Raw genomic sequence first — 57362 nt, 5'->3', positions numbered from 1 at the left:
GCTGGTTGAAGCTCGCCGACCGGGAGGACGGCCTGGCGCCTTCCTCGGCCGCGGACCGGGGCGGTGGAGGCAAGGACGAGTCCGCGAACCGCAGGACCGAGACCGGCGAGTGGGTCTACCCGTCCAAACAGCGCCTGAGCGCCTTCCTCGCCGAGTGGCTCGTCGGGCAGCGGCTGGCACCCGGGACGCTGGCGAGCTACCGGAAGAACGTGCGCCTGCACATCGCGCCACACCCAGGTGTACCCAGCCATGACGTTGGTGACGGTGGGTTGGGGTTGAACGCAGGAGACCCTCCGAGTGGGGTGTGGCTTGTCGAAGGCCCACATCCGCCCGGAGGTTCTCGTGTCCCACGGTAATGCCCGCCTGACCGTGCACGGCCGCAAGCTGATCGTCGACCGGCACGCCGCCGGCTGGAAGCAGTCACACATCGCCGCGGCGATGGGGATCTCCCGCAAGTGCGTGCGGACCTGGATCGGCCGCTACAACGCCGAGGGCGAGGCCGGGCTGGCCGACCGGTCCAGCCGCCCGCACACCAGCCCGACCCGGACCCCGGTGGAGGTGGAGGTGGAGGTGGAGGACCAGATCATCGAGCTCCGTGCCCGGGAGCGCCGGGGTCCGGCCTGGATCGGCGCCGAGCTGAGGGTGCCGGCCCGCACCGTGTCCCGGGTCCTGGTCCGCCGCGGGCAGCCCCGGCTGTGTGCTCTGGACCCGATCACCGGTGCGGTGATCCGCTCCTTCAAGCAGACCGCGACCCGCTACGAGCGGTCCCGGCCCGGGGAGCTGGTGCACATGGACGTGAAGAAGCTCGGGCGCATCCCCGAGGGAGGTGGCTGGCGCGCCTACGGCCGCGGAGTGGGGGCCGAGACGGCCAAGAAGAAGACCCCGTTGGGCTTTGACTACGTGCACTCACTGGTCGATGACTTCGCCCGGCTGGCCTACTCCGAGGTGCTTCCCGATGAGAAGGGCACCACCTGCGCCGGCTTCCTGACCCGGGCCGCGGCCTACTTCGCCGACCACGGCATCGACCGCATCGAGCGGGTGATGACCGACAACGCCTGGGCCTACCGGTACTCACTCCAGGGCGTGTGCGCCCAGCTCGGTGCCCGGCAAAAGTTCATCCGACCGCACTGCCCCTGGCAGAACGGCAAGGTCGAACGCCTCAACCGCACCCTGGCCACCGAGTGGGCCTACCGGCAGGTGTTCACCAGCAACCAGCAGCGCGCCGCCGCCCTTGCCCCTTGGATCCAGCACTACAACACTCGACGCCGCCACTCAGCACTCGGCGGCCTGCCCCCGATCAGCCGCCTGACACCAACCTGATGGCCGGGTACACCTAGGGTCTGTTCCGATGGGACCGGCTCACCGGGACGGCGGTCGATGCCCGGATGCGCACGTTGGAGGCGTCGGGTCGGGCTGACGGTCAGGGTGGACTGTCACCCCGCACGTCCGTTACGTCTACACCATCCTCCGGTCTGCACTCGCTGACGCGGTCAAGCACGGCCGGCTCGCCGTCAACCCCACCGACCGATCCACCCCGCCGAGCCCGTCGCAGGCGCGGCCGCCGGAGATGCACGCCTGGACCGCACCCGAACTCGCCCGGTTCCTGCGGTGGGCCGAGGAGCATGACAGCGACATCGCCATGGCGTGGCGGCTGCTCGCCTACACCGGCATGCGTCGCGGTGAGGGGCTGTCACTGCGCTGGCGGGACGTCGACCTCGATGCCGGGCGGGTCGCCGTCCGCCGCAGCGTCGGCGTGGTCAAGGACAAGGGGAAGGGCGAGCAGCTGGTCGAGGGCGCAACCAAGACCGGTCAGTCCCGCGTCGTCGACCTGGACGCCGGCACGGTCGCTGCGCTGCGCGCCTACCGCGCGGTCCGCGGGTCGGTAGCCCTGGACCTGGTCCGGGACATCGCCCTGGTGCTCGGCACCCTGGACGGCAACCACCGTCACCCGGAGCGGTTCTCCCGGCTGTTCGTCGAACGCGAGCTCCAGGTGCGCAGGGCGGTGGGGGAGGAGCTGCTGCCGATCATCCGGCTGCACGATCTCCGGCACACCCACGCGACCCTGCTGCTGGCCGCCGGCGAGCCGGTCAAGGTCGTCTCTGAACGGCTCGGCCACGCCAGCGCGACGATCACGCTCACCGTGTACCAGCACGTGCACCCCGGCATGGGCCGGGAAGCCGCCGCCCGCTTCGCCGCGCTGCTCGACGGCTGACTTCAGCGCCCGAGCCGCCAAGTATCAAAGTGGTATCACGGCGCACTTCCTGGCCCCGAAAGGAACCACCCCGGGCTCCTGACCTGCAGGATCCCGGGGTGAGGCGGCGTCCGAAGGGCGACACGCCCACATACGCACACAACTCTCGGCCGTCCGCTGATAGAGGCCAGCGGAACGACCCCTTCATCCGGGTCGACGTCGTGGCGCGGGGGCACCGTCACGGTGAGTCCCCCGGGCGTCGCCGTCCGTCCTCGCCGTGGGCAGCGTCGCCGTCCGAGACCGTCGCCGCCCGCGCTTTCCTCGCGCGTGAACACGTTGCGCACGAGGTGCTCGGCTACGCTGCGACCGGCGCCGGTCAGCGCGGTGCCGATGCACTGGCTCAGGCCGCGGACATGATCACCGGAGGAGCGCGGCCGTATCCCTCCGAGACGAGATCCTGAGTTGGCCGTGGCAGGCAGACAGGTGGGGTCCTCAGCCATGACCCTCGGACGTCACCTACGCCCCGGACGGTCGACACCTCTACACCGCCGACGTGGACGACGGCACCATCGCGTGGTGGATGCAGATCTCGGCGTCGTCACGGCGTGGGTCCCCGTCGGCAGCAGCCCCACGAGCGTCGGGGGTCACGCCGGACGGGGACCGTGTGCTCATGACCAACGTGGTCGATGGAACGGTTCGAGTCCTGAAGGGGAGCGTCGGCCGGTGGTCGCGCAGCGGGAAGAGCGACAGGGATCCCCCACCGCCGGATCGAGGGCTGATCCGGGCCGGGTTCGCGCTGGTGTCCCGAGCGCCTTCGAGGCCTGCACGCGAGCGCCCAGCGATCCCGGGCGGTTCACCCAGGAGTGAGAGCGCCGGTTCTCCCGACTGCTCCCTCCCCGTGTCACAGATGGCTGCGGCTGTCTCGTCTCCGGACCGGGAGTCGATTCCGGAGATCAGGGGAGTGATGGCGATGCGGGTGTTCGTGGCAGGTGGGACCGGGGTGGTGGGAGGCGGCTGGTGCCGCAGCTCGTGGCTCGGGGACACCAGGTGACGGCTACGACGACGAGCGCGGCCAAGCTGGGGTCGCTGGAGCGGTTGGGCGCCGAGGCGGTCGTGATGGACGGTCTGGAGGCGGCCTCGGTGGGCGGGGCGGTGGCTGCGGCCCGGCCGGACGCGATCGTGCACGAGATGACCGCCATCGCAGGAGAGCCCGACATGAAGCACATGGACCGCTGGTTCGCCGAGACCATCCGGCTGCGCACCGAGGTGACGGACCACCTGCTGGCCGCCGCCGAGGCGGCGAGCGTGTCCCATGTCGTGGCGCAGAGCTACGCCGGCTGGAACGGGATCCGCCGGGGCGGGTGGGTGAAGACCGAGGAGGACCCGCTGGACCCGGACCCGACGAACGCGCGCGAGGGGTGGGAGGCGATCCGCTACGTCGAGGACGCGGTCGCCAAGGCCGACGGCGCGGTCCTGCGTCACGGCTGGCTCTACGGCCCGGGCGCCACCGCCGCGCTGGTCGAGCCCGTGCGCAAGCGGTGGTTCCCGCTCGTCGGCGGCGGGACCGGCTACACCTCGTGTGTGCATCTCGACGACGCGGCGAGCGCGACCGTCCTGGCCGTGGAGCACGAGGCGAGAGGCGTGTTCAACATCGTGGACGACGAGCCGGCCCCAGCCAGCCAGTGGCTGCCCTACCTGGCGGCGTGCGCGGCAGGACAGCCACCGAGGCGAGTGGCCGCGTGGCTGGCCCGGCCGCTGGCGGGGGACGCGGTGGTCACGATGATGACCGAGGGGCGCGGGTTCTCCACCGTCAAGGCGAAGCGGGAGCTCGGCTGGGAGCTGCGCCACCCGTCATGGCGGCTGGGTCCCGAGGTGGAACTCGGATGACCCGGGCGGAGGAGTTCGAGGACCTGCGGCCGCTGCTGTTCTCGATCGCGTACCGGATGCTCGGCAGCGTGAGCGAGGCCGAGGACGCGGTCCAGGAGACCTGGCTGCGCTACTCGACCTCCCCGACACGACCCAGGTCGGTCAAGGCCTTCCTCTCGGCCGTGGTGACCCGGGTCGCGATCGACGTGCTCCGCTCGGCCCGCGTCCGGCGGGAGGAGTACGTCGGGCAGTGGTTCCCCGAGCCGTTGCTGACCGACCCCTACGCTGATCCAGAGCGCTCCGCGGAGCTGGCCGACTCGGTGTCGATGGCGGCCCTGTTGCTGCTCGAGCGGCTCAGCCCGCTCGAGCGCGCCGTCTTCGTGCTGCGGGACGTGTTCGGTTTCGGCTTTCCGGAGATCGCGTCGGTCGTGCGCCGGTCGGAAGCGGCCTGCCGCCAGCTCGTGGTGCGCGCGCGTCGGCACATGGAGGCCGGCCGCCCTCGGTTCGAGGCCGGCCGCCGGGAGCGGGACGAGCTGGCCGGGCGGTTCCTGCACGCCTTCGAGGACGGCGACGTCGACGGCGTCCGGAAACTGCTCGCTGCCGACGTCCAGCTGGTCGGGGACAGCGGCGGGAAGGCCCCGCAATGGGGCAGCGGGATCTTCGGCGCCGAGAACGTGGCCCGGGTGCTCGCCGCGCTCGTCCCGCCGTTCCTCCAGATCGGCGGCGTGGTGGAGCCGCACGAGGTGAACGGGCAGCCGGGCGCGATCTTCCGCGACCGCGACGGCAAGGTCATCAACACCTGGGCGCTCGACGTCCTCGACGGCCGGATCCAGACCATCCGCGCCGTGCTCAACCCCGACAAGCTCGGGCACGTGGGTCCGGTGGCGGACGCCTGGGCGGTCATCCGCGAGGCGAACCGGGCCCGCCGACCCGCGGGTCGCCCGGACGAGCGGCTGGAGAACGGCGTGGTGCCCCCGTGACCGGGCCCACCATGACCCAGCTGGCACCCGCTGTGGAGCGTCCTACCTGCTGCACGAGGTCAGGCCGTGGTGAGACCGCCGGGTCGCCGGGTCCACCGGCGGGGCACCGGGAGTAGTGGCGCGCGCGGCCGCCGAGAAAGGAGACCCTCCCGGGCAGGACGGCGTGCGAGCGGGGGCTGCGTGCGGGACCGTGCTCGGGCCCCACTCCGGTGCGCCGGATCTCTGTCCGAGGAGGATCCATGGTCGAGAACGCAACAGCGCCACGGCTCAGCTCCAGGACGGGCCGGCTCATGCGGCTCAGGTGTGGAGCAGCCCTGGCGGCGGCTCTCCTGGCCACCGGCTGTGCCACGGCGGGGGCCGGCTCGCCGGCTGCGCCGGTGGCCGGTCCGGCCGCGCCCGCCGATCAGTTCACGCCCGTGGTGGCGTCGACCCTCGACCCGGGCGCTGCGCCGGTCCTCGGCACCGACGGCCGGCTGCACGTGGTGTACGAGATCCAGTTGACCAACGCCAAGCCGGTGCCGGCGACGCTGCAGGAGATCCGCGTGCTGGACGCGAACGACCCCGACCGGGTGATCGCCACCGTCGCTACGGACGACCTGCCCGACGTGCTGCGAGACCTCACCGGCAAGGTGCCCGCCGGCTCACTGGAGATCGAACCGTTCGTCTCCCGGCTCGTGCTCATGCACCTGTCCTTCGCCTCGCCCGCGGACGTCCCCTCCGCCCTCGTCCACCGGTTCCTGGTCACCGGAGCGCCCCTCGACGGCAGCACCACCCCCGGGCCGCTGGACTACACGGCTGCGCCGTACGAGCTGTCCGGCACGCCACCTGTCGTCGGTCCGCCCCTGGCCGGGGACGGCTGGGTGGCGATCAACGGCTGCTGCGGCGCCGACGGCATCCACCGGAACACCGTGCTCCCGGTGAACGGGCGCCTCGCCGACACCCAGCGGTTCGCCATCGACTACATGCGCCTCGACGAGGAGGGACGACTCGTCGCCGGCGACCCGGCGGACGTGAAGTCCTATCGCGCCTACGGCGCCGAGGTCCTCGCCGTCGCCGACGCCACAGTCGTGGCCACGTTGGACTCCCTCGACGACCAGGTCCCTGGTTCGCTGCCCGACCCATCGACCATCACGCTGGAGAACGTCGACGGCAACCACGTGGTCCTCGACCTGGGCGACGGCCGCTACGCCTTCTACGCCCACCTGCAGAAGGGGTCGGTCACCGTGGCGCCGGGCGACCGTGTCCGCCGGGGAGAGGTCCTGGGCCTGCTGGGCAACAGCGGGAACACCTCGGCGCCGCACCTGCACTTCCACCTGATGGACGGGGAGTCGGTGCTCGGCTCCAGCGGACTGCCCTACACCTACGACGCCTTCGACGTGGTCGGACACATCGACGCGGCCCAGTTCGCCGCGGCCACCTCGCTCGAGGGGGTGTGGGACGAGCACCTCCTGCCGACCCCAGAACCGCGGACGGAGCAGTACCCGCTCGATCTCGACATCCTCGACTTCCCCGGCTGAACCGAGACGCCCCCTCAAGGCACCCGCCCGACCGGGGACATCCACCTGTGCAGGATCGCTGCTGACCCAGGCACTGTTCGGCCCTGACACGGAGACACCTGGGCTCCTGAGCTGCGGAACACTGGGGTGAGACTGTGGCCGAGGGGGACACGGTGCTTCCGCACACGCCTGCACCCCTGAAGACGGAGCGCTCAGCCGTAGACATCGGAGGGGGCTCGGCGGGAGCGTCGAGGACCTTCTCGTTCGTGGGCGGTGAGGTGCACCCTCACGCCCCCGGGCGCGGACAGCGAGGAGCGCGCCCCGGGGGCGTGACGGGAGGCGCTCACGGCGTGGTGCCGTAGGCGGCGCGGCCCTGTACCGCGCAGGTACCAAGGTCGCTGCCCGTCAGGGTCTGACCCTGCTCGACGGCACTGGTCCAGGTCGCGGTGGTGGCGACGGCGGCGAAGTCGGAGTGCAGCAGCGCCATGAGGGTCTCGTGGACCTGCTGTGCGGGGGCGCTGCCGGCCTCGTTCACGGTGTCGATGGCGCCGGTGGCTCCGGAGAGGACCTCGACGGCGATGCCCGCGGCAGCGGCAGCCCGGGATGTGCAGCATTCATGCGAACAGCGCCGATGACGCCCACCACGTCGAGGAGCCCGCTCGGCTACGGCCCGGTCAACCGTCGGGGGCACCGGCGGCGCGCGACATGACGAGGCGAGCGGCGGAGGTGACCAGGTCGGGCTCAGTGACCTGGATGTAGTGGATGCTGCCCGTCGCGATCAGGTGCCGCGTGTTGGGAAGCAAGTCCACCAGGGTCTGCTGCGCGGCGGGCCAGACGGCCTCGAGGTCGGCCGTCGTCATCCCGGCGTCCGGGGGGAAGTCGGGGAACGGGGCGGTCTTGGACATCACGACCAGCGGGATGTCGGGAAGCGGCGGTGCCTCCAGGACTTGCTCCACACTGGCGTCGATGTCGAACTTCTCGTAGTCCTCCAGCGCGTTGAGCGTCTCGCCCGGCGGGTCGTTGACCACCTTGATGTAGGTCTCCCACTGCTCGGCGAGCAAACCGCGCAGGGCGGGGGCGAAGGCGTCGACGAGGACGAGGCCGGCGACCTCCTCGGGATGGGTCCGTGCGTACAGCTGGCCGATCATCCCGCCCCACGAGTGCGCGACGACGACGTAGGGGCCGGGCACCTCGGCCGCCTGGAGCAGCGCGTGCAGGTCGGCCACCGAGTCGGCCACCGTGCGCGGCATGGGCACGGGCGTCGACCGGTCGGTGATGGCTCTGGGCTCGCCGGGTACGACCGTGCCGGGACGGTCGTACCGGCAGACGCGGTTCGTCTCGGCCAGAGCCTGCATCACGGGTGGTCCGACGGCCGGCGTCAGCAACTGGCTGACAGTCCAGTACTCACTGGAGTCGTGGATGCCGGACTCCAGGATGACCGTGGGGGCGCCCTCACCCATGCACTCGAGGAAGAGTTCACGCCCGCCCCCGATGTCCACCGACCGGGACTGCAGTTCACCGGGCCCGAGATCATCGGCCCCGTCATCAGACGCGCTCGCGCTCGTGCAGGCTGCCAGCGCGAGTGTCGAGATCGCGAGCACGGCCGCCAGGCGGATGGTGACGCGCGGCCGAGGCTCCACGGTCACGTCGCGGGCCGCAGGTCGGTGACGTCCAGCATGAGCGGCATCTGGTCCTCCCTCTCGCCCAAGGGTCCGGCGGGCGTCAGCTGCAGCGGTTCGCCCTGCAGGGCGGCCTCCAGGGCGTCGTCCCCGGCGGCGGTCCCCACCAGCTCCTGCGACTCGAGGACGAAAGGCAGCCCGTTGCTCGCGAGCGGGTTGGGACTGTCCATCACGTGGAAGTGCAGGTGTGGGGAGTTGGTGTTGCCCGAGTTCCCCAGCCGGCCGATCTGATCGCCGGCGTCCACCTCGTGGCCCACCTCGACGTACTCGCTGGTGCTGCCTGGCGCGAGGTGGGCGTAGAAGGCGTAGTAGGTGTGCCCGTTCTGCTCGAAGCGCTGCACGACGTGGTTGCCGCCGAACTCGGTGACCTGCAAGGTCCCGGGCGCCGGGTCGGAGCCGGGCGGCTGATCCTGGAGGTGGTCCACCACCGCCACGATCGTGCCGTCGGCCACGGCGTGGACGGGTGCGTCGTAGTAGGCATAGCTGGACATCTCGGTCGGCTCGCCGTCGAAGATCTGCATGTCCTCGTCGAGCTGGACCCAGTCGATGGCGAAGCGCTCGGCGAAGAAGTACTGCCCGTTGATGGGGTTGGCGGCACCGCGATGTGGGCTGACCTCCGCACAACAGCCGTTGCCGGTCAGCCAGTTCGACCCGTCCAGCGGCGAAGCGATGACCGGCGCCGGGATGTCGCTGACGGGCGTCTGGGCCACGGTCTCCGTCAGCTCGGCGGGCAGCAACGGATTGGGTGCCTCGGCGAACGTCACCGCGATCTCGTGACGGAGCCCGTCAGGCAGCGCTTCACGGTCCTCCACCGTGACGTCGAGCCAGACGAAGGCAGCCTGTCCACCCCGCAGCTCGACCGTCGTCCCGGTGTCCTGTTCGCCGACGACACGGGCATGGGAGAGCAGGTCGTCGCCGGCGTACTCCTCCAGCACCTCATCGGTCTCGCCGCCGACCGCCTGGACGGAGTCGATGCTCGCCTCCGTCGTCGTGGCGTTGATCAGCAGCAGCTCGTATGCCAGGTGCACCCGGCCGTCCGTGCCGGTCACCGGTGTCGGCTCGGTGCTGACGGACGCGACGATCGGCGTCAGCACCTCCTCGACCACGGCGGCTCTGTCCCCGCCGCCGCCGCCGCCGACTTCCCCTGCGCACGCCGCCAGCCCCATCCCGAGTGCTCCGGCCGTTGCCGCGACACAAAGCCCCGGCGCCCTGACCCCGGTCGCGCTCATCGAGCACCTACCGTCTCCGCAGTGCGGCACGTCGCTGGCGCGCGACGCGACTGCTCGCCGTCGGGCTCGTCGCCACACCTGCCCGGATGGAGGTGGCGGGGGGCGACGCCGGGCCACAGGCACGTGCTCGGCGCTCGGCGGTCCCGTGGCGTGGTGGTGACGGTCGCCGATGCCGTCCACTCGACCGACCTCTGGGGTGACGTCGTCCCACTGCTGTACCTCGACAGCCTGCCGACCTGGTGACCGTCAGGGCCCCGCGGTCCACTCCAACCACGCGGCGCCGGGGTGGGCTCGGCCCAGTACGGCGCCGCGGCGCACCCCGTTCCGGATGCTCACCCGGCCGATCACCCCGAACACGCCGCCGTCCCGGTTGTCCCGCAGCCAGTCCGGGGGGACCTCCAGGCCCTGCACCGTCCCGGTCGCGGCCGACCCCAGGGGGACGAGCGGGTCGACCGAGATCCACTCCACGTCGCGGACCTGCCCGATCTGCGCGACGGCCTCCCGGAAGGCAGTCAGGCGCTCCGGCGGCAGGAACACGTGGACGTAGGTGTCCACCAGGCAGAGCAGCACGTCCGGCGGGAGCTCACTGATCACCGTGGGCAGCATGTCGACGAGGTCACCGCGCAGGCTCGGCGCGCGGTGCCCTCGGGCCACCTCGACGGCGGCGGCGAACCTGGTGACCGCGTCCACCTCCGGCGGCACGCAGGCGGCCAGCCACCGCGCGGTGGTGGTGTCGGTGAGGTCCAGCGGCTCGGCGTCGACGCCCAGCCGGAGCGCCACGGCGGGTGGCCGGGGCGGGACCGGTGGCCGCCGCCCACCGCGCACGATGCAGGACAGCTGCACCGGGGACCCCAGGTCCCCGGCGCTCGACTCGGTGCCGTCGGGGAGGCGGTAGGTGTAGTGGTAACGGTCCAGGTGCAGGCCCAAGCCGGCACCGGTGCCGAGGTCGACCAGCGCCAGAGGCCGCGGGTCCTCCGCAGCGACCGCGGCGAGCGCGGGGACCACGTCCAGGCACCGGCCGACCTCGTTCATCTGGTAGCGGTGCTCACGGCACAGCCGAGCCAGGGCAACGGCCTCGGACCGGGCGAAGGCCCGCAGCGCCGGGCGGAACCCCTCGTCCGGCGGTGGCTGCACGCCGCCGGGACGCGGATAGCAGGCGGCCAGCCGCGCCGGGCCGCGCTCGTCGAGGTGGAACTTGACCGCGGCGCTGAGCACCAGCGGTGGCAGCCGGTCCAGCGGCACCGCCGCGGCCAGATCGAGCAGCTCGTCGTCCTCAGCGATCGCGGTGAACGTCGCAGCGGTCAGCCACCAGCTGGGCCGCGCGTCCGGCGGGGACCAGGCCGCCGCGATCGAGCGGGCCTGCTCGGCCACCGTCGCCCGACGATCCGGATCCACGCCCTCAGGCTCGTCGGCGGTCTCCTGCCCGTCAACGGGTGGAGCCGTCAGGTGCGGTCGGGCACCCGCACGGCCGACCCGTGCCGACGGCGCCTGAAGCTGACCGGTACGCGTTGGTCGACCTCGGTCGCTGCCGCCGTGTAGGTGATCGTGTCGGGTACCGGCAGTGAGCCACGGCCGCAGATCCGGTGAGCGAGCCGATCGCCCATGCCAGTTCATGAGGATGTCCATGCTCAACTGCTCGTGCGGGCCCATTCCCGCCCGCGAGCGGGTGCTCATCAGGAACGTGAAATCGATCGAGCTGGCTGCCCCGCCCTGCCCTGCCGGTACGCCGATCGCGACCAGGTGCCGGCGGACAACGCCGCGGCGACCCTTCGGTCACTGTGAACTGCCCTTGGCCGGCGTGCGGGGAAGCTCGATCGCGATGTGCCCTCGAGCTGAGATCAGACCTCGTCGTGCCGAAGACACGGGTCCTCAGATGTCTTCCCCCCGTCCGATGAGCGACATGACCGATACCGCGACCATCGGCCCCTGTCCCCCATGGTTCGTGCAGTCAGGAGGCGCGGTTCTCGTCATGGTCGTCCTCGATGAGGTGGCGGAGCGGCCCCGTACCTCGTCGTCGGCGGCGCGGTCGCCCTTGAAGGCACTCGGGCGGTAGCCGGTGCCTTCGTCGCCGTCGTCCTGGCCGTCGCCCACCCGGACCGCGTGCTCGACCTCGTGCAGGTGGACGGTGGCTTTCCGAAGGGCTCACGGCGGACCAGGTGCGCGCGACCTTCGCCGCTCAGGCGGGCCGGGCCGGGCCGACGTTCGCCGATGTGCCGGACCACGGGGCCTACTTCCTGCAGGGGGCGCCCCTGCTCGACCCGGCCGACCCGCTGCTCCAGGACCACCTCGCCCACGATCTGCGCGACGGCCGGGTCCGCCTGGACCCGGAGGTGCTGGTGGCCGACGCCGTCGACACCCTGCTCGGCTCGTCGCCGTGGCGACAGCTGACCCGACCGGCCCACTTGCTCTACGCGCAGTGGAGCGTCGGCGTCGACTCGGTGCCGGCCTACACGCCCGAACGGGTCTCCGGCCTGGCCGCCGAGCTGCCCGCGCTGCGGTCCACGGAGCTGGTGCCGGGCGTGGACCATGCCGCCAGCATCACGACCGGGCGCGGCGCGGCTGCCGTCGCCCGCGTCCTGCGCGAGCCGCCGGGTCGCAACGCCGGCTGAATGGCGGCACAGCGGCGCGGAGGATCGATCTCCGCCGGACACAACACCTCCCCGGGCTCCTGGCGAGCAGGAGGACGAACGAGGGTGACCGGATGGCCCGTTCGCCGCCGCTCGACGTCTGGGCCGGGATGCGCTCCTGCGCTCAGTCGAGCGGTCGGGCGGCGCACCGGGCGTAGGCGTCCTGCCAGGGACGCAGCCGCTCGAAGGCACCGCTGGCGGCGAGCACGTCGGCGTCGCCGTAACGCCTGCCGATGAGTTGCATGCCGACCGGCAGGCCGTCGACGTCCCCGGCCGGGATCGAGGCGGCCGGGTGCCCGGTGAAGTTGAGGAGGTAGGTCAGGCACCAGCCGATGAGCGGGTCGACCTCGACACCCTCGATGCTGCGGGGACCCACCGTGTTGCCGTCCGCGGCGTTGTCCACGGGTAGCGCCCCGAGCGTCGGGGTGACGAGCAGGTGGTGGGTGCGCAGCACGCGCTGGATCTGGTCGTAGACGTGGGTGCGCATCCGCTGGTCGCTCAGCACGTCCTGCGCGCTCATCCGGTAGCCCTCGTCGATCCAGTGCAGGTACTCGGGCGGGAAGTCCTCGCGGTGCTCGCCGAGCAGGTCCAGTCCCTGTCCCTTGATGCCCTCGAGGCCTTCGATGTTCAGCGGGGTGATCAGCCGGCACCACAGATCGGAGAGCTCGCGCTGGTCGTGGTCAAATCTGATCTCGACCTCCTCCACCACGGCGCCGGCCTCCTCGAAGGCCTGCACCGCGCTCTGGACCACGGCAGCGACTCGGCGATCCACCGGGAAGGCGCCGAAGTCGGGGCTGTAGGCGATCCGCCAGCCGCGGATCGACCGGCGCGTCGACCCGGAGAAGGTGGCGGCGTCATCGAGGGAGAACGGGTCCCGGTCGTCGTACCCTGCCAGTACGTCCAGGGCCAGGGCCGAGTCGTCGACGGTGCGGGTGACGGCCCCCTCGTAGAGGAACGGGTTGAGCGAGCCGAAGGCGTCCGGGCGGGCGGTGTAGGGCACGCGGCCGAACGAGGCCTTGAAGCCGTACAAGCCGCACCAGGACGCCGGGATGCGGACCGATCCGCCGCCGTCCGTGGCTTCGGAGAGCGGGAGCAGCCCGTCAGCCACAGCGGCGGCGCTCCCACCGGAGGAGCCGCCGGTGTTCTTCGTCGTGTCGAACGGGTTGCGGGACGGGCCGAACAGGTAGTTGTCGCACGTGCCGCGGAAGCCCATCACAGGGCTGTTGGTCTTGCCGACGAGGATGGCGCCGGCGGCCTCCATCCGCTCGGCGTAGGTGCAGTGGGCGGGCACGGTGAAGTCCCGCAACGCCCGCACCCCGCCGAACGTCGCCGGCCACCCGGGCTTGAAGTCGAAGAGGTCCTTCAGGGCGGTCGGGACGCCGTGCAGCGGCCCCAGCTCCACGCCGGAGGTCAGAGCCCTCTCGGCACGCTTCGCCTGATCCCGGGCTTCGTCGAAGGCCGTGAAGACGAAGGCGTTGAGGGTGGGGTTGCGGGCCTCGATGCGGGCGATGACCGCATCGAGGAGCTCGACGGGGGACAGGTCGCGACGCCGGATGCGGGCTGCCAGGTCGGTCGCGGTGCCGTAGGCCAGCTCTTCGGACACGGTCATCGTCCACCCTCCTCGGGATTCGCTGAGCGCAGTTTCCCGAGGGGGGCCTCGCTGCCGCAACAAGTTCCTGCGGAGTTGTGGGCTCGCCAGCGGACCCTTGACCCGGGCGGTCAGCTGACACGCGCGGATGTGCATCGGCAGCCCCGTGGGGAAGCGGGTGGTGCGCCGTGTGCCGTGGCCCTGCCGACGCGGTTCGCCAGGGTGATCCGGGAGCCCCCACCGGCCGGTGACCGTGGCGGTCAACTTGGTGGGCCTTGCCGCCTGATGCTGGACCCGGTCACCGCGGGGCCCTCTCCTCTGTCTCCGAGGGGCGACACGCTACACACGCACACGCGTCGTTCACGATGGTGACGCGGTACCACGCGTAGGTGAGGGCTTCCCGCCCTTGATGGTCCTGTGCTGGTATCCGTGACCAGCGAAATACAGGTCGGCGTGGCCTTTTCCCGCCCTGCTCAGGACGCGGGCGTCGGGGTGAGCGCGTGGGTGACCGCGCGCGTCAGGCTCTCGAGATCGGTGCCCGGTTCCGGCGCCACGGCGCCATCCCGGACGAGCGTGGCGAGGCCGTGCACGAGCGACCACGCGGTCAGCGCACGAATCCGGTCAGTGGTGCCGAAACGGGCCCGAGCGCCGTCGCGCAGGACGGCATTGGTTCGGCCACGGGCAGCGACGAGCTGCGCGTCGACGGCGCGGTACACATTTGGCCGGAACATCACGGAGAAGTGGCCCGGATGGCTGGCGGCGAAAAGCACCAGCGGTGGTGTCATCTTGACGTCGTCAAGACCGCTCCTCCGTGGAGGTGTCCCGATGGCAACACTGCCCTGGATCTCGCTCGGCTCCATCCAGATCGACACCCCCGCACTCGTCATGGCCTCGCGCTTCCGAGTGCGCCGGCTGCGCGACGTGCCGCGCTTCTTTCTGGACTCGGTGCGCATCCACCGTCAGGTCCGCGCCGCCGACGGTGCGCTGGGGGTGTCGCTGATCGCCCGCCCCCTGCGTCGGGAGTTCTCCACGCTCAGCGCGTGGCGGAACCGGGCCGCGCTCGAGGCGCTGGTCCGTGCACAGCCGCACGCCGGCGCGATGAGGCGGCACCGTCCCGTGATGGCCGAGTCGACCTTCACGTTCTGGGACGTCGAGGCAGATCGGCTCCCGGTGCGGTGGGAGGAAGCTCGACGTCGGCTCGACCAGGCACGTGCCGCCACAGAGGGTTCGACATGAGCGACGTCCGTTACACGCCGCCCGGCTTCGCCGCCGTGGGGGATGTGGATCTCTGCTTCGACATCTTCGGCGACCCCGAGGGCCCGACGATGCTGCTGATCATGGGGATGGGCTTCCAGCTGATCCACTGGCCGGAGAGCTTCTGTCGGCAGCTGGCCGCCGAGGGCTTTCGGGTCGTGCGCTTCGACAACCGGGATGCCGGGTTGTCCACCCATCTGCCGGGGTGCCGCTACTCGCTCGAGGACATGGCCGACGACGCCACCGGCCTCCTCGACCGGCTCGGGGCCGCGTCGGCGCACGTCGTCGGGGCCTCGCTCGGCGGCATGATCGCCCAGACGATGGCCATCCGGCACCCTCCCCGGTTGCGCTCCCTGGCCTCGCTCATGTCCACCACGGGGCGACGAGGCAAGGGCCGGACCTCCGTACGCGTGTTGCGGCACCTCCTCACGCGTCCGACGCGGAGTCAGGAGGAAGCCATCGAACGCCGGGTCCGGGTGTTCGCGTCGATCGGTTCCATCGGATTCGAGCAGGACCTCGAGGAGTTGCGCCGTACCACGGTATCGGCCCTCGAGCGCGATCCCGACGCGCGGAACGGGCGGCGCCGCCAGCACCGCGCTGTCCGGCACGCCCCCGACCGGACGAAGGCACTCGGACGCGTCGCCGTGCCGACCGTGGTCATCCACGGCACTGCCGACAGGATGTGCCACCCCTCAGGCGGACGTGCGACCGCCGAGGCGGTACGCGGCGCCCGCCTGGAGATGATCAGCGGAATGGGCCACGACCTGCCGCCTGGAGCGTGGCCGAGGCTCGTCCGTGCCATCGCGGACAACGCGCACCGTGGCGACCAGGGCGATGGGGGGCATGGCTGACCGATGGGTCGATCGGTTCGCCAGCACCCGTGTCGCGCACCGCCACGGGCAGAGCTACACCACCTGCGCTGCGGGGACGGGACTCCCGGCCGCGCAGCAGTGGGGCCCAACTGGGTGTCCGAGGGGCGACACGCTACATGTGCCCACGGCTGTGGCGGTGAGGGCGGTGGTCCCGTCAGCCCATCAGTCCAGGTTACGTCCCGGAGCCTCCCAGTGGCGGGCGGGCCTCATCGCCGCCGACGAGCAGGACCGCTCCCGCTCGGGGGTGAACGCACCCCTTGCTCGGCCTCCGAGAATCTCTGCTGGCGTCGCGGTGCAGTGGCGGCTGGGACTGACCGAGGACGGCGGAAGCGATGTCGCCTGGGTGGTCGAGAGGCCACGATCAGGTCATGGACGTCGATCGGAGACCGCGAGAGCGCGGCATCGAGCGGCCTGCTCCCACGGGACCTGGCGGCAACTACGTGCCCGCCATGATCGCCGGGGACCTGCTGTTCCTGTCCGGCATGGGGCCGGTGCGGCCCGACGGCGGCCTGGACGTGGCCACCGCCCGGGACGCCGCACGGCTCGCCGGTCTGCAACTGGCTGGCCGCGCTGCGCGCCGAGCTCGGCGACCTGGGCCGGGTGCGGCAGGTGGTCAAGGTGTTCGGGATGGTCAACTGCCGGGCGGGCTTCAGCCGGACGCCCGCCGTCATCGACGGCTGCTCGGACCCGATCGCCGAGGTCTTCGGGGACGCCGGCCGGGGCGCCCGCTCCGCGGTCGGCATGGCCGAGCTCCCCTTCGACATCGCCGTCGAGATCGAGGCCGTCGTCCGGGTGGTGCCGGATGCGCGCTGAGATGCCCTCGGACGACCTCTAACCACCAGGAGGACACGTGCTGCTCGAGGCCATGACGTTCGGCGAGGTCCGATCCGCGCTGGCAGAGGGACGGCGCGACGTCGTCGTCCCGTGCGGAGCGGTGGAGCAGCACGGCCGGCACCTGCCCCTGGACGTCGACGCGGTGCACGCCGACCGGCTCGCCGTGGAGGTCGCCGAGCGGCTGGGGACGGCCCTGGTCGCCCCGACTATCCGGGTGGGTGTCTCGCCGCACCACATGGCCTTCCCCGGCACGATCAGCCTGCAGCCGGAGACGTTCCAGGCGGTGTACTTCGACTACTGCCGGAGCCTGGCCGCGCACGGCTTCGAGAACATCCTCTGCTTCTCCGCGCACGGCGGGAACTTCGGGCCGCTCGCGGAGATGGAGCAGCGGCTGAACGACCTGGTGCGCCCGGAGACCCGGGTGATCGTGTTCTCCGACCTGCACGGGCTCATCGACGTCTGGCGAACGGCCGTCATGGACGGCGGAGGGGATCCCGACCGGGTCGGTGGGCACGCCGACGTCGCTGAGTCCTCGGTCTACTCCTGTCTCCGGCCGGGCGCGGTGCGGACCGACCAGCTCGTCTGCGGCTACACCGGGCCGGTGGACGACGAGGTGCTGCAGCAGCTGTTCACCGGCGGGATCAAGGCCCTCTCCGACACGGGGGTCATGGGCGACCCACACGGGCTCTCCGGCGCCATCGGGCAGCTGTGCGTGCAACGGGTGGCGGACATGATCGCCGCCCACTTCACCCAACGGATGAGGGCTGACTCACGGAGGTCGTGATACGCAACAGTCGTGCGCGGGCCGACGGGCACAGGCCCACCACCACAGTCCTCCCGGTGTTGTCAGGGCCGAAACCCTCGGACGGTCAGGCTGGGTGCGTCCGGGCACGCCGAGCACGTGTTCGCGGCGGGGGTCGCTGTCATGTTCTGGCGGGCGAGGTGACGAACCAGCACGGCGGCGCGGAAGGTCAACCCCACCCGGCGCCGTCCTCACAGGTAAGCCACTTGGGATGGTCGCGGCGTGGGCCGCGGACACTCTCTAAGCACCCAATATGGCCGTTAACCCCATTGATGGATCGCTATGTTCATCAGCAGTATGGGCCCTGAGCTGCGCTTACACTGCGCAACCAACGCGAGCAGATGGTTCAAAATCAACTCGCAGGCTCTCTGTTCCCGCAGCCCCAGGGCGAGGGATTGTGCGCCTGGTGGGGCGGAGTTGGGTGGCGATCGCGGCTCAAATCGCGGCCTCGCGCTCTCCAACACAGCGATGCCGATCAGTCCTCCATCAGTGCCAACTGCTTGCCGATCCCGCGCGGGTGCTGTCCCCGGCGACCTCCAGCAAAGGTCAACCGTCGTCGAGGGCGCGGGTTGGTGCCAAGGTCGAAGGCCCCCGGAACCCCAGGGGCACCGAACGGAGCCCGGCGAGACGGTTGCTGGTGATCGACGCCTACGCGGTCGTACCACTGGTGCCGCTGCGTGGTTCGCCGACGGCGCGACGCCTGACCGCCGTCGTGGGCTCAGCCAGGGACCGGCGCGTCCTGCGCCAGGCCCGCGTGGGCTTGGCGCAGCTCGCGCTTGAGGATCTTGCCGCTGGGGTTCTTCGGCAGCCCGTCGGCGAGCACGACGTACTTGGGCCGCTTGTAGCCCGCGAGGCGCTCGCGGACGTGCGCGTGCACGTCGCCCTCGCTGAGCGTCGAGCCCGGCTTGGGGACGACGACGGCGGTGACCGCCTCGACCCAGAACGGGTGGCTGATCCCGAAGACGGCGACCTCGGCGACGCCATCGAGCTCGTAGACGGCCTCCTCGACCTCCCGGCTGGCGACGTTCTCCCCGCCGGTCTTGATCATGTCCTTCTTGCGGTCGACGACCGACAGGTAGCCGTCCTCGGTCATCACTCCGAGGTCGCCGGAGTGGAACCACCCGCCGCGGAAGGCCTCAGCGGTCTTCTCCTCGTCGCCGAAGTAGCCCAGCGCGGCGTGCGGGCTGCGGTGCACGATCTCCCCGATCGTCCCGGGTGGCACCGGGGAGCCGTCGTCGCCGACCAGGAGCGTCTCGACGTTGAGCGCGGCCCGGCCGGCCGAGCCCGCCCTCGCCTCCTGCTCGTGTGGGCGCAGGATCGTCGCCAGCGGGGACATCTCGGTCTGGCCGTAGAAGTTCCACAGCTGAACCTCTGGCAGCCGCCGCCGCAGCTCCCGCAGCACCTCCACCGGCATCGGGGAGGCGCCGTAGTAGCCCTTGCGCAGGCTCGAGAGGTCGGTGGTGTCGAAGTCGGGGTGCCGCAGCAGCGAGATCCACACGGTGGGCGGGCAGAAGAGCTTGGTCACCTGCTCCCGCGCGATCGTGGCGAGCAGCGCGGCCGGTTCAGGCGAGGGCAGGAGGACGCTCGTCGCGCCGAGGTGGACGTCGACGGAGAAGAAGCAGTCCAGCTGGGCGCAGTGGTACATGGGCAGCGCGTGCACCTCGACGTCGTCGGCGCTCATCCCGCCGTCGACGATGCAGCTGACGTACTGGCTGATCAGCGACCGGCTGGAGAGCATGACGCCCTTGGGACGTGACTCGGTGCCCGACGTGTACATCAGCCGGAGCGGGTCGTCGTCGGCCACCAGGACGTCGGGCGCACTGTCGTCGCCGTCGGTCCACCACGGGTCGACGTCTTCCCAGCCGTCGGCCGGGGTTGCGCCGGAGAGCCCGATCCAGCCACGCAGACCACCCCCGTGACCGGCCGCGGCCAGCGCCTGCTCGGCACTGGGCGCGAGCGCGTCCTCCGCGACGATCCCGCTCGCTCCGGAGTGCCGCAGGATGTACGCGATCTCCTCCGAGCCCAGCATGAAGTTGACCGGGACGAGCACCACGCCCAGCTTCGCGGTGGCGAACGCCAGGACGGCGAACTGCCAGCAGTTGTGCGACAGCAGCGCCAGCCGGTCGCCCTTGCCCAGGCCGCGGTCGGCCAGGGCGTGCGCCGCCCGGTTCACCGCGGCGTCGAACTCGGCGTACGTGACGCGCAGGCCCCCGGCGACGACGGCGAGCTTGTCCGGATCGCGGCGGGCGGTGCGGTGCAGCAGGTCGCCGACCGAGTGCTGGCGGGCGCGGCCCACCGCGGCGGCGGTGCTGGGGGAGAACGTCGGGTCCACGGGCGATCTGGCCTCCGGTCGAGGGCGTGCGGGTCCGCCACGCACAGCTGTTGGGGCAGGGTCCCGCGTCGGGGGTCGTCCCGTCCACATGCCCGGCCGTCCCTACTGCGACCGCCGCCGGGGCATGCTCGACCTCCGCAGGCGCACGCCCCGCCCGGAGCAGCGAGGGGCGCCCGAGATCGCCCTGGTGTGGCTCGCGGCGGTGTTCCTGTGCACGGCTGTGGCCTGGCGGCGCATGTTCAGCCTGGCCGTCGGTGTCCTGGGAACCGTGCCATCCCGACCGCGCAGGCGGACCAGGCTCGAGCGGACTACAAGCACCGTCCTCGTCAATCGGGGCCGGCTGCACTCTCGCGGGTGCGTCCACTTCAACCAAGTACAGCAACCGGTACGGCAACGCTGTGTACAACCGCAGATCTTGGAAGACGACCACGGACGCCGCGCCCTTGTGAGCCGCAGGAACGGCACATCGGCGGACGCCCACGGGGAAGTGCACGTGGCTGGGGGCCAAGGGGCTGGACGGGGTGCGCCAGCTGCTCGGACAAGGAACGAACCTCCGGGCGAGAGGGGTCTCCGGAGCGCAGCCCGGGAGAGCGAGGTCGAACCAGATCCCGGACACGGGAGAACACGTGGCCACGCCCTGCCGGGGGGCGGCCTAGCAAGCAGGGGATGTCGGTCGCGCCTACTCCGTGGTGCCGGGCGCGTCTTCGCCGGAATGGGAGTCGACCCACACGCCGGCGAACCTCCGGATCTCGCCGAGGGCGTCGCGTAGCCGCGCGAACAGATCCGGACGCAGGAGGAGATCGGCACTGTCCTGGACGATCGGTTGGTCGGCAGCTACGCGGAGTCCACGCTGCAGGGCTGTGACTGCGGCGCCACCGCGGTGGCCTGGGACCTGGCTCTCGATCGAGCTCGAGCCGACGGCGGCCCCAAGCCGCGCTGTGCCCGGGCCGCCCTTCCGCCGAGCGGGTCCGGGGCCCGTCCTTGACGGGCGGGCGGGCGCATCCCATAGTGCCCCCACGTCAGAGCCGTTGTCGGACATCTGACAGCTGAGGCGTGACCACCGAGCAAGGAGGCATCGTGGCCGTGCACGTCCCTGTGCCGACGATCATCGCGCAGAACGTCCTCGTCGAGGAGGACTCCGTCCGCATCCTCGACCGTCGGGTCTTCCCGTTCGAGCGCGAATGGGTGAGCTGCCGCACCTACGAGGACGTCGCCAAGGCGATCGAGGACATGGTCACCCAGAGCAGCGGACCACTGTTCGCCGCCGCGGGCGGCATGACCCTCGCCGCGCGCGCAGCGGACCAGCTCCGCCCGGCCGAACGCCGCGCGTCCATGGTCGACGCCGCTGCCCGGCTCGTCGCCACCCGACGCACCAACAACCAGATCCGCGACGTGGTCGCCGAGCTCGTCGAGGTCGCCGACACCGCGCTGGCCGCGGATGAGCCGCTCGGCCCGGCGGTGGAGCGCGCTGCCCGGGCCGCGGGAGAGCGCTACCTCGACCGCAGCCGACGGCTGGGCGAGCACGCCGCTGAGCTCATCCCGGACGGCGCGACCGTGCTGACCCACTGCTGGGCGGAGTCCTACATCACCGAGACCCTGGCCGCGGTGCTGCGGCAGGGGAAGCACATCAACGCGATCTGCACCGAGACCCGCCCCTACCTGCAGGGCGCCCGCCTGACCGCGGAGAGCCTCGCCGAGATGGGCGTGCCGACCCGGCTGGTGACCGACGCGATGCCGGCCCACCTGATGAGCCGCGGCGACATCACGCACTTCGTCACCGCCGCCGACCGCGTGACGATGGACGGCTCGGTGGTGAACAAGGTGGGGACCCTGCAGATCGCCATCGCCGCGCACAGCTTCGACGTCCCCTACCTGGCCCTGGTGCAGGCACCGGATCGGCACGCGCCGGACGCCGGGGCCGTGGAGCTCGAGGACCGGGACGGGAACGAGGTGCTGCACTGCCTTGGCCGGCGGACAGCGTCCCAGCGGGTCACCGGGGTGTACCCGGCCTTCGACGTGACCCCCGCGCGCTTCGTCGGCACGGTGGTGACCGACCGGGGCCGGTTCTCTCCCTACGACCTCGAGTCCTACTACCGGCCTGCGGCGGAACAGGCGTGAGCGCGGACCTGCTCCCGATCACCCGCATCCCCCGCGTGGGCCTGCCGGCTCGGGCGCTGGTCGTCGGCGACCCGTTCCGCGCCGAGCGGGTCGCCGGCCGGTTGGACGGTGCCGAGGAGGTGGCCCACGCGAGGGAGTACCGCACCTTCCGTGGCCGCTGGCAGGGAACCGACGTGCTGGTCTCCTCGCACGGGGTCGGCGGCCCCGGCGCCGTCTGCCTGTTCACCGAGCTGGCCGACGCCGGCGTCGGCACCGTGATCCGCTTCGGCACGGCTGGTGCCATGCAGCGGGGCGTGGCCGACGGCGACCTGGTCATCGCCGAGGCGGCGGTCCGCGACGACGGGGTCACCGGACAGCTGGTGCCGCCCGAGTACCCGGCCGTCGCCAGCGCGGAGGTCGTGCTGGCCCTCGCCGACGCGGCCCGGCAGCGTGGGGTGCCGCATCACCGCGGCCTCGTGTGGACGCGGGCCGCCTTCTACCCGGCTCTGCTGGAGTTGCCGATGCAGGCGTACGTCACCGCCGGTGTGCTGGCCATCGAGATGGAGCTCTCGGCCCTCCTGGTCACCGGCGCCCTGCGGGGGCTGATCTGCGGGGGCGTCCTGGTGATCGACGGGGTGGCCGCGGACGAGCTGGCCACCACCACCGGCTACGACCCGCACCGCGACGTGGTCGCCGCCGGTGTCGACCGCGGCGTCGCCGTCGCCCTCGACGCCCTGAGCTCGCTACCGGTGGGGGAGGCGACCGCGTGAAGCCGGCGACCAGCCGCGAGGAACTGCTCGGACAACTGGCCGAGGTGGGCCGCATGGCGGTCGCCCGAGGCCTCGTACTGGCCAGCGGAGGCAACCTCTCCGCGCGCCTCCCGGGGGAGGACAGGTTCCTCGTCACCGGCGCCGGCACGTGGCTGGACCGGCTGACCCCCGAGGACTTCGCGCTGCTCTCGCTCGACGGCGAGACGCTCGAGGGACCGGCGCCGTCGAGCGAGTGGAAGCTGCACGCGCGGACCTACCGCGTACGGCCGGACGTCAACGCCGTCGTCCATCTGCACCCGCAGTACACCGTGCTGGTCGACGCCATGGGCTACCCCATCCGCTTCGTGAGCCTCGACCACGCCTTCTACGTGCACAGCGTCGGCGCCGTCCCGTACGCGCCCAACGGCTCCGACGAGCTCGCCGACACCGCCGCCGAGCAGGCCCGCCGGCACGACTGCGTGGTGCTGTCGCACCACGGTTGCTCGACCGTGGGCGCCGACGTCGGCATGGCCTTCCGCCGGGCGATGAACCTCGAGGAGGCCGCCATCGCCACCTACCGGATGCTCGCCTGCGGCGACTCGACGACGGCGTTCCCGGCCGAGGCCTACGCCCAGCTGCGGCACACCTAGCCGCAGGTGGGTGCGGTCAGCGGACCCGCAGGATCGAGAACTGGAAGCGACCCTCGAGGAAGTACGTCCTGCTGTGCAGCAGCGGAACGGCCTGCGCGTCGTAGTGGACCTGCTGCAGCAGGAGGTAGGTGGCCCCGCGGGGCCGTTCCCCCCACCCGATGTCCTTGCCCCGCGTGGCGTGGACGCCGGCAACCGCGGTGCGCGGAACGGCCCCGCTGGACTCCAGGAGGGCGAAGAGGGAACCGCCGACCGTGGCGGGGTCGAGGTCGGCGGGCAGCAGGTCGCGCGGGATCGCCTCGTAGGAGAAGGCGACCAGGACGTCGTCGGCATGCACGGCCCGTGTGGTCGCGAGCACCGGGCACGGGGCCTCCCGCTCCAGCGCCAACCGCTCGGCCTCGGTGGCATCGCGGACCTCGGCGCTGCGGTAGTCGATCCGCGGTTGCCTGCCGTGCGCGATGATCGTGTCGGTCATCGACTGCAGTTCCTGCAACCCGGCCCTGAGTGCGCGCCCGAACGGCGTGGCGAAGGTGCCGACCCCGTGGCGGGTCACGGTCAGGCCTTGCTTCTCCAGCTGCACGAGCGCGGCCCGCACCGTGCTGCGGGAGACCCCGTAGTCCGCCGACAGCTCGGCCTCGGTCGGCAGCTGACCGCCGGGCGCCCACTCCCCGTCACGCAGCCGCTCGCGCAGCGACGCGGCGAGACGGGTGTGCAGCGCCAGCCCGGAGCTGAGCGCCCGTCCACCAGCGGGGGCCGGGCCGGATGCGCGGTCGCCAGCAGTCCCTCGCCGGGGGAGCGGTCGTCCGGCTGCCACGCCGGCGAGCATAGGGGAGCACCGCGGGCGGCCGCGCCGATCTTGACAGGTGGCCGGACGACGGTCATAGGTTGTCCGACGATCTGGAGGAGGTCCCGGTGGCGCGGACGACAGCAGGACTGCCCGATCTCGGGGGCACGGCGGCGGTGGTCACCGGAGCGGCCGGTGGGATCGGCCGCGGCATCGCGCGCCGCCTGTCCGCGGCGGGCGCCGATGTCGTGCTGCACCACCGTACGGGCGGGCCGGCGGCGGAGGACCTGGCCCGGGAGCTCCGGGCAGCGGGCGGCCGGGCGGTCACCGGGCAGGCCGACATCACCGACCCGGCCGCCTGTGCCCAGCTGGTGGACGTGGCGGTACGCGAGTTCGGCCGGTTGGACGTCCTGGTCAACAACGCCGGCGTCCAACCGGTCCAGCCGCTGGACGGGATGTCGGTTGACGACTGGCGGGCGGTCGTGGACGTGAACCTGACGGGCACCTTCGCGTGCACGCAGGCTGCGGTCGCCGCCATGCGGGCATCCGGCGGCTCGATCGTCCACATCGCGTCCATCGAGGGCGGCCAACCGGCCTTCTCCCACGCGCACTACTCGGCCTCCAAGGCGGCGGTCCGCATGCACGCCCGGGCCGCGGCCCTGGAGTACGGCCCGCTGGGCATCCGGGTCAACTCGGTCTCCCCGGGGCTGATCGACCGGCCTGGACTGGACGAGGCGTGGCCGGAAGGGGTGCAGCGCTGGCGTACGGCTGCGCCGCTGCGCCGGCTGGGGCGTCCGAGCGACGTCGGCGACGCGTGTGTGTTCCTCGCCTCGCCGATGGCGCGGTGGATCACCGGCCAGGACCTCGTGGTCGACGGTGGGGTGTCGGCCCACCCCACGTGGTGACCAGGGCGACGGACGGCACGGGAGGGAAGCTCCGATGAGGCTGGCGGATCGGGTGGTCGCGGTCACGGGCGCGGCCGGTGGCATGGGCGAGGGCGTCGCGCGCGTCCTGCTCGAGGAGGGGGCGCAGGTGGCGCTGTGGGACCTCTCGGCGGAGCGCACCGGGGAGGTCGCCGCGCGGGTCGACGGCAGCGGCCTGCGCACCCTGGCGCTCGCCGTCGACGTCACCGACGAGGACGCCGTCCGTGCCGCCGTCCAGGCGACGGTCGAGCGCTTCGGGGCGCTGGACGGGCTGGTCAACAACGCCGGGACCATCACGATGAACCCCGCCTGGGACGCCAGTGCCGCCGAGTGGCGCCGCCAGCTCGAGGTGAACGTGACCGGCAGCTTCGTGTGCGCTCAGGCCGTGGGCCGGCATCTGAAGGGCTCTGACGGTGGCCGGATCGTCAACGTCTCCTCCAACGCGGGCAAGGCGGGCTACCCCAACATGGCCGCCTACAACGCGAGCAAGGCAGCGGTCATCGGGCTGACCCGCTCGCTCGCCATGGAGTGGGCGGCCGACGGCATCAACGTCAACGCGGTGTGCCCCGGCGGGGTGGACACCCCGATGCTCACCCAGGTCGCCGAGTGGCTGTCACCACGCCTCGGCACGCCGGCCGACGAGCTCCTGCAGGGGATGGGCGCGAGTGGCCTGGGCGGCCGGCGCATCCGGCCCGAGGAGGTCGGCCGGGTCATCGCGTTCCTGCTGAGCGACGACGCGGTGATCATCCGTGGCCAGTCGATCAGCGTGGACGGCGGCGACACCCCGTACTGACCCGGCCGGGCGTCACACCCGGGTCAGCTCCTCGATGCGGGCCCGCGCTGCGGGGAAGGCGGACACCAGCTCCTCCCGCCGGCCCAACCGGAAGCCGTCCCAGGAGAACGGCGGCGCCATGGTGGTGCCGATCAGGGTCCAGGCGGTCGGCCCACCGACCGGTGACGAGCCCTGCCACACGCCGGCCGGCACGACCAGCTGGGGGAGCTGACCCGCAGCCACGTCGGGCCCCAGCACCGGCGTGGAGACGACACCTCCCGGCTCCAGCAGCAGCAGGTGCAGCGGGCTGCCGGCGTGCCAGTGGTAGACCTCGGGGCCGTCCAGCACGTGCAGAGCCGAGAAGTCGCTGTCGGTGAGCAGCGCCAGGATGGCGGTCGAGTGCTCATCGGTGTGGGTCTGGCGGAACAGACCGCCCTCCTCGGGCAGCGGCTCCAGGCCGAGCAGCGCTGCCAGCCTTGCCGGTTCCGTCATCGGTCCACCCGGGGCGCCCGGTCAGCCCGTCGCGGCGGTGGCCACGGTCCGGCTGAAGTGCCGCCGGGCGATGAGCAGGGCGATGAGCGTGACGACGTAGGGCGCCGCATCGGTGATCTGCGCCGGCAGGCCGTTGCCCTGCAGCCGGAACCCGAACGCCTCCGCGAAGCCGAACAGCACGCACGCGGCCAGGGTGCCCAGCGGGTTGGCGCGGGCGAGCATGACCGCCACCACCGCGATCCACCCCCGGCCCGCCGTCATGTTCTCCGCGAACTGCACGACGTTGCCCAACGCCAGCTGCGCGCCGGCGAGCCCGCACAGCACGCCGGAGGCCAGCACTGCCCCGTACTGGTAGGCCGTCGGGTTCACCCCCAGCGTGGAGGCCGCCTGCGGGCGCTCGCCGACCCCGCGCAGCCGCAACCCCAGCGGGAAGCGGAACAGCAGGACGTGCACCACCGGGACGAGGACCAGCGCGAGGTAGCCCAGCAGCGACAGGTCGAACAGGACCGGCCCGATGCCGGGCAGGTCGGCCAGGCCGGGGATCCGCACCCGGGGGAGGCCGACGATCTCCGGGCTCTGGAACACGCCGCGCACGTCGAACAGGGCGACGAGCAGGAACCCGGTGACCCCCACGGCGAAGATGTTCAGGGCGACGCCGAGGACGATGGGGTCGGCCTTCCGGCTGACCGAGCCGTAGGCGAGCACCGCGGCCAGCAGCGTGGCGCAGACGACGGCGACGAGGACGCCGACGAGGGCGCTGCCGCTGTAGTACGACCCCGCCACCGCGGCGAAGCACCCGATCAGCATGAGCCCCTCGAGCGCCACGTTGAAGACGCCGGCCCGGTCGCACACCAGGCCGCCCATGGCGGCGAGGAGCACCGGGATGAGGGCACGCACCACCGAGGCGAACAGCGCGCCGTCGACGAGCCCGGACCAGTCCATCAGACCCTCCCCACCTGTGTCTCGGCCTCACTGACCGCGGCGGGGTCCGCCGTCCCGGCCGGTTCCCGGACCTGGCGGGACCGCTTGGGCAGCGGCAGCCGGACCCGGATGGCGATCAGGACGATCACGGCCGCCTGGATGACCTGGGAGATCTGCGCGGACACGTCCTGGGAGCGCTGCATCGCCTCGCCGCCCACGACCAGCGCGGCGAAGAAGGTGCCGACCACGAGGACCCGCAGCGGCCGGTTGGCGGCGAGCAGGGCGACCAGCAGCCCGGTCCACGCGTAGTTGGTCCCGACCAGGGCGCCCTCGATGAGGCGGTACTGGCTGCCGAGCACCAGCATGACGCCGACCAGCCCGCTGATCCCGCCGCTGATCATCATGGTGGAGACCGCCAGCCGCGAGGTGTCCACCCCGCCGTACCGGGCGAACCGCGGGTTGAGCCCGGCCAGCCCGGACTCCAGACCGCCGGGCGTGCGGCGGTTGACGAAGGCCGCGAGACCGACGATCGCCAGCACGACCAGGATCGACCAGTTCACCCCGCGGGTCACCAGGACCAGCACGTCGTCCCGGCCCAAGGACTCGGCGAGCGAGCGGCCCAGCCCCGAGGTGCCCGGGATCAGCGGTGCGATGCGCGCGTCCTCCGGCACCGGCGCGGTGGCCACCATGCTCGAGCTCTCGTCCCTGAGCGGGAAGCGGACGAGGTAGCTGCTGAGGTACCGGGCCGGGTAGTTGAGCAGCAGGCTCGTGATCAGGATCGGCACGCCGAGCCCGGTCTGCAGCACCGCCGACAGCGCGGCCCACAGGGCGCCGGCGAGGACGGCGGCGAGGCAGGCCGCCACCAGGACGACGAGGCCCGGGCCCGGCATCTCGAGGGCGACGACAGTGCCGGCCAGGCCCCCGAGCACCATCTGCCCCTCGGCGCCGAGGTTGAACACCCCGGCGCGGATCGCGATGGCCAGCCCCATCGCCAGGCCGACGATCGGGATGGCGCGCTGGATGGTGTTGGCCAGCCCCGGCCCGGTCAGCGCTCCCTCGACCATGGCGCGGTAGGCGGCGAGCGGGTCCTTGCCGGCGATGACGATCGCAACCGCGCCGATGAGCAGCGCGAGGACGATCGAGACCGGGACGGACCCGGTCGCCCAACCGACCGCGCCGCGCCACCGCGCCCCGCGTCCCGGTGCCCCGCCCCGCCCCGGCGCGGCCGGCGGCTCAGCGGCCATGCCTGCTCACCATCTCGGGACTCGCGCCCGCCATGAGCAGGCCCAGCGTGGCCTCGTCGGCCTCGGCCGCGCCGAGCTCGGCGACGATCCGGCCCTCGAACATGATCAGAATGCGGCCGGACAGGCTGAGGATCTCCGACAGCTCCGCCGAGACGAGCAGGACCGCCCCGCCCCGGTCGCGGCACGCAGTGACCTCCGCGTGGATGAACTCGATGGCGCCCACGTCGACGCCACGGGTCGGCTGCTCGGCGATCAGCAGCGGCGCCCCGTGGCTCATCTCGCGGGCCACCACCACCTTCTGGAGATTCCCGCCGGACAGGGTGCCGACCCGCGTCTCGGGCCCGGACACCTTGATCTGGAACCGGTCGATGAGGGTGCTCGCGTGCTCCTTCACCGCCTGCGGCTGGAGCAGGCCGCGGCGCAGCAGCGGCGGACGGCGGTGGTGGCCGAGCGCCAGGTTCGCCGCCGTGTCCGCGGCGCCGGCCGTGCCGACGGCGTGCCGGTCCTCCGGGATGTAGGACAGCCCGCTGGCCCGCCGGTCGGCCACGCTGCCCCCGGCGACGTCCCGGCCGGCGATCTCCACCGTGCCCGCCGCCACCGAGCGCAGCCCGGTGATGGCCTCGATCAGCTCGGCCTGACCGTTCCCGGCCACCCCGGCGATGCCGACGATCTCCCCGGCGCGCACCTCGAACGTCGCGTCGTCGACGACGGGCCGGCCGTGCTCGCCCTCGATCCGCAGGCCGCGGCAACGCAGCACCGGTTCCCCCGGCGGCTGGGCCGGGGGAGTGACCCGCGGGGTGACGTCCCGCCCGGTCATCGCGCGGGTGATCTCGGCCGGTGACGTCTGCGCGGTGACGAACCGGGCCACCGCGCGACCGTCCCGCAGCACCGTCACCCGGTCCGACATCGCCATCACCTCCTTGAGCTTGTGGGTGATGAAGATGATCGTGCGGCCGTCCCGGGCGAGCGCGCGGAGCACCTCGAACAGCGCCTCGGACTCCTGTGGGGTCAGCACCGCGGTCGGCTCGTCGAGGATGAGCACCGAGGCCTCCCGGTAGAGCGCCTTGACGATCTCGACCCGCTGGAGGACGCCGACCGGCAGGTCCTCGACCCGGGCGGTGGCGTCCACCGCCAGGCCGTACCGCTGGGCGAGCTCCGTCACCTGCCGCTCGGCCGACGCGCGGGCGAGGCGCCGCCCGCGCGTCGGCTCCCGGCCGTAGACCACGTTCTCGGCCACCGTGAGGGACGGGAACAGCTTGAAGGACTGGAACACCATGCCCAGGCCCGCGGCGATGGCGTCGTTGGGGGAGGAGAAGTGCTGCCGCTCCCCACGGACCCAGATCTCGCCCTCGTCGGGGTGCAGCAGGCCGTAGAGGATCGACATGAGCGTCGACTTGCCGGCGCCGTTCTCCCCCATGAGGGCGTGGATCTCGCCCTTGCGGACGTCGAGGTCGATCCGGTCGTTGGCCACGACCCCCGGGAATCGCCTGGTGATGCCGCGCAGCTCGAGCTCGAGGGTCATGCCCGCTCCGTCGTGGTGTGCCGATGGCCCGGGTCGCCCGGGACGGGGATGGGGCCGGCCGGTTGGTCCGGCCGGCCCCGGCGCCGTCAGCCCGCGGCGGGGTCGTCCACCGTGATCGTGCCGTCGATGATGCCCTGCTTGGCCTTCTTGACCGCCTCGATGACGTCGGGGTGGTCCATGACGACGCACTGGCTCTGCTCGGCACCGGGCAGCAGGCTGGTGAGGTCCATGCCCTTCTCCTTCAGGCCGTATGAGGTCAGCGGCTCCGCGTTGCCGTCGAGGATCGCGCCGATCTGGTCGACGACCAGGACGTCGACGGCCTTCATCGTGTTGTCGACGATGTGCCCGGGGGCCATCGGGCACTGGTTGATGTCGACGCCGTAGGAGAAGAAGTCCTGCTCAGTGGCCGCCTCGAAGATGCCGCCGTTGCTGCCCGCGCCGACCGCGAACACGTGGTCGGCACCCGTGGCCGCCATCGCCAGGGCCTGCTCCTTGCCCTTCGCCGGGTCGGCGAAGGGGTTGCTGCCGCCGATCCAGAGCTGGCTGTCGGTGATCGCCGGGTCCACGCTCTGCGCGCCGGCGGCGAAGGAGTCGGAGTACCGGTGCAGGAAGGGGATGTCGACCGCGCCGACCGACCCGACCTTCTTCGTCGTGGACAGCATGCCGGCCTCGATGCCGACGAGGTAGGACGCTTCCTGCTCGCGGAACACGGCGCAGTGCAGGTTGGCCGGGGGCGCCTCGGGGCAGGCGTCGATGAGCAGGAACTGCTGATCGGGGTTCTGCTCCGCGTACTCCTTCGACAGGTCGGTGAAGTCGAAGGTGATCAGGACGATGGCGTCGGGCGCCTCGGCGATCGCGGCCTCGATGTTGGAGCGCTGGCTCTGCTCGTCGGTGCTCTCGAAGACCTGTGCCTCGCCGCCGTAGGTCTTCGCCGCGTCCTCGATGCCCTTCTTCCCGAGTTGCAGGAACTCGTTGGTCCCGATGGGGTCGTTGGTGACGTAGATGAACGACTTGTCGCCTCCGCCGCCGCCACCACCGCCGTCCCCGGAGGACGAGCTGTCCCCGCCGCCGCAGGCGGTCAGCGCCAGCAGCATGGCCGCGGCGATTGCCGTCGCGGCCCGGGTGGGCGAGGTCGGTGCGGACCTCATCGGGATCGTGGCCACAGGTGCTCCTCTCGGGGAGTGCGGTGTCGGGGAGCGCGGTGTCAGGGCGTGCGGGTTCCAGGGCGTGCGGGTCAGGGCGTACAACGCGCGCCGGGCGCGACGACGTGCAGGGTCTCGCCGCGGTCGAGCCGGACCACGCGGCGATCGGTGACCACGGCCGTGATCAGCTCGTGCGGGGTGACGTCGAACGCGGGGTTGACCGTGCGGGTGCCGGGGGCGGCCGTCGGCGTCCCGAGGACGTTGACGACCTCGTCGGAGCCGCGGTCCTCGATCTCGATGTCGTCGCCGGACTTGGTGGCCATGTCGATCGTCGACTCCGGGGCGACGACGATGAACGGGACACCGGCGTGACGCGCGGCGAGCGCGAGCGAGAACGAGCCGATCTTGTTCGCCGTGTCGCCGTTGGCGGCGATCCGGTCGGCGCCGATCAGCACGGCGTCCGCAAGGCCGCGCGCGAGCAGGAAGGGGCCCGCCGAGTCGACGAGCAGGCGGTACGGCGCACCCATCTGCGCGAGCTCCCAGGTGGTCAGCCGCGCACCCTGCAGCAGCGGCCGCGTCTCGACGGGAAAGACCTCCTCGAGGTCACCCTGCTCATGCAGCGTCTGCACGACGCCTAGCGCGGTCCCACGCTCGACCGCCGCCAGGCTGCCGGTGTTGCAGATGGTCATGATCCGCACCGGCCGGTCCGGCACCTGCTCACGCACCAGGTCGGCACCGCGCAGGCCCATCGACCAGCAGGCCAGCACGTCGTCGTCCCGGATCGCGAGGGCCTCTTCCAGGACGGCGTCCGGGCCATCGTCGAGTCGGGCCAACGCGCGGTCGACGCCCCAGGCCAGGTTCACGGCCGTCGGACGGGAGGCGCGCAGTCTGGCGGCCTCGCGGCGCACGACCGCCAGGTCCTGGTGCCGGCGGGCGAGGAGGGCGACCCCGAAGGCCCCGGCGACGCCGAGGGCCGGGGCGCCGCGCACGGCGAGGCGTGAGATGGCGTCGATCAGGTGGTCGAGGCTCTCGACCCGCAGGACGACGACCTCGTGGGGCAGTCGGGTCTGGTCGATCAGCTCGATCGAGCCTTCGGCCCAGTCGATGGTGCGCACAGCCTCACCTCGAGAGCAGTTGACCGACAACTGTGCGCGGGACCGTAGCGGCCTGCCGGCGAGGGCGTCAATGGGCGGCCGGGGGGCGCAGGGCGTCCGTGGCACAGTCGTGACCTGCAAGAACGTCTGTGGAGCTGGCCGGTCTCGGGCCGGCAGGGGCGGCCCGGCTGCTCGTGGCCACCGGAGCCGCCGGCCGACTTAGCGGGCGTCCGGTCCAGGTCGTCCACCCGTGCACGGGCTCGCTGAGCGGTGGCCGATCGGCCCGCCCAGCCGGCCGGAAAGTCACTGGCGTGATCGGTACCACGACCAGGGCGGAGGGGTGCTGATCCGGAACGTGGCGCAGGAATGCTCCGACGACGGTCTGCGGTGACGCGACGACTCGGCCTCCACCGGTTCGAGCCCCCCACGGCGAACCGGTCGAGGTCGTCTCCGAACGGCCCGGTCACGCCGGCGCGACCGTCACCCTCACCGTCCACCAGCACGTGCACCCCGGCATGGGCCGGGGAGCAGCCGCCCGCTGTGCGGCGCTGCTCGACGGCTGACGCACCACAGATGGGCCGCGAAGTATCACGGCGGTATCACGAGGCCCTCTTGGGCCCTGGAACGAAAGCACCCCGGGCTCCTGACCTGCAGGAACACCGGGGTGAGACTGTGTCCGAGGGGGGACTTGAACCCCCACGCCCGATAAAGGGCACTAGCACCTCAAGCTAGCGCGTCTGCCATTCCGCCACCCGGACGAGGTGGGCGCTCCGCGGAGCGCCTCGACGAGCATAACCGAGGCTCCCGGCGGCCCGGCAGAGCCCCCGGTGGCAGGATCGTCGGCATGTCGGAGACGAACCCCACGCCGCTCGCCGGTGCCCAGGCCGAGGTCGCGGAGCTGCTGTCCGACCTCATCCGGATCGACACCACGAACACCGGTGACACCGCCACCAGCGCGGGGGAGCGCAAGGCCGCCGAGTGGGTCGCGGCCAAGCTCGACGAGGTCGGCATCGACAGCGTCATCCACGAGTCCGAGCCCGGGCGGGCCAGCCTGGTCGCCCGGGTCGAGGGCGCCAACCGCGACCGACCGGCCCTGCTGGTGCACGGCCACCTGGACGTCGTCCCGGCCGACCCCACCGAGTGGAGCGTCCACCCGTTCAGCGGCGAGGAGCGCGACGGCTACGTCTGGGGCCGCGGCGCCGTCGACATGAAGGACATGGACGCGATGACCCTCGCGCTGGTCCGCGACTGGGCCCGCACCGGCGTCCAGCCCGACCGCGACATCGTGCTGGCCTTCGTCGCCGACGAGGAGGCCGGCGGCCGCAAGGGCGCGCACTACATGGTCGACCACCACGCCGACCTGTTCGAGGGCTGCACCGAGGCGATCAGCGAGGTCGGCGGCTTCAGCATCACCGTCCGCGACGACCTGCGCCTCTACCTGGTGCAGACCGCGGAGAAGGGCCTGGCCTGGCTGAAGCTCACCGCCGGTGGCAGGCCCGGGCACGGCTCCTTCGTCCACGACGACAACGCCGTCACCCGGCTCGCGCAGGCCGTCTCGCGGATCGGCTCCACCCGGCTGCCCACCGTGGTCACCCCGCCGATGCGCCAGTTCCTGGACGAGGTCAGCGACGCCTACGGCATCGACATCGACCCCGACTCCCCGGAGGAGGCGCTCGCGAAGCTGGGCAGCATCAGCCGGATGATCGGCGCGGCACTGCGCAACACGGCCAACCCCACGATGCTCGACGCCGGCTACAAGACCAACGTCATCCCCGGGACCGCCAGCGCGACCATCGACGGCCGCTTCCTCTACGGGCAGGAGGCGGAGTTCGAGGAGCAGCTCGACGAGCTGATCGGCGAGGGTGTCACCCGGGAGTGGCTGGTCCACGACCAGGCCGTCGAGACGACGTTCGACGGGCCGACCGTCGACCTGATGGTCGCCGCGCTCAAAGCCGAGGACGCCGCCGCCCGCCCGGTCCCGTTCACCATGAGCGGCGGCACCGACGCCAAGAGCTTCGAGACCCTGGGCATGCGCTGCTTCGGCTTCTCCCCGCTCAAGCTGCCCGCCGACCTGGATTTCGCCTCGCTGTTCCACGGCATCGACGAGCGGATCGCGGTCGACTCGCTGCACTTCGGCATCCGGGTGCTGGACCGCTTCCTCCGCCAGGTCTGAGACGTGGTGTGATCCAGGGGTGACCGACACCACGATCGCCCCGGGCAGCGTCGCCCTGATCACCGGCGGGACCGGCGGCTTCGGTCGCGCCCTCGCCACCCTGCTGCGCGAGCGGGAGGTGACCGTCGTCCTCGCCGACCTGGACAGCGAGGCCAACCGGCGGACCGCCGACGGCCTGGGCGCCTCCTTCGTCGGCCTCGACGTCACCGACCGGGCCGCCAACGCCGCCGTCGTCGCCTCGGTCGAGGCCGAGCACGGCCGGCTGGACGCCGCGTTCCTCAACGCCGGCATCGCCGGCAACAGCCGCGACGCCCTGGACGTCGACGAGTTCCTGCACGTGGTCGACGTCGACCTGTTCGGCGTCGTCTACGGCACCGAGGCCGCGCTGCCGGCCCTGCGGCGCGCCGGTGGCGGCTCGATCGTGGTGACGGCGTCGCTGGCCGGGCTGGCCCCGGTCGCCACCGACCCCGGCTACAGCGTGGCCAAGGGCGGCGCGATCGCCTTCGTCCGGTCCCTGGCGCCGCGGCTGGTCGGCGACGGGATCACCATGTCCGCGATCTGCCCGGGCTTCGCCGACACCGCGATCATCGACCCGCTGCGCGACGAGTTCGCCGCCGCCGACTTCCCGGTCCTCTCCGCCGACGAGGTCGCCTCGGCCATGCTGGCCGCATGGGCGGGCGCCGAGCCGGGTGCCGCCTACGTCGTCCAGCCCGGCGTCGGGGCGATCCCGTACAAGTTCAAGGGCGTCCCGGCGGCCCGGACGGCGAGCGGTGAGACCGCCGCCGTCCCGCAGGCGCTGCTGCCGCCGTCGATGCGCTGAGGGTCGGGTGACCCCGGTCACCGGTGTTCTGGCAGGGTCGGCGCCATGCGTGCATGGCAAGTCCACTCCCTCGGCGACCCAGCCGAGGTCATGTCCCTCGACGAGGTCGACCAGCCGACGCCGGGCGACGGCCAGCTGCTGGTGGAGGTCCGGGCGGCGGGGCTGAACTTCCCCGACGTGCTGATGACCCTGGGCCAGTACCAGGAGCGCCCGCCGCTGCCGTTCACCCCGGGCGTCGAGCTGTGCGGCGAGGTCGTCGGGACCGGTCAGCGGGTGCTCGGCTCACCGTCCGGCGGGCCCGGCGGGTTCGCCGAGTACGCGCTGATGGACGCCGCCGCGGCGTTCCCGGTCCCCGACGGGATGTCGGACGAGCAGGCGGCGTCGCTGCACCTGACCTACCAGACCGGCTACGTCGGGCTGCACCGGCGCGCCACCCTGCAGGCGGGGGAGTGGCTGCTGGTGCACGCCGGCGCAGGCGGCGTGGGCTCGGCGGCCATCCAGCTGGGCAAGGCGGCGGGGGCGAAGGTGATCGCCACCGCCGGCGGGGAGCGCAAGACCGAGGTCTGCCGGCAGCTGGGCGCCGACCACGTCATCGACTACACCGCGCAGGACTTCGTGCCGCTGGTCAAGGAGATCACCGAGGGCCACGGCGCCGACGTCGTCTACGACCCGGTCGGCGGCGAGGTGTTCGACAAGTCCCGCAAGGTCATCGCCTTCGAGGGCCGGCTGGTCGTCGTCGGGTTCACCAGCGGCACCATCCCGCAGGCGCCGGTCAACCACGCGCTGGTGAAGAACTACAGCATCGTCGGGCTGCACTGGGGGCTGTACCGCAAGCACGACCCGGCGCTGTTCGGGCAGGTCCACGAGGAGCTGTGCACGCTCTTCGCCGACGGCACGATCGCCCCGCTCATCGGGCAGACGCTGCCGCTGGCCGAGCTGCCGCAGGCGATGGCCGCGATCGCCGACCGCAGCACCGTCGGCAAGGTCGTCCTGAAGCCCTGACGGCCGCGGGCGTCAGATCATGGGGCCGGGCAGGTAGGACAGCCGCATCCGGCGCCGCATGATCACCTTGCGGGTGCCGTCGGCGTGCAACTGGAGGCGGGCCAGTTCCCAGCCGCCGGTGTCGGACTGCAAGCTCATGAGCTGCGCGGCGGCCGAGCGCGAGGTGCCCGCCGGGATGCGCAGCGGGGCGTACTCGTACTCGCCGGGTGCTGACACCCGCCCGATTGTGCCTGCCGGACGCGTTCCGGTCACGTGGTGGTCAGCGCGGCGTCCCTCGTGGGTGTCACGGGCGCTCGACCCGGGCAGGCTGTCCAGCAGCCCAGCCGACCCGGAGGAGCACTCCATGACCGACCCCGAAGCGACCGACGCCGACCGCCAGGAGCAGCAGCAGCCGGAGACCCCGCCCGTGCCCGAGCTCGCCGACGAGGTGGCCCCGCCGGCCGACGACGTCCCCGAGGCCGACGGCATCGAGCAGCAGTTGTCGGCGGTCCCGGGCAGCGCCGGGGGGCTGCGGGCGGGTGACCCGGAGGCCGACGAGTACGACGTCCTCGAGCAGCAGGCTGCGGTGCCCGCCGACGAGGACGACGTCCGGGACTGACGAGCCGGGTCAGCCCGTGGCCGGCCCGGCGATCTCCCACACGTTGCCGGCCGGGTCGGCGAAGGCCGCGGTGCGCGGGCCCCAGGGCCGGTTCAGCGGACCGTTCAGCAGGACGACCCCGCGGCGGGTGAGCTCGGCGGCGGTGGCGTCGACGTCGGCGACGCGGGTGGTGAACAGCGCCCGGGCACCCCGGCCCGGACCGCCGACGGTCGCCGGCGTGACCAGCTCGTCGGCCACCTCGACCCGCAGCAGGTTGAGGAGCGCGCTGCCGGTACTGAGGACCGCGGAGTGGGCGTCCTCGAACTCCAGCGGCAGGCCCAGCACCTCGGCGTAGAACGCCCGGGTCGCAGGCAGGTCCTCGGTGAACAGGGTGACGACGGCCAGGCCCTCGACGAGGGCGGCGGTCGACGTGACGGGGTCCATGTCCGGGAGACCCTGCCGGACCGCAGGACTCATCGGGGGTCGATCAGCTGCAGCTCGCCGGTCGCCCGGCTGCCCAGCTGGCCCGATCGGAGCCGGGGTCGGCAGCGACGGTGTGCGGCGGACGAGCAACCGGCCAGCGCCAGGGTCAGGGGCAGCAGGACGGCGGCGTCCGAGCACCGGGCATGCCCCGATGATCGGCCACGACAGGCCTTCGTCGCCGACCCGCCATCTGGATGCGTTCCGCACGCGAGTCGTGCTCGCAGGGGCCTGCCCGTGTAGACGCCGAGCGGCGCGCCATGATCATCTCCGTGCTCAGGGGAGGCATCGTCGCCGACCCGGACGCGCCCGGCCCGACTGCGTGAGGACGCCGGCGCGTGCAGCGTCGGCTCTGCCGGGCATCCGCGCCTCCGGCGTAACGGCTCCGCTGCTGACACAACCGTTATCCCCAACGATGCAACGACTCCTACAAAGGGAACACAGCCAGCAGTGACGACGGCGGTGTTCTGACCGGCGTCAGCTCCGCCGGCTGACGACAGGGGGGCGGACGGTCAGGTCCTCAGGCGGAACGGCGGCCCGCCGGCGCCCTGAGCGCAGGGCGCCGGCTGCACGTCAGCGGGAGTAGTACTCCACGACCAGCTGCTCCTCGCAGACCACCGGCACCTCGTCGCGCCGCGGCCGGCGGGCCACCACGCAACGCAGCTGGGGCAGCGAGACCTCCAGGTAGGCCGGTGCCGTGCCGTGCGCGCCCGAGGCGGCCACCTGGAACGGGGCCTTGGCCCTGCTGCGCTCGGCGATCTCCACCACGTCGTAGGGCTGGACCTGGTAGCTGGGCCGGTCGACCCGCGTGCCGTTGACGGTCACGTGCTGGTGGCTGACGGTCTGCCGCGCCTGGTAGATCGTCCGGGCGAACCCGGCCCGCAGCACCGTGGCGTCCAGCCGGGACTCCAGCTGGTGGGTGATCAGCTCCTCGCCGGTCTTGCCGCCACTGCGCCGGGCCCGGTCGAACGCCGAGCGCAGCTGGGTCTCGCTGATGTCGTACTGCGCGCGCAGCCGCTGCTTCTCCAGCAGCCGCGTCTTGTAGTCGCTGGTGTTCTTGCGCTTGCGCCCGTGCTCACCCGGCGGGTACGGGCGCCGCTCGAAGTAGCGGACGTCCTTGGGGGTGAGCGGGATGCCCAGCGCGCGACTGCGCCGGACCTTGGGTCGGGAGTTGTTCACACGGGCCTCCGAGTTCGGTTAGGCTCACCTTACCCCGACGACGCGACGTCCCGACCCCGGAGTGCTGCATGACACGAACGCCCCGTCCCGCCGTCCCCGGTCCTGTCCCCAGCGCCCTGCGGCCCACGGTGGCCGAGCGCGCCCGCACCGTCGCCGCCCGGCCGGCGGCCGCGGTCTGCGCCGCCGGCATCGACGGCAGCCGGGTGCTCGGCCACGCCACGACGGCGGACGGCCGGGTGCTGCTCGTGGTGCCGACCGACGGCGACGTGTGCACCGCCGTCGCGCACAGCGCCGACGGCGACCTGGCCGCGCTGCTGCTGGTCACCGACCACGCGCCGGTGCCGCTGCGCGAGCCGGTGCGGGCGCAGGTCTGGCTCTCCGGCTGGCTCACGCCGGTGCCCGGGCCCGACGCGCGGGCGGCCGCGGTGGCCTTCGCCGAGGTCGCCCCGGTGGGTGCGCTGCTGGACGTCGGCCGCGGCACGACCCTGCTGTCGCTGGACCTGGCGGAGGTGGTGCTGGGGGAGTGCGGCACGGTCACCGAGGTGGACCCGGAGGACTACCTCGCCGCCACCGCCGACCCGCTGGTCGGCCTGGAGGCCGCCGCGCTGCAGCACCTGGACGTCGCCCACCCGGAGGAGCTGGCGCTGCTGCGGACCCAGGTGCTGCGCAGGGTGACGACGGACGACGTGGTGCGCCCGCTCGGACTGGACCGGTACGGCTTCCGGCTGCGCATCGAGCAGCGCTGCGGGCACGCCGACGTCCGGGTGCCCTTCGCCGAGCCGGTCAGCGACCCCGACCAGCTGGGGGCCGCGGTGCACCGGCTGATGTGCGCCGCGAGACGCGTCTGCCCGGAGCGCTGACGACGCGGTCAGCGCCCCGGGCAGGGGACGAGCGGGAGGGGGTGGTCAGCGCACGGAGCGCCGGCCACCGCTGACGCCCTCGGCGACGCCGATCAGCAGCACCGCGGCGATGATCGCCACGATCGCGCCCAGGATGTTCAGCTCGCCGAAGTCGCCGGTGCCCAGCGCGCTGGCGACCAGCCCGCCGATCAGCGAGCCGACGACGCCCAGCACGAGCGTCATGAGGATGCTGAGGTTCTGCCTACCGGGCTTGATGAGGCGCGCGAGCGCGCCGACGATCAGCCCGAACACGAGGAAGCCGATGATGCCCATGGCACGACGGTTCCCTCAAGATCAACCCGGCAAACGCGACGCGCGACACGCTGGGTCAGTCGGCCAGCTCGGCGAGCAGCCCGGCCAGCCGGGTGCGCCGGGGCCGGACGTCGACCTCCCGCACCGCCCGGGCCAGCGCCGCGCCGCTGGCGTGCACGATCGACAGGTGCCGCTGCGCGCGGGTCAGCGCGGTGTAGACCAGCGGCCGGGACAGCATCCCGCCCGCCTCCGGGGGCAGCACCACCACGACACCGGGCCACTCCGAGCCCTGTGCGCGGTGCACCGTGATCGCCCAGCCGTGCCGCAGGTCCGACAGCGCGGTGCCGGTCACGGTCACCGGCCCGGAGCTGAAGTCGATGCTCAGCGAGCCCTCGCCGGTGCCGGTGACCACCCCGACCTCGCCGTTGGCGAAGCCGATCGGCTCGATGTCCAGGTGGTTGGCGGTGGCCACCACCCGGTCGCCGACGTCGAAGCCGAACACCGTGCCGGTGCCGGGGTTGAGCTTCTCCTTCAGCGCCTTGTTCAGCTCGATGGTGCCGGCCGGCCCGCGGTGCACCGGCGTCACCACCTGCACGGTGGCCGGGTCGATGCCCAGCGCCCGCGGGATCGAGTCGGTCACCAGCTGGACCACCCGCTTGGCGGCCTCCGCGCTGCCGGTGGCCGGCACGATGACCACCTCCCGGTCGGGGGACTCGACCTGCACCAGCTCACCGCCCCGGACGCCGGTGGCCAGCCGGGCGATCGCGCCACCGGCGGCCTGCCGGTGCAGCGTGGTCAGCTCGGTGACCGGCACCGCCCCGGAGTCGATCAGGTCGCCGAGCACGTGCCCCGGGCCGATGGAGGGCAGCTGCGCGGGGTCGCCGACCAGCAGCAGGTGGGTACCGTCCTTGCACGCCTCCAGCAGCGCGGCGGTCAGCTCGACGTCGAGCATCGAGGCCTCGTCGACCACGACCACGTCGGCGTCCAGCGGCCACTCCTCGTTGCGGGAGAACCCGCCGGTGGTGCCCTGCGCGCCGAGGAGGCGGTGCACCGTCACCGCTGGGTGGTCGGTCAGCTCCTCGAGCCGCTTGGCCGCCCGGCCGGTGGGCGCCGCCAGCGCCACCTCGGTGCCCTTGGCCTGCAGCAGCTGGACCAGGGAGGCGACGGTGCGGCTCTTCCCGGTGCCCGGGCCGCCGGTGAGCAGCGAGACCCCGGCGCCCAGCACCCCGGCGACGGCGGCCTGCTGGGCCGGGTCCAGGCCCTTGGCCACCGACCGGACCGAGGCGGGGTCGGCGATCCGCTCGCTGGTGGCCACCAGCCGGTGCACGTTCTCCGCTACCGCCTCCTCGGCCATCCCGTACCGGGCCAGCGACAGCGCCCGCACCTGCGGTTCTTCGTCGAGGTCGGATTCCGCGTCTCCGGCCTCGGTCAGGGTTCCCTCGCGAGCTTGCGAGCGGAGGGGGGACCGAGGTCCTTCTGCGTGTTCGAGCACGTCACCGCCCTCGACGGCGGCCACGATCGCCGCCGCCGGGTCGTCGATCTGCTCGGCCCGCAGCGCCGCCACCACCAGGTCGGCCGGCAGCACGGTGTGCCCGTCCCGGGTGGCCGTGCGCAGGGTCAGCCCGACCACGGCCCGGCCGCGGCGGGTGTCCTGCCGGTCGGCGCCGGGGAGCACGTTGACCGCCAGCCGGTCGGCGTCGGCCAGGGTCACCCCGGTCAGCCCCAGCAGCGCCCACGGGTCGTCGCGCAGCCGGCGGGCGGCGTCCGGGCCGAGGGCGTCGGCGGAGTTGGCGGCCAGCCGGGGGTTGAGCCCGGCGGTGACCAGCAGCTCGACGACGTCGTAGGTCGGCTGCGCGGCCAGGAAGGAGCTGAACAGCCGCTCGGCGCGCTGCCGGCCCACCCGCGGCAGCTTCTGCAGCCGGTCGGCGGAGACGTCCTCGGGGGTGGTGATCCCGGCGGCGGGCAGGTCGGCCGCCGTCCGTTTGCCCAGCCCCGGCCAGAGGCCGGCGGTGCAGAAGGCGGCGAAGACGAGGTCAGGGGTGGGGCTGGTCACTGGCGTGCTCACGGTCACTGCTCCGGACGGCGTTCGGGATAGGAGAAGGGCGGGGAGGAGACGTCGTCGAGGGCGGTGACGATCGCCGGGGGCAGCCGCACCCCGTCGGCGTCCAGCGCGGCCTGCAGCTGCTGCGCGGTCCGGGCACCGACGATCGGTGCGACGACGCCGGGGCGGTCGTGCAGCCAGGCCAGCGCCACGCCGAGCGGCGTCGTCCCCAGCCCGTCGGCGGCGGTGATCACCGCCTCCACCACCCGGTCGGCGGTGGTGGAGCGCAGCCGGTCGATGAACCCCTGCCACTGCGGTGAGGCGCCCCGGGAGTCGGTGGGGGTGCTGTGCCGGTACTTGCCGGTGAGCAGGCCCCGGCCCAGCGGTGACCACGGCAGCAGGCCCAGCCCCAGGGTCTCCGCCGCCGGTGCCACCTCCCGCTCGACGCCCCGCTGCAGCAGCGAGTACTCGATCTGGGTGCTGACGATCGGGGTGCGGCCGGGCCAGGCCCGCTGCCAGGTGGCTGCGTACGCGGTCTGCCAGCCGGAGAAGTTGCTGATCCCGATGTAGCGGGCGCGACCGGAACTCACGGCCTGGTCGCAGGCGGCCAGCGTCTCCTCCAGCGGGGTCGCGTCGTCCCAGGCGTGCAGCTGCCACAGGTCGACGTGGTCGAGCCCGAGCCGCTCCAGGGAGGCGTCCAGCGCGGCCAGCAGGTGGCCGCGGGAGGCGCCGTGGCCCATCGGCCCGGGCGCCGTCCGGCCGACGGCCTTGGTCGCGACCAGCACGTGGTCGCGGGGGACGACGTCGGCCAGCAGCCGCCCCAGGGTCCGCTCGCTCTCCCCGTCGGCGTAGACGTCCGCGGTGTCGACCAGCGTGCCGCCGGCGTCGACGAAGGCGGTGAGCTGCAGAGCGGCCTCGTCCTCGTCGGTGTCCCGGCCCCAGGTCATGGTGCCCAGGCCGAGCCGCGAGACGACCAGGCCGCTGCGCCCGAGCGCCCGCTGTTCCACGACTGCCCAACCTACCGTCGCGCCGATCGTGACCACGGCAACGCCGGGTGCTCCCGGGCGTCGCCGGACCGGGCCCAGGTCGCCGCTCTAGGGTGCCTGCCGTGCAACCGACCCCCTCGTGCCCCGACCTCCTGCCGACGATGCGGCGGGTGGCCTGACCATGGGGTGGTTCGAAGCCGTCGTCCTCGGCCTGGTCCAGGGCCTCACCGAGTTCCTGCCGATCTCATCCAGCGCCCACCTGCGGATCGTCGGGTCGGCCTTCGGCTGGGACGACCCGGGCGCGGCGTTCACCGCGATCACCCAGATCGGCACCGAGTGCGCCGTCCTCCTCTACTACCGCAAGAAGATCGGCCGGATCATCGGCACCTGGCTGCGGGCGCTGCGCGACCCGGCGCTGCGCAAGGACCCGGACGCCCGGATGGGCTGGCTGATCATCATCGGCAGCATCCCGATCGTCGTCCTCGGGCTGCTGTTCCAGGACCAGATCGAGTCGACGTTCCGCGATCTGCGGATCATCGCCATCGCCCTCGTGGTGTTCTCCCTCGTCCTGTTCTGGGCTGACCGGGTCGGCGGCACCCGCCGGGAGCTGCCCGACCTGACCGTCAAGCACGGCCTGGTGTTCGGGTTCGCGCAGGCGATGGCCCTGATCCCCGGCGTCTCCCGGTCCGGCGGCACGATCACCGCCGGCCGCTTCCTGGGCTACTCGCGCTCGGCAGCCGCCGACTACTCGTTCCTGCTGGCCGTCCCCGCGGTGCTGGGATCGGGCTTCTTCCAGGTCGTCGAGTCGCTGGACAGCGGGGTGGCGTGGGGGCCGACGATCCTGGCCACCGTCATCGCCTTCGCCGTCGGCCTGGCGGTCATCTCCTGGCTGCTGCGCTACCTGACCCGGGGCAGCTTCACGCCGTTCGTCGTCTACCGGGTGGTGCTCGGCCTGGCGCTGCTCGCCCTGGTCGGGGCCGGCGTCCTCGACCCGACCTGACGCGGAGGACCCTGCTGCCCCCACCACTCGCGGGCTCGCGGCGGGTCCCTGCAGCAGGGCCTTACGCTCGCCCGCGTGACCACCGTCATCCTGCTCAGGCACGGCCGGACGACGGCCAACACCGCCGGTGTGCTCGCCGGCTGGACCCCGGGGGTCCAGCTCGACGACGCCGGCCAGGCGCAGGTGCAGGCGGTGGCCCAGCGGCTGGCCGGCGTGCCGCTGGCCGCCGTGGTCAGCAGCCCGCTGGAACGCTGCCGGCAGACCGCCGGGGCCGTCGTCGCCGACCGCGACCTGGAGCTGCAGACCGACGACCGGCTCGGCGAGGCCCGGTACGGCGACTGGACCGGCCGGCCGATCACGGAGCTGACCAAGGAGCCGCTGTGGAAGGTCGTGCAGCAGCACCCCTCCGCGGCGGTCTTCCCCGGCCCGGAGGGGGAGGGGCTGGCGCAGACCCAGGCCCGCGCGGTCGCCGCCGTCCGGGAGTGGAACGGCAAGCTGGGGCCGGACGCCGTCTGGCTGGCCTGCAGCCACGGTGACGTGATCAAGGCGGTGCTGGCCGACGCCTTCGGCATGCACCTGGACTCCTTCCAGCGGATCGTGGTCGACCCGGCGTCGATCTCGGTCGTCAGCTACACCGACACCCGGCCGTTCGTGGTCCGGGTGAACGACACCGGCGGGGACGTCTCCGCCCTCATCCCGCCGAAGAAGAAGCGCGGGCGCCGCAAGCCCTCCTCCGACGCCGTCGTCGGCGGCGGCGCGGGCTCCGGCGCCGCGTAACCTGATCCCGTGCCACGTCAGGTCTTCCTCTTCGACCGTCCCAGCCGGTTCGTCGCCGGCACGGTGGGCCAGCCCGGCGACCGGACCTTCTACCTCCAGGCCTCCGACGAGGCCGGCCGCACGATCAGCGTGGCGCTGGAGAAGTCGCAGGTGCAGGTCCTCGCCGACCGGATGAGCGAGCTGCTCGACGAGGTCGCCAACCGCGCCTCCGTCGTCGTCCCGCCCGAGGCCGACGTCGACGACCTCGAGCCGCTCACCGCCCCCGTGGACGAGGAGTTCCGGGTCGCCGCGATGGGCCTGGCCTGGGACGGCGAGGCCGACGCCGTCGTCGTCGAGGCCGTCGCCGCCGGCGAGGAGCCCATCGAGGAGGACGCGATCCTCTCCGACAGCGACGAGGGCCCGGATGCGCTGCGGGTGACCATCACCCCCGGCGCCGCCCGGGCGTTCGTCGCCCGCGCCCGCCGGGTGATCGCCGCCGGCCGGCCCGCCTGCCCGCTGTGCTCCATGCCGCTCGACCCCGCCGGCCACGTCTGCCCGCGGCAGAACGGCTACCGCCGCTGAGCCGGCGGGGGAGACCATGAGCGCCTCCGAGCCAGGCCCCCGGCCCGACGACGAACTCCTCGACGACGACCTCGACTACGAGGACGCCGAGGACGCCGAGGACGTCCGCACGCTGGACGTGACCGCCCTCGACCACGGCGACCGCCGAGCCCCGGCCGGCCCCGCGGAGATCGCCTCGCTGCTCCGCGACGGCGAGCTGGACATGGAGGGCCGGCTCCTCGACGCCAGCAACGTGACGCTGGTCGGCGCCATCCGCACCGACACGCTGGCCGCGACCTGCGTCTACAAGCCGGTGGCGGGGGAGCGGCCGCTGTGGGACTTCCCCGACGGGACGCTCGCCGGCCGGGAGATCAGCGCCCACCTGGTGTCCGAGGCGACCGGCTGGTCGGTCGTGCCGCCGACGGTGCTCCGCGACGGTCCGTTCGGGCACGGCATGGTGCAGCTGTGGATGGACGCCGACCCGGGCGTCGACCTGGCCGAGTTCGTCCGCCGCGACGACCCGGGGCTGCGCCAGATGGCCGTGTTCGACGCGGTGGTCAACAACGCCGACCGCAAGGGCGGCCACATCATCCCGATGACCGACGGGCACGTGTACGGCGTCGACCACGGGATCTGCTTCTCCGTCGACCCGAAGCTGCGCACCCTGCTGTGGCGCTGGGCCGGCCGGCCGCTGCTGCTGGAGCACCTGGCCGTGCTCGAGCGGCTGGCCGAGGACCTGCGCGGCGAGCTGGGGGAGCAGCTGCACGAGCACCTCACCCGCCGGGAGGTGCGGCGCACCCAGCAACGGGTCGCGGACCTGCTGCGCACCCAGCTGCACCCGCAGCCCAGCGGCGACTGGCCGGCGCTGCCCTGGCCGCCCTTCTAGCTCTGGTGACTGCTGGAGCGGCCCCGCTGCAGGGTCCCGCCGCGAGCGTGCGAGTGGTGGAGGGCAGGGGGGTCCTCAATCGGTGCCGGACTCCATGGCGGCCCGGTCCAGCAGCTCGTCGTGGGCGGAGATGCCACCCCGGGAGGCGATCGCCTCGGCGCCGCCCTCCTGGGTGGCGTCGATCAGCCCGGTGGCCGCGGCCTGCGCCGCGCCGATCGACGTCGGCGTGGAGCCGCCGACCATGCCCATCCGGGCGTACTGCTCCAGCTTGGCGCGGGAGTCGGCGATGTCCAGGTTCCGCATGGTCAGCTGGCCGATCCGGTCCAGCGGCCCGAAGGCGGAGTCCAGGGTCCGCTCCATCGACAGCTTGTCCGGGTGGTAGCTGAACGCCGGGCCGGTGGTGTCCAGGACCGAGTAGTCCTCGCCGCGCCGCAGGCGCAGGGTCACCTCGCCGGTCACGGCCATGCCGACCCAGCGCTGCAGCGACTCGCGCAGCATCATCGCCTGCGGGTCCAGCCAGCGGCCCTCGTACATCAGCCGGCCCAGGCGCCGGCCCTCGGTGTGGTAGCTGGCCAGGGTGTCCTCGTTGTGGATGGCGTTGACCAGCCGCTCGTAGGCGGCGTGCAGCAGCGCCATGCCGGGCGCCTCGTAGATGCCGCGGCTCTTGGCCTCGATGATGCGGTTCTCGATCTGGTCGGACATGCCCAGCCCGTGCCGGCCGCCGATGGCGTTGGCCTCGAGCACCAGGTCGACGGGGGAGTCGAACTCCTTGCCGTTGAGGGTGACCGGCCGCCCGTACTCGAAGCCGACCGTGACGTCCTCGGCGAGGATCTCCACCTCGGGGTCCCAGAACCGGACGCCCATGATCGGCTGCACCATCTCCACGCTGGCGTCCAGGTGCTCCAGCGCCTTCGCCTCGTGGGTGGCGCCCCAGATGTTGGCGTCGGTCGAGTAGGCCTTCTCCGCGCTGTCCCGGTAGGGCAGGCCGTGGGCGACCAGCCACTCGGACATCTCGGTGCGGCCGCCCAGCTCGGTGACGAAGTCGGCGTCCAGCCACGGCTTGTAGATCCGCAGCGCCGGGTTGGCCAGCAGGCCGTAGCGGTAGAACCGCTCGATGTCGTTGCCCTTGTAGGTCGACCCGTCGCCCCAGATCTGGACGCCGTCCTCCAGCATGGCGCGCACCAGCAGCGTGCCGGTGACCGCCCGGCCCAGCGGCGTGGTGTTGAAGTAGCTGCGGCCCCCGGAGCGGATGTGGAACGCCCCGCAGGTCAGGGCGGCCAGCCCCTCCTCGACGAGGGCGGCCCGGCAGTCCACCAGCCGGGCGATCTCGGCCCCGTAGGCCGTGGCCCGGCCGGGGACCGAACCGATGTCGGGCTCGTCGGCCTGGCCGATGTCGGCGGTGTAGGTGCACGGCACCGCGCCGCGGTCGCGCATCCAGGCCACCGCCACCGAGGTGTCGAGACCACCGGAGAAGGCGATCCCGACGCGTTCGCCGACGGGCAGGGACGTGAGGACCTTGGACACGGCAAGAAGTATGCATGGTGCTGCATGACCATGCAAAGCCGGGGTCGGTCAGCCCACGGTTGTGGTCGCCAGCAGCTCGGTGGCGCGATCGGCGTTCCCGTCGACGGTCACGGTGGACAACGGGACGCGCCGCCAGGCGGCGAGCAGCAGGTCGCCCGCCGGCCCGGTGAGGGTGGCCACCGGCAGGTCGCCCGACCCGGCGAACAGCCGTCGCTGGGCGTCCGCGTCGACGGCGTGGAAGACCACCGGCTCGGCCGCGGCCGGTGGGCCGTCGGGCAGGGCGCCGGGGACCATGACCTCCAGCCACTCGTCGAGCCCGTCCATGCCGACGCCGGTGGCGATGGGCGTGACCTCCCCGAGCACCTGCTCGGCGTCGACCCGGTGCACGGTGGCCTCCTGGGCCTGCCGGCGCAGCACGAAGGCGACGTCCTGCTGGGGTGCCCAGGTCCACACCCGGTCGGCGGGCGCCGCCCGGGTCAGCGTGTCCTCGAGCGCGCGGGCCTGGTCGGCCAGGAACGCGGGCAGCTCGTCGTCGGCCGGCCGCACCGGGTCGGGGTGGCCGGTGGGCGAGGTGGCCCGGGCGCGCACCAGCCAGCCCCAGAAGTGCTGCACCCCGGCCAGGTGCCACACCAGGTCGGCGAGGTCCCAGTCCGGGCAGCCGGGGACCCTCGCCCGCCACCCGTGCCGGGCGCAGGCGGCCGTGGCCGCCGCGGCGAAGCGGGCGTTCTCCTCGCGCAGGACCTGCAGGTGCTCCTCGGGTGCCACGGGCGTCCTCTCCCTCCACTGCCGTCCCTCGACCGGCCGGCCGCTCGGGCAGGACGCTAGGGGAGGGGTGCGACGGGATCGGGTGCCGTGCTCCCTGCCGGCGTCCGGAACTAGGCTCGTGACGTGCTCTCCTGGCCCGCCCCGCTGCTCCCGACCCTGCCGGGTGCCGGCCCCGCCCTCCGGTTGTTCGACACCTCGCGCGGTGAGGTGGTCGAGACCACCCCCGGCCGCACGGCCCGGATGTACGTCTGCGGCATCACCCCCTACGACGCCACCCACCTCGGCCACGCCGCCACGTACCTGGCCTTCGACCTGGTCAACCGGGTCTGGCGGGACGCCCGGCACGCGGTGCACTACGTGCAGAACGTCACCGACGTCGACGACCCGCTGTTCGAGCGCGCGAACCGGGACGGCGAGGACTGGATCGTGCTCGGCATGCGCGAGACCGCGCTGTTCCGGGAGGACATGACGGCGCTGCGGGTGCTCCCGCCGGAGGACTACGTCGGCGCCGTCGAGGCGATCCCGCGGATCGTCGCGCACGTCGAGGCGCTGGAGGACGCCGGCCTGGCCTACTCCCTCGACGACGGCACCGGCGACGTCTACCACGACGTCTCGCTGGCGCCCGGCTTCGGCAGCGAGTCCGGCTACGACGAGGCGACGATGCTGCGGCTGTCCGCCGAGCGGGGCGGCGACCCCGACCGGTCGGGCAAGCGCAACCGGCTCGACCCGCTGCTGTGGCGCGGTGCCCGGGAGGGCGAGCCGGCCTGGCCCGGCCCGCACGGGGTCGCCGGCCGGCCGGGCTGGCACGTCGAGTGCGCCTCCATCGCGCTGGACACGATCGGCACCGGCTTCGACGTCCAGGGCGGTGGCAGCGACCTGGTCTTCCCGCACCACGAGTACTCCGCCGTCCACGCCGAGGCGCTCACCGCGACCAAGCCCTTCGCCCAGGCCTACGTCCACGCCGCGATGATCGGGCTGGACGGGGAGAAGATGAGCAAGAGCCGGGGCAACCTGGTGTTCGTCTCCCGGCTGCGCGGCGAGGGCGTCGACCCGATGGCCATCCGGCTGGCGCTGCTGTCCGGGCACTACCGCACCGACCGGGCCTGGACGCCGGACCTGCTGGAGGCGGCGCTGCAGCGGCTGGACACCTGGCGCCGTGCGGTGTCCCTGCCCCTCGGCGCCCCCGCCGGCCCGGTGCTGGCCGCGGTGCGCGAGCGGCTGGCCGACGACCTGGACACCCCGGGCGCGATCGCCGCCGTCGACGCCTGGGCGGCGGCGAGCCTGGCCGAGGCCCGGTCCGGCAACGCGGCACCCGTGGCCGAGGCGACCGACGACTGGGACGAGCAGTCCCCGGTGGTGGTCCGCGACCTCGTGGACGCGCTGCTCGGCATCGCGCTGGCGCCGTGACCGGGGGAGGGTCGGCATTCCGGCTGGCCGACCGCGCGGCCAGGGAGCGCGCAGAGGAGCAGCTCGCCCCGGCCGCTGCCCGCGCGGCGCGCACCCGGGGCCGGGCACGGCCGGAACCGGAGGACGAGCTCCGGACGGCGTACGAGCGGGACCGCGACCGGATCCTGCACGCGAAGGCGTTCCGCCGGCTCAAGCACAAGACCCAGGTCTTCCTGCACCCCGACGGCGACCACTTCGTCACCCGGCTCACCCACACCCTGCAGGTCACCCAGGTGGCCCGGTCGCTGGCCACCGCGCTGTCGCTGAACGAGACGCTGGCCGAGGCGATCGCGCTGGCCCACGACGTCGGCCACTCGCCGTTCGGCCACATCGGCGAGGAGGCCCTGGACCCCTACGTCGCCGGCGGCTGGCACCACGCCGCCCAGGGGGTGCGGATCGTCGAGGTGCTGGAGGACCTCAACCTCACCTGGGAGGTCCGCGACGGGGTGCGGGCGCACAGCTGGAAGATCACCCCACCGCCGTCCACCCGGGAGGGCGAGTGCGTCCGCTACGCCGACCGGATCGGCTACCTCTCCCACGATGCGCTGGACGCGGTGCGGGCCGGGGTCCTACGGGTCGGTGACCTGCCCACCCGCGCGCGCACCGTGTTCGGGGACCCGGGCAGCGCGATGGTCGGGTCGATGATCGACGCGGTCGTCGAGGGCAGCCTGTCCGCGGCCAACACCACCGGCGCCGTCGTCATGGCCCCGGACGCGCTGGAGGCGATGGCCGAGCTGCGGGCGTTCATGTTCGCCCGGGTCTACGGGTCCGACACCGCCGCCGGGCAGAAGAACGTGGCGATCGACGTCATCCGCCGGCTGGTCGACCACCACCTCGCGCACCCCGAGCTCATCCCCGCCAGCTACCGGGACACCGAGGCCGACGCGGTCACCCAGGTCGTCGACTACGTGACCGGGATGACCGACCGGTTCGCCCTCGCCACCCACGACCGGCTGTTCGACGACACCGCCGCCCTGCGGATGCGGCCATTGCTCTAGCGACGCTGACGCGCCGCACCGCGGCCAGGTGCCGTCCCCGGCTTCGGGGAGCCGCTGCGTCGTCCCTGCGCGGAGGCCTCCGGCCCCCACTCGGGACGACAGGGCACGACCTGCCCTCTCAGTTGGGGGACGAACCCCGCCGGCGCAGGTACCTCTCGAACTCCTTGGCGATCTGGTCGCCGTTGGCCTGGGACAGGTCGCTCTGGGTGGCCCGCTCCTCCAGGGAGCGCACGTACTCGACGACCTCGTCGTCCTCCTCTGCCATCTCGTCGACGGTCTTGACCCACTCGTCGGCCTGCTGCGGCAGCGTGCCCAGCGGCACGGTCACCTCCAGCACCTCCTCCACGCGGGTCAGCAGCGCCACGGTCGCCCGCGGGGACGGCGGCTGGGAGACGTAGTGCGGCACGGCGGCCCAGAAGCTCACCGCGGGCAGGCCGGCCTGCACGCAGGCGTCGGCGAACACGCCGAGGATGCCGGTCGGCCCCTCGTAGCGTGAGGTCTCCACGCCCCACTGGGCGGCGGACTCGGCGTCGTAGGCCGACCCGCTCACCGGCGTGGGCCGGGTGTGCGGCGTGTCGGCCAGCAGGGCGCCGAGGGCGACCACGGTGGTGGCGCCGAGGTCCTGGCACAGCTCGATGAGCTCGTCGCAGAAGCTGCGCCAGCGCATGTTCGGCTCGATGCCGCGGATGAGGACGACGTGCCGGTCGCTGCCCGGCGGCTTGGTCACCGAGATCCGGGTGGTCGGCCACTCGATGCGCCGGGTGATGCCGTCGACCAGGGAGACGGTGGGCCGGTTGACCTGGAAGTCGTAGTAGTCCTCGGGGTCCAGCGCCGCGAGCAGGTCGGCGTCCCACATGAGCTCGAGGTGCTCGATCGCGCCGGTGGCGGCGTCACCGGCGTCGTTCCACCCCTCGAACGCGACCACGACCACCGGGTCGTCCAGCTCGGGCAGGTCGTCTGCGACGGACTTGGGATCGATCACCCGACGAGCCTACGTCGATCTGGCCCACCGGCCGCTGTGCTCCGCCGGGGATGGCGTGCCAGGACCGCCTGCGTCGGGAGGGTGGACAGGAAGTGGGAGCATGGGAGCGCTGTTCGAGGACGACGAGGCGCCGCGGCCCGTCGGAGTTGCCAGGGCCCTGGCACCGGACGCCCCCGTGACCGTGCCCGACCGACGCCCGAGGACTGCCCCGTGCCCGAGTTCTCCCCGCCCGTCCCCGCCGAGCTCCGACCCGACGCCACCGCAGTGCTGACCGCGCAGCTGACCCAGCGCATCATGGTGCTGGACGGGGCGATGGGCACGGCGATCCAGCGCGACCGGCCGGACGAGGCGGGCTACCGAGGCGAGCGCTTCACGGACTGGCCCACCGACGTGCAGGGCAACAACGACCTGCTCAGCCTCACCGCACCGCAGGTGGTCACCGCGATCCACCGCGAGTACCTCGAGGCCGGCGCCGACCTGCTGGAGACCAACACCTTCAACGCCACCCGCATCTCGCTGGCCGACTACGGGATGTCCGACCTGGCGTACGAGATCAACCTGGCCTCGGCCCGGCTGGCCCGCGCGGAGTGCGACGCGATGACGGCGCGCACCCCGGACCGGCCGCGGTACGTCGTCGGCGCGATCGGCCCGACCAGCCGGACGGCGTCCATCTCACCCGACGTCAACGACCCCGGCGCCCGCAACGTCACCTTCGACGGACTGGCCGAGGCCTACCTCGAGCAGGCCAACGGGCTGGTCGACGGCGGTTCGGACGTCCTGCTCGTCGAGACGATCTTCGACACGCTGAACGCCAAGGCCGCGATCTTCGCGCTCGAGACGCTGTTCGAGCAGCGCGGCCGCCGCTGGCCGGTGATGATCTCCGGCACCATCACCGACGCCTCGGGGCGCACGCTGTCCGGGCAGGTCACCGAGGCGTTCTGGTACTCCGTGCGGCACGTCGCCCCGCTGCTCGTCGGGCTCAACTGCGCGCTCGGGGCCAAGGAGATGCGGCCCTACATCGCCGAGATCGCCCGGATCGCGGACACGTTCGTCTCCTGCTACCCGAACGCGGGCCTGCCCAACGCCTTCGGGGAGTACGACGAGTCACCGGAGGAGACCGCCGGCATCCTGGCCGAGTTCGCCACCGCCGGGTTCCTCAACCTCGTCGGCGGCTGCTGCGGGACCACGCCGGCGCACATCGCGGCGATCGCCGCCGCCGTCGAGGGGACGCCGCCCCGCACCCCGGTCGCGACGCGGCCGGCGCTGCGGCTGTCCGGGCTGGAGCCGCTGACCGTCACCGAGGAGTCGCTGTTCGTCAACGTGGGCGAGCGGACCAACATCACCGGGTCCGCCCGCTTCCGGAACCTGATCAAGGCCGGCGACTACCCGGCGGCGCTGGCCGTGGCCCGGCAGCAGGTGGAGGCCGGCGCGCAGGTCATCGACGTCAACATGGACGAGGGGATGATCGACGGCGTCGAGGCGATGGACCGCTTCACCAAGCTGATCGCCGCCGAGCCGGACATCTGCCGGGTCCCCACGATGATCGACTCCTCGAAGTGGGAGGTCATCGAGGCCGGGCTCAAGTGCGTGCAGGGGAAGGCCATCGTCAACTCCATCTCGTTGAAGAACGGCGAGGAGGAGTTCGTCCAGCACGCCCGGCTGTGCCGCAGGTACGGGGCCGCGGTCGTCGTCATGGCCTTCGACGAGGACGGGCAGGGCGACACCCTCGGACGTCGCACGCAGATCTGCCGCCGCGCCTACGACGTCCTCGTCGACCAGGTCGGCTTCCCGGCCGAGGACATCATCTTCGACCCCAACATCTTCGCCGTCGCCACCGGCATCGAGGAGCACGCCAACTACGGCCTGGACTTCATCGAGGCCACCCGCTGGATCAAGCAGAACCTGCCCGGCGCGCTGGTCTCCGGCGGCGTCTCGAACGTCTCGTTCTCCTTCCGCGGCAACAACCCCGTGCGCGAGGCCATCCACTCGGTCTTCCTGTACCACGCGATCGAGGCCGGGCTGGACATGGCGATCGTCAACGCCGGCCAGCTCGAGGTCTACAGCGAGGTGCCCGCGTTGCTGCGGGAGCGCATCGAGGACGTGGTCCTCAACCGTCGTCCCGACAGCACCGAACGCCTCCTGGAGATCGCCGGCGACTTCGCCGGCGACGGATCGGTCAAGGAGGTGGCCACCGAGGAGTGGCGGTCGCTGCCGGTCGACCAGCGGATCACCCACGCGCTGGTCAAGGGCATCGACGCCTTCGTCGAGGACGACACCGAGGAGCTGCGAGCCCTCATCGGCGCGCGGGGCGGCCGGCCGATCGAGGTCATCGAGGGCCCGCTGATGGACGGCATGAACGTCGTCGGCGACCTGTTCGGCGCGGGCAAGATGTTCCTGCCGCAGGTGGTCAAGTCCGCCCGGGTGATGAAGAAGGCCGTCGCCTACCTCATCCCCTTCATCGAGGCGGAGAAGCAGCCCGGGGACGCCGAGCGCAGCAACGGCAAGGTCGTCATGGCGACGGCGAAGGGCGACGTCCACGACATCGGCAAGAACATCGTCGGCGTCGTCCTGCAGTGCAACAACTACGACGTCGTCGACCTCGGCGTCATGGTCCCCGCGCAGAAGATCCTGGACGCCGCCAAGGCCGAGGGTGCCGACATCATCGGCCTCTCCGGGCTCATCACGCCGTCGCTGGACGAGATGGTCAACCTGGCGTCGGAGATGGAGCGCCAGGGCTTCGAGATCCCGCTGCTCGTCGGCGGGGCCACCACGTCGCGCGCCCACACGGCGGTCAAGATCGAGCGGAAGTACCACGGCCCGGTGATCTGGGTGAAGGACGCCTCGCGCTCCGTGCCGGTGGTCGCCGCGCTGCTGTCCGACGAGCAGCGGCCCGCGCTGCTGGCCGAGACCGACGCCGAGTACGCGGCGCTGCGCGAGCGGCACGCGGCCCGCACCGACGCACGCAAGCTCCTGCCGCTGGCCACCGCGCGGTCCCAGGCGCCGGAGATCGACTGGAGCGACTACTCCCCGCCGCGGCCGCGGATGCTGCTGCAGCAGGCTGGAGTGTCTCAGACAGGGGCCCTGTGCAGCGGGCCGGACTGCGACCACCGGCACGGCCAGGCGACCCAGTTCGTGCGGACCTTCGCCGACTACCCGCTGGAGGAGCTGCGCGGCTACATCGACTGGCAGCCGTTCTTCAACGCCTGGGAGATGCGCGGCCGCTTCCCCGACATCCTGAACAACCCGACCACCGGTGAGGCGGCCCGCCGGCTGTACGAGGACGCCCAGACGATGCTGGACCGGATCGTGGCGGAGAAGTGGTTGCAGGCCAGCGGGGTGTTCGGGCTGTTCCCGGCCAACCGGGTCGACGGCGAGGACATCGAGGTCTACACCGACGAGACCCGCACCGCCGTCCGCACCACGCTGCACCAGCTGCGCCAGCAGACCGAGGGCCGCGACGGCTCGGCCCGCAAGTCGCTGGCCGACTTCGTCGCACCCAGGGAGACCGGCCTGCGCGACCACGTCGGCGCCTTCGCGGTCACCGCGGGCCTGGGCTCGACCGAGCGGGTGCTGCAGTTCAAGAAGGACAACGACGACTACAGCGCCATCATGCTGGAGGCGCTGGCCGACCGGCTCGCGGAGGCGTTCGCCGAGCGGCTGCACGAGCGGGTGCGCAAGGAGTTCTGGGCCTACGCCCCCGACGAGGCGCTGGACGCCGACGGATTGCTCGCCGAGTCCTACACCGGCATCCGTCCGGCGCCCGGCTACCCCGCCTGCCCGGAGCACACCGAGAAGCGGACGATCTGGGAGCTGCTCGACGTCGAGGCCGCGACCGGCATCCAGCTCACCGAGAGCATGGCCATGTGGCCGGGCGCCTCGGTGAGCGGGCTGTACCTCTCCCACCCGCGGTCGCGGTACTTCGTGCTCGGCCGGCTGGGTCGGGACCAGGTGGAGGACTACGCCCGCCGCAAGGGCTGGACCGTCGACCAGGCCGAGAAGTGGCTCTCCCCGAACCTGGGCTACCGGACCGAGGACGAATGACGAAGGACCCCGCTGCCCCCCACCACTCGCGAGCTCGTGGCGGGCCCCTGCAGCGCAGCCGGTTACAGCCACTGGAGGCAGTGCTGTTCGACATGGACGGCACGCTGGTGGAGACCGAGGAGCTGTGGGGCGAGGCGCTGTCCGAGCTCGCCGGGCAGCTCGGCGGGGAGCTGTCCGCCGGCGCCCGGGGGCGCACGGTCGGCACGTCGATGCCGGTGGCCATGGGGATCCTCTACGCGGACCTCGGCACCACCCGCACCGAGCAGCAGCACGCCGCCGACGCCCGCTGGGTTGAGGACCGGACGGCGGACCTGATGACCAGCCACGGCGTCCCGTGGCGTCCCGGCGCCCGCGAGCTGCTGACCGCCGTCCGGGACGCCGGCGTGGCGACGGCCCTGGTGACGACCACGGCACGCCGCATCGCCGGCATCGTGCTGGACCGGTTCACCACCGAGCTCGGGCACCCGCCGTTCGACGTCACCGTCTGCGGCGACGAGGTGCCGGCCCGCAAGCCCGACCCGGCGCCCTACCGGCAGGCGATGGCCGCGCTCGGGGTCGACCCCGGGTCGAGCCTGGTGGTGGAGGACTCGGCGGTCGGCGTCACCGCCGGCCTGGCCGCAGGCGCGGTCGTCCTCGGGGTGCCCTCGTTGCAGTCACTGGACTCTCTGCCCGGACTGGTGCTGCGGGAGTCCCTCGTCGGCCTGACCGTCACCGACCTCAGGGAGCTGGTCGAGACCCACGGACCGGTCGAGCTGTCCGCCTGAACCTGCCGGGCCGCCGGCGCCGCGGCACGACCGGCCAGAGGGGGTGACCGGCCAGACGGGGGTGACCGGTCAGACGGGGGTGACCGGCAGGGTGGTGCGCCAGCCGGCGGCCGCGGCCACGTCGGCCGGGAACGGCGGTGGGGTCCCACCGAACGCCGGGCAGAGCGCCTGGTGGTCGCACCAGCTGCACAGCCGGGTCTTGTTCGCCCGGAAGTCGCCGGTGGCCACGGCCCGCTCGATCGCCGCCCAGATCGCCTGCAGGGTCCGCTCGAAGCGCAGCAGCTCCGCCTCGTCGGGGGAGTAGGTGAGGGCGTCGCCGTCCTTGAGGTAGAGCAGCTTGAGCTGCGCGGCGACGACCCCGCGGGTGCGCCAAAGCACGAGTGCGTAGAACTTCATCTGGAACAGCGCCTTGGCCTCGAACGCCTCCCGCGGCACCGCACCGGTCTTGTAGTCCACGACCCGCAGGGCACCGGTGGGGGCGACGTCGAGCCGGTCGACGAAGCCGCGGAGCAGCAGCCCGTCGGGCAACGTGACCTCGACCAGCTCCTCGCGGCCGTGCGGCTGGATGCGGGTCGGGTCCTCCAGCCGGAAGTAGGTCTCCACCAGCTGACCGGCCGAGGCGAGCCAGGCCTCCAGCCCCCCGTCGCCGGCCGCCTCGGCCGCCTCGGCGGACTGCGCACCCTCGGCGGGCTCGGCCGTCTCGAACAACTCGGCGATGCCCGGCTCGGCGCGCAGCTCGGCCCAGGCCGGCGCGACCAGCGTCTGGGCCGCCTCGACGGTGCGCTCGGCCGGCGGGAGGTCGTAGAGCTTCTCCAGCACGGCGTGCACCAGCGTGCCCCGCACCGCGGCGCGGGACTTCTTCTCCGGCAGCCGGTCGATCGTGCGGAAGCGGTACAGCAGCGGGCAGGTCTTGAAGTCGGCGGCCCGGGAGGGGGAGAGGGACGGGCGGCGCGGGGCCGTGTCGGCCGCCGTCGTCCGCTCGGGAGCGGGGTCCACCGTCTGCTCGGTCGCCAGCGTCACCGTCATGGACCCGAGGCTAGGTGGCACCCCCGACACTTCCGCGCAGCCGGTCCCCGGGTGTCCGTGCCGGGGG

The 57362-nt window shown here is 72.7% G+C and carries 52 protein-coding genes, 1 tRNA gene and 1 pseudogene (1 of these 54 only partly in view); 29 read left to right on the top strand and 25 right to left on the bottom strand.

The window, feature by feature from the left end; all coding sequences use genetic code 11:
• The 6 genes and pseudogenes from FHL80_RS26095 to FHL80_RS04110 all read left to right on the top strand — a co-directional run.
• A pseudogene (locus FHL80_RS26095) lies at positions 1 to 56 on the top strand (transposase) (its annotated part extends 117 nt beyond the left edge of the window); the annotation flags it as partial.
• 286 nt (positions 57 to 342) lie between these two features.
• Positions 343 to 1320 (top strand): IS481 family transposase, encoded by a 978-nt coding sequence (locus FHL80_RS04130; protein WP_138732170.1) that lies wholly within the window; start codon positions 343 to 345, stop codon positions 1318 to 1320.
• Positions 1321 to 1567: 247 nt separating this feature from the next.
• Entirely contained in the window at positions 1568 to 2212 is a 645-nt protein-coding gene (locus tag FHL80_RS04125; protein WP_138732169.1) for a site-specific integrase, read from the top strand.
• Positions 2213 to 3238: 1026 nt separating this feature from the next.
• Positions 3239 to 4078, top strand: a complete 840-nt coding sequence (locus tag FHL80_RS04120; RefSeq protein WP_246078446.1) for an NAD-dependent epimerase/dehydratase family protein — start codon at positions 3239 to 3241, stop codon at positions 4076 to 4078.
• Positions 4075 to 5037 (top strand): RNA polymerase sigma-70 factor, encoded by a 963-nt coding sequence (locus tag FHL80_RS04115; RefSeq protein WP_138732168.1) that lies wholly within the window; start codon positions 4075 to 4077, stop codon positions 5035 to 5037. The genes FHL80_RS04120 and FHL80_RS04115 overlap by 4 nt, the downstream gene beginning before the upstream one ends.
• Positions 5038 to 5414: 377 nt before the next feature.
• On the top strand, positions 5415 to 6554 hold the full coding sequence (locus tag FHL80_RS04110; RefSeq protein ID WP_216870408.1) for a M23 family metallopeptidase: 1140 nt from the start codon (positions 5415 to 5417) through the stop codon (positions 6552 to 6554).
• Positions 6555 to 6876: 322 nt separating this feature from the next.
• Here the strand turns inward: FHL80_RS04110 and FHL80_RS25210 are convergent, their stop codons facing one another.
• The 4 genes from FHL80_RS25210 to FHL80_RS04090 all read right to left on the bottom strand — a co-directional run bounded on the left by FHL80_RS25210 (position 6877) and on the right by FHL80_RS04090 (position 10836).
• On the bottom strand, positions 6877 to 7068 hold the full coding sequence (locus FHL80_RS25210; protein ID WP_216870407.1) for a hypothetical protein: 192 nt from the start codon (positions 7066 to 7068) through the stop codon (positions 6877 to 6879).
• Positions 7069 to 7207: 139 nt separating this feature from the next.
• On the bottom strand, positions 7208 to 7993 hold the full coding sequence (locus tag FHL80_RS04100) for an alpha/beta fold hydrolase (protein WP_138732167.1): 786 nt from the start codon (positions 7991 to 7993) through the stop codon (positions 7208 to 7210).
• 182 nt (positions 7994 to 8175) lie between these two features.
• Positions 8176 to 9318: a M23 family metallopeptidase gene (locus tag FHL80_RS04095; protein ID WP_216870406.1), complete on the bottom strand. Its 1143-nt coding sequence runs from the start codon at positions 9316 to 9318 to the stop codon at positions 8176 to 8178.
• Positions 9319 to 9687: 369 nt separating this feature from the next.
• Positions 9688 to 10836: a DUF2332 domain-containing protein gene (locus FHL80_RS04090; protein WP_216870405.1), complete on the bottom strand. Its 1149-nt coding sequence runs from the start codon at positions 10834 to 10836 to the stop codon at positions 9688 to 9690.
• Positions 10837 to 11597: 761 nt separating this feature from the next.
• On the opposite strand from FHL80_RS04090, the gene FHL80_RS04085 reads away from it, so the two are divergent.
• Positions 11598 to 12050 carry a hypothetical protein gene (locus FHL80_RS04085; protein ID WP_138732164.1) on the top strand — a complete coding sequence of 151 codons (453 nt, stop codon included), beginning with the start codon at positions 11598 to 11600 and terminating at the stop codon, positions 12048 to 12050.
• A gap of 142 nt (positions 12051 to 12192) precedes the next feature.
• On the opposite strand, the gene FHL80_RS04080 is transcribed toward FHL80_RS04085, so the two are convergent.
• A complete protein-coding gene (locus tag FHL80_RS04080; protein ID WP_138732163.1) occupies positions 12193 to 13677 on the bottom strand; it encodes an amidase in 1485 nt (494 codons plus the stop codon).
• Between the two features lie 452 nt (positions 13678 to 14129).
• Positions 14130 to 14441 (bottom strand): TetR-like C-terminal domain-containing protein, encoded by a 312-nt coding sequence (locus FHL80_RS04075; RefSeq protein WP_216870404.1) that lies wholly within the window; start codon positions 14439 to 14441, stop codon positions 14130 to 14132.
• A gap of 40 nt (positions 14442 to 14481) precedes the next feature.
• On the opposite strand from FHL80_RS04075, the gene FHL80_RS04070 reads away from it, so the two are divergent.
• From FHL80_RS04070 to FHL80_RS04055, 4 genes are all read left to right on the top strand, one after another.
• Positions 14482 to 14892, top strand: a complete 411-nt coding sequence (locus tag FHL80_RS04070) for a DUF3291 domain-containing protein (RefSeq protein WP_138732161.1) — start codon at positions 14482 to 14484, stop codon at positions 14890 to 14892.
• Positions 14889 to 15761 carry an alpha/beta fold hydrolase gene (locus tag FHL80_RS04065; protein WP_138732160.1) on the top strand — a complete coding sequence of 291 codons (873 nt, stop codon included), beginning with the start codon at positions 14889 to 14891 and terminating at the stop codon, positions 15759 to 15761. The genes FHL80_RS04070 and FHL80_RS04065 overlap by 4 nt, the downstream gene beginning before the upstream one ends.
• Positions 15762 to 16391: 630 nt before the next feature.
• Positions 16392 to 16595, top strand: coding sequence for a RidA family protein (locus FHL80_RS25205; RefSeq protein WP_216870403.1), 204 nt, complete (start codon positions 16392 to 16394; stop codon positions 16593 to 16595).
• 37 nt (positions 16596 to 16632) lie between these two features.
• Positions 16633 to 17400 carry a creatininase family protein gene (locus FHL80_RS04055; RefSeq protein WP_216870402.1) on the top strand — a complete coding sequence of 256 codons (768 nt, stop codon included), beginning with the start codon at positions 16633 to 16635 and terminating at the stop codon, positions 17398 to 17400.
• A 736-nt stretch (positions 17401 to 18136) separates the two neighbouring features.
• On the opposite strand, the gene FHL80_RS04050 is transcribed toward FHL80_RS04055, so the two are convergent.
• A complete protein-coding gene (locus FHL80_RS04050) occupies positions 18137 to 19750 on the bottom strand; it encodes an acyl-CoA synthetase (RefSeq protein WP_138732159.1) in 1614 nt (537 codons plus the stop codon).
• 1077 nt (positions 19751 to 20827) lie between these two features.
• Between FHL80_RS04050 and FHL80_RS04045 the strand changes: the two genes are divergently transcribed.
• The 3 genes from FHL80_RS04045 to FHL80_RS04035 are packed head-to-tail and all read left to right on the top strand — an operon-like array spanning position 20828 to position 23246.
• A complete protein-coding gene (locus FHL80_RS04045) occupies positions 20828 to 21868 on the top strand; it encodes a s-methyl-5-thioribose-1-phosphate isomerase (RefSeq protein WP_246078445.1) in 1041 nt (346 codons plus the stop codon).
• A complete protein-coding gene (locus FHL80_RS04040) occupies positions 21865 to 22617 on the top strand; it encodes a nucleoside phosphorylase (RefSeq protein WP_138732158.1) in 753 nt (250 codons plus the stop codon). The genes FHL80_RS04045 and FHL80_RS04040 overlap by 4 nt, the downstream gene beginning before the upstream one ends.
• Positions 22614 to 23246 carry a class II aldolase/adducin family protein gene (locus tag FHL80_RS04035; RefSeq protein ID WP_138732157.1) on the top strand — a complete coding sequence of 211 codons (633 nt, stop codon included), beginning with the start codon at positions 22614 to 22616 and terminating at the stop codon, positions 23244 to 23246. The genes FHL80_RS04040 and FHL80_RS04035 overlap by 4 nt, the downstream gene beginning before the upstream one ends.
• A 16-nt stretch (positions 23247 to 23262) precedes the next feature.
• Here FHL80_RS04035 and FHL80_RS04030 read toward each other — a convergent pair whose 3' ends face one another.
• A complete protein-coding gene (locus FHL80_RS04030) occupies positions 23263 to 24057 on the bottom strand; it encodes a GntR family transcriptional regulator (RefSeq protein ID WP_216870399.1) in 795 nt (264 codons plus the stop codon).
• 71 nt (positions 24058 to 24128) lie between these two features.
• Here FHL80_RS04030 and FHL80_RS04025 point away from each other — a divergent pair, with 71 nt between their 5' ends.
• Together FHL80_RS04025 and FHL80_RS04020 are read left to right on the top strand one after the other, a co-directional pair.
• Positions 24129 to 24932 carry an SDR family NAD(P)-dependent oxidoreductase gene (locus FHL80_RS04025; protein WP_216870398.1) on the top strand — a complete coding sequence of 268 codons (804 nt, stop codon included), beginning with the start codon at positions 24129 to 24131 and terminating at the stop codon, positions 24930 to 24932.
• A gap of 34 nt (positions 24933 to 24966) precedes the next feature.
• Positions 24967 to 25743, top strand: coding sequence for an SDR family NAD(P)-dependent oxidoreductase (locus tag FHL80_RS04020; RefSeq protein WP_138732155.1), 777 nt, complete (start codon positions 24967 to 24969; stop codon positions 25741 to 25743).
• 12 nt (positions 25744 to 25755) lie between these two features.
• Here the strand turns inward: FHL80_RS04020 and FHL80_RS04015 are convergent, their stop codons facing one another.
• The 7 genes from FHL80_RS04015 to FHL80_RS03985 all read right to left on the bottom strand — a co-directional run bounded on the left by FHL80_RS04015 (position 25756) and on the right by FHL80_RS03985 (position 32895).
• Positions 25756 to 26214, bottom strand: a complete 459-nt coding sequence (locus FHL80_RS04015) for a cupin domain-containing protein (RefSeq protein WP_138732154.1) — start codon at positions 26212 to 26214, stop codon at positions 25756 to 25758.
• Between the two features lie 21 nt (positions 26215 to 26235).
• Positions 26236 to 27156 carry an ABC transporter permease gene (locus FHL80_RS04010; protein ID WP_138732153.1) on the bottom strand — a complete coding sequence of 307 codons (921 nt, stop codon included), beginning with the start codon at positions 27154 to 27156 and terminating at the stop codon, positions 26236 to 26238.
• Positions 27156 to 28379, bottom strand: a complete 1224-nt coding sequence (locus FHL80_RS04005; protein WP_138732152.1) for an ABC transporter permease — start codon at positions 28377 to 28379, stop codon at positions 27156 to 27158. Before FHL80_RS04005 ends, FHL80_RS04010 begins: the two co-directional genes overlap by 1 nt.
• A complete protein-coding gene (locus FHL80_RS04000) occupies positions 28369 to 29901 on the bottom strand; it encodes an ABC transporter ATP-binding protein (protein ID WP_138732151.1) in 1533 nt (510 codons plus the stop codon). The genes FHL80_RS04005 and FHL80_RS04000 overlap by 11 nt, the downstream gene beginning before the upstream one ends.
• Before the next feature lie 86 nt (positions 29902 to 29987).
• Positions 29988 to 31064 carry a BMP family ABC transporter substrate-binding protein gene (locus tag FHL80_RS03995; RefSeq protein ID WP_216870397.1) on the bottom strand — a complete coding sequence of 359 codons (1077 nt, stop codon included), beginning with the start codon at positions 31062 to 31064 and terminating at the stop codon, positions 29988 to 29990.
• 71 nt (positions 31065 to 31135) lie between these two features.
• Positions 31136 to 32158, bottom strand: coding sequence for an S-methyl-5-thioribose-1-phosphate isomerase (gene mtnA / locus FHL80_RS03990; protein ID WP_138732150.1), 1023 nt, complete (start codon positions 32156 to 32158; stop codon positions 31136 to 31138).
• A 652-nt stretch (positions 32159 to 32810) separates the two neighbouring features.
• Positions 32811 to 32895, bottom strand: a tRNA-Leu gene (locus FHL80_RS03985).
• 86 nt (positions 32896 to 32981) lie between these two features.
• Here FHL80_RS03985 and FHL80_RS03980 point away from each other — a divergent pair.
• The 3 genes from FHL80_RS03980 to FHL80_RS03970 are packed head-to-tail and all read left to right on the top strand — an operon-like array spanning position 32982 to position 36132.
• Positions 32982 to 34310, top strand: a complete 1329-nt coding sequence (locus tag FHL80_RS03980; protein WP_138732149.1) for a M20/M25/M40 family metallo-hydrolase — start codon at positions 32982 to 32984, stop codon at positions 34308 to 34310.
• A gap of 19 nt (positions 34311 to 34329) precedes the next feature.
• A complete protein-coding gene (locus FHL80_RS03975) occupies positions 34330 to 35130 on the top strand; it encodes an SDR family oxidoreductase (protein WP_138732148.1) in 801 nt (266 codons plus the stop codon).
• Positions 35131 to 35175: 45 nt separating this feature from the next.
• Entirely contained in the window at positions 35176 to 36132 is a 957-nt protein-coding gene (locus tag FHL80_RS03970; RefSeq protein ID WP_138732147.1) for an NADPH:quinone oxidoreductase family protein, read from the top strand.
• Between the two features lie 12 nt (positions 36133 to 36144).
• Here FHL80_RS03970 and FHL80_RS03965 read toward each other — a convergent pair whose 3' ends face one another.
• Positions 36145 to 36348 (bottom strand): DUF5703 family protein, encoded by a 204-nt coding sequence (locus tag FHL80_RS03965; protein WP_138732146.1) that lies wholly within the window; start codon positions 36346 to 36348, stop codon positions 36145 to 36147.
• 127 nt (positions 36349 to 36475) lie between these two features.
• On the opposite strand from FHL80_RS03965, the gene FHL80_RS03960 reads away from it, so the two are divergent.
• Entirely contained in the window at positions 36476 to 36730 is a 255-nt protein-coding gene (locus tag FHL80_RS03960) for an Rv3202a family protein (RefSeq protein WP_138732145.1), read from the top strand.
• Positions 36731 to 36739: 9 nt separating this feature from the next.
• Here FHL80_RS03960 and FHL80_RS03955 read toward each other — a convergent pair whose 3' ends face one another.
• Complete coding sequence (locus FHL80_RS03955) at positions 36740 to 37153, bottom strand: VOC family protein (protein WP_138732144.1); 414 nt, start codon at positions 37151 to 37153, stop codon at positions 36740 to 36742.
• A 609-nt stretch (positions 37154 to 37762) separates the two neighbouring features.
• On the bottom strand, positions 37763 to 38368 hold the full coding sequence (gene rpsD / locus FHL80_RS03950; RefSeq protein ID WP_138732143.1) for a 30S ribosomal protein S4: 606 nt from the start codon (positions 38366 to 38368) through the stop codon (positions 37763 to 37765).
• Positions 38369 to 38436: 68 nt separating this feature from the next.
• Between rpsD and FHL80_RS03945 the strand changes: the two genes are divergently transcribed.
• Complete coding sequence (locus FHL80_RS03945; RefSeq protein ID WP_138732142.1) at positions 38437 to 39228, top strand: DUF2470 domain-containing protein; 792 nt, start codon at positions 38437 to 38439, stop codon at positions 39226 to 39228.
• A gap of 45 nt (positions 39229 to 39273) precedes the next feature.
• On the opposite strand, the gene FHL80_RS03940 is transcribed toward FHL80_RS03945, so the two are convergent.
• The 3 genes from FHL80_RS03940 to FHL80_RS03930 are packed head-to-tail and all read right to left on the bottom strand — an operon-like array spanning position 39274 to position 42567.
• The gene (locus FHL80_RS03940) at positions 39274 to 39540 is read right to left on the bottom strand and encodes a GlsB/YeaQ/YmgE family stress response membrane protein (RefSeq protein ID WP_216870396.1); all 267 of its coding nucleotides are present in this window, start codon (positions 39538 to 39540) and stop codon (positions 39274 to 39276) included.
• A gap of 55 nt (positions 39541 to 39595) precedes the next feature.
• Positions 39596 to 41584: an AAA family ATPase gene (locus FHL80_RS03935; protein ID WP_246078444.1), complete on the bottom strand. Its 1989-nt coding sequence runs from the start codon at positions 41582 to 41584 to the stop codon at positions 39596 to 39598.
• Positions 41585 to 41586: 2 nt separating this feature from the next.
• Positions 41587 to 42567 (bottom strand): aldo/keto reductase, encoded by a 981-nt coding sequence (locus FHL80_RS03930; protein ID WP_138732141.1) that lies wholly within the window; start codon positions 42565 to 42567, stop codon positions 41587 to 41589.
• Between the two features lie 160 nt (positions 42568 to 42727).
• Between FHL80_RS03930 and FHL80_RS03925 the strand changes: the two genes are divergently transcribed.
• The 4 genes from FHL80_RS03925 to FHL80_RS03910 all read left to right on the top strand — a co-directional run bounded on the left by FHL80_RS03925 (position 42728) and on the right by FHL80_RS03910 (position 45749).
• The gene (locus FHL80_RS03925; protein WP_138732140.1) at positions 42728 to 43546 is read left to right on the top strand and encodes an undecaprenyl-diphosphate phosphatase; all 819 of its coding nucleotides are present in this window, start codon (positions 42728 to 42730) and stop codon (positions 43544 to 43546) included.
• Between the two features lie 75 nt (positions 43547 to 43621).
• Positions 43622 to 44323: a histidine phosphatase family protein gene (locus tag FHL80_RS03920; protein WP_138732139.1), complete on the top strand. Its 702-nt coding sequence runs from the start codon at positions 43622 to 43624 to the stop codon at positions 44321 to 44323.
• 9 nt (positions 44324 to 44332) lie between these two features.
• A complete protein-coding gene (locus tag FHL80_RS03915; protein WP_138732138.1) occupies positions 44333 to 44884 on the top strand; it encodes a DUF3090 family protein in 552 nt (183 codons plus the stop codon).
• A gap of 16 nt (positions 44885 to 44900) precedes the next feature.
• The gene (locus tag FHL80_RS03910) at positions 44901 to 45749 is read left to right on the top strand and encodes an SCO1664 family protein (RefSeq protein ID WP_138732137.1); all 849 of its coding nucleotides are present in this window, start codon (positions 44901 to 44903) and stop codon (positions 45747 to 45749) included.
• 75 nt (positions 45750 to 45824) lie between these two features.
• Here FHL80_RS03910 and argG read toward each other — a convergent pair whose 3' ends face one another.
• Together argG and FHL80_RS03900 are read right to left on the bottom strand one after the other, a co-directional pair.
• Complete coding sequence (gene argG / locus FHL80_RS03905; protein ID WP_138732136.1) at positions 45825 to 47273, bottom strand: argininosuccinate synthase; 1449 nt, start codon at positions 47271 to 47273, stop codon at positions 45825 to 45827.
• Positions 47274 to 47321: 48 nt separating this feature from the next.
• On the bottom strand, positions 47322 to 48038 hold the full coding sequence (locus FHL80_RS03900) for a maleylpyruvate isomerase family mycothiol-dependent enzyme (protein ID WP_138732135.1): 717 nt from the start codon (positions 48036 to 48038) through the stop codon (positions 47322 to 47324).
• A 123-nt stretch (positions 48039 to 48161) separates the two neighbouring features.
• Between FHL80_RS03900 and mshC the strand changes: the two genes are divergently transcribed.
• Positions 48162 to 49445 (top strand): cysteine--1-D-myo-inosityl 2-amino-2-deoxy-alpha-D-glucopyranoside ligase, encoded by a 1284-nt coding sequence (gene mshC / locus FHL80_RS03895; RefSeq protein WP_138732134.1) that lies wholly within the window; start codon positions 48162 to 48164, stop codon positions 49443 to 49445.
• Positions 49442 to 50482: an HD domain-containing protein gene (locus FHL80_RS03890; protein WP_138732133.1), complete on the top strand. Its 1041-nt coding sequence runs from the start codon at positions 49442 to 49444 to the stop codon at positions 50480 to 50482. The genes mshC and FHL80_RS03890 overlap by 4 nt, the downstream gene beginning before the upstream one ends.
• A gap of 118 nt (positions 50483 to 50600) precedes the next feature.
• On the opposite strand, the gene FHL80_RS03885 is transcribed toward FHL80_RS03890, so the two are convergent.
• Positions 50601 to 51464, bottom strand: coding sequence for a PAC2 family protein (locus FHL80_RS03885; RefSeq protein ID WP_138732132.1), 864 nt, complete (start codon positions 51462 to 51464; stop codon positions 50601 to 50603).
• Positions 51465 to 51674: 210 nt separating this feature from the next.
• On the opposite strand from FHL80_RS03885, the gene metH reads away from it, so the two are divergent.
• The gene (gene metH / locus FHL80_RS03880) at positions 51675 to 55505 is read left to right on the top strand and encodes a methionine synthase (RefSeq protein WP_138732131.1); all 3831 of its coding nucleotides are present in this window, start codon (positions 51675 to 51677) and stop codon (positions 55503 to 55505) included.
• 80 nt (positions 55506 to 55585) lie between these two features.
• Positions 55586 to 56269: an HAD family hydrolase gene (locus FHL80_RS03875; RefSeq protein WP_138732130.1), complete on the top strand. Its 684-nt coding sequence runs from the start codon at positions 55586 to 55588 to the stop codon at positions 56267 to 56269.
• Between the two features lie 69 nt (positions 56270 to 56338).
• Here the strand turns inward: FHL80_RS03875 and FHL80_RS03870 are convergent, their stop codons facing one another.
• Positions 56339 to 57295 carry a RecB family exonuclease gene (locus FHL80_RS03870; RefSeq protein WP_138732129.1) on the bottom strand — a complete coding sequence of 319 codons (957 nt, stop codon included), beginning with the start codon at positions 57293 to 57295 and terminating at the stop codon, positions 56339 to 56341.
• Positions 57296 to 57362: the final 67 nt, after the last annotated feature.

Source organism: Modestobacter excelsi (assembly GCF_005930495.1).
In the GTDB taxonomy this organism is placed as follows: Bacteria; Actinomycetota; Actinomycetes; order Mycobacteriales; family Geodermatophilaceae; genus Modestobacter; species Modestobacter excelsi.
This window is presented reverse-complemented; position numbering and strand designations above follow the sequence as displayed.

Excerpts from the sequence above, each read along its gene's own strand:
- FHL80_RS03955 (WP_138732144.1), bottom strand. The coding sequence starts at position 37,153 with ATGGACCCCGTCACGTCGACCGCCGCCCTCGTCGAGGGCCTGGCCGTC.
- FHL80_RS04115 (WP_138732168.1), top strand. The coding sequence starts at position 4,075 with ATGACCCGGGCGGAGGAGTTCGAGGACCTGCGGCCGCTGCTGTTCTCG.
- FHL80_RS04010 (WP_138732153.1), bottom strand. The coding sequence starts at position 27,156 with ATGGACTGGTCCGGGCTCGTCGACGGCGCGCTGTTCGCCTCGGTGGTG.
- FHL80_RS03970 (WP_138732147.1), top strand. The coding sequence starts at position 35,176 with ATGCGTGCATGGCAAGTCCACTCCCTCGGCGACCCAGCCGAGGTCATG.
- FHL80_RS03940 (WP_216870396.1), bottom strand. The coding sequence starts at position 39,540 with ATGGGCATCATCGGCTTCCTCGTGTTCGGGCTGATCGTCGGCGCGCTC.
- FHL80_RS03980 (WP_138732149.1), top strand. The coding sequence starts at position 32,982 with ATGTCGGAGACGAACCCCACGCCGCTCGCCGGTGCCCAGGCCGAGGTC.
- FHL80_RS04000 (WP_138732151.1), bottom strand. The coding sequence starts at position 29,901 with ATGACCCTCGAGCTCGAGCTGCGCGGCATCACCAGGCGATTCCCGGGG.
- FHL80_RS04020 (WP_138732155.1), top strand. The coding sequence starts at position 24,967 with ATGAGGCTGGCGGATCGGGTGGTCGCGGTCACGGGCGCGGCCGGTGGC.
- FHL80_RS04100 (WP_138732167.1), bottom strand. The coding sequence starts at position 7,993 with ATGGGTGAGGGCGCCCCCACGGTCATCCTGGAGTCCGGCATCCACGAC.
- FHL80_RS03945 (WP_138732142.1), top strand. The coding sequence starts at position 38,437 with ATGACACGAACGCCCCGTCCCGCCGTCCCCGGTCCTGTCCCCAGCGCC.
- FHL80_RS04065 (WP_138732160.1), top strand. The coding sequence starts at position 14,889 with ATGAGCGACGTCCGTTACACGCCGCCCGGCTTCGCCGCCGTGGGGGAT.
- FHL80_RS04005 (WP_138732152.1), bottom strand. The coding sequence starts at position 28,379 with ATGGCCGCTGAGCCGCCGGCCGCGCCGGGGCGGGGCGGGGCACCGGGA.
- FHL80_RS03960 (WP_138732145.1), top strand. The coding sequence starts at position 36,476 with ATGACCGACCCCGAAGCGACCGACGCCGACCGCCAGGAGCAGCAGCAG.
- FHL80_RS03910 (WP_138732137.1), top strand. The coding sequence starts at position 44,901 with ATGAGCGCCTCCGAGCCAGGCCCCCGGCCCGACGACGAACTCCTCGAC.
- FHL80_RS04080 (WP_138732163.1), bottom strand. The coding sequence starts at position 13,677 with ATGACCGTGTCCGAAGAGCTGGCCTACGGCACCGCGACCGACCTGGCA.
- FHL80_RS03870 (WP_138732129.1), bottom strand. The coding sequence starts at position 57,295 with ATGACGGTGACGCTGGCGACCGAGCAGACGGTGGACCCCGCTCCCGAG.
- FHL80_RS03925 (WP_138732140.1), top strand. The coding sequence starts at position 42,728 with ATGGGGTGGTTCGAAGCCGTCGTCCTCGGCCTGGTCCAGGGCCTCACC.
- FHL80_RS04015 (WP_138732154.1), bottom strand. The coding sequence starts at position 26,214 with ATGACGGAACCGGCAAGGCTGGCAGCGCTGCTCGGCCTGGAGCCGCTG.
- FHL80_RS04125 (WP_138732169.1), top strand. The coding sequence starts at position 1,568 with ATGCACGCCTGGACCGCACCCGAACTCGCCCGGTTCCTGCGGTGGGCC.
- FHL80_RS04075 (WP_216870404.1), bottom strand. The coding sequence starts at position 14,441 with ATGACACCACCGCTGGTGCTTTTCGCCGCCAGCCATCCGGGCCACTTC.
- FHL80_RS04070 (WP_138732161.1), top strand. The coding sequence starts at position 14,482 with ATGGCAACACTGCCCTGGATCTCGCTCGGCTCCATCCAGATCGACACC.